A 57,671-nucleotide genomic window follows, 5' to 3' on the forward strand; every position below is an offset into this window, starting at 1 on the left:
CTTACAGCCGTTTCATTAACGGTCTGAAAAAGGCGTCTATCGAAATCGATCGTAAGATTTTGGCAGACATCGCAGTATTCGATAAAGTTGTATTTGCAACGTTAGTTGAAAAAGCGAAAGAAGCTTTAGCTAAGTAATTAGTTATTAACACTTTTGTGGAAGTGGTTTTACTGTTTCCAAACTGCTTTCAAAGCCCTAGTTTACTGGGGCTTTGTTTATTAAAACTACCTAGAACAAATTTTCGGTGCTTCATTTGGAAGTGAATGTAACTCAAAATAATTTTGACCCAATGCAATGTTTCTAAATGCATCATCATCTAAATATTCATTAATCGTACTCACTGTTTCAAGTTCTTGTTGGTAGCTGTCCTTTCTTTTATTATCAGATGCGATAAAGTTAGAACCACTTATAAATCTATGTGAATTTTTATTGATAAACTTAACGTAGGCCTTTCTTTGTTTACTGAAATAGTACTCTTCAATAATTCGCCAAGACATATCTAGAGTTAGATTTTGATATTGATTTAGCATACGTTGTAAAATAGCGATGTGTTCTTTTGGGTTCAGTGTAACCTGCTGATACGATAGTCCTAAATGAGCCCATACAATTTTGTTATCGGGGTATAAATTTAAAACATGTTCAATTAAGTGTAGATATTTAAAATATTCTTCATCGTTACCTAAATCAGAGTGAATTACAATTGGCATGTTTCTATCTTTAAGTAGGTTCATAAATGTTTTCCAGCCAGAAATATCATGTAATGTTGCTGGTTGATGAGAGTTAGACACCAAAGCTTGATTCATTAAATTGACTTCTCCCATTAACTTGAATTGTTTTTTATGTTTCTTATCAAGTTTGTATATTTGGCTAATTATACTTTCTGGGTTGGCAAGATTGGCAAAACTCATCGCGAGTTGAACGCTTACTGAGGTGTTAAGTTGTGTTGAAACGTTATGGGCATTAATGAGATCATTCTTGATGCTTGGCGCAGTAGGGTGGTTGGGGCAGTCTAGATAGTGAATACAAGCATTATCAAAGGTGAATGGCTGACCAATGCCGTAAGCATTTACGAATCGAACTCCGTTTTGCTCAAAAATATCAAGCATATCTTCGAATAATATAGCTTTTCCACCAAAAGGTTGAAAATGAAAATGTGAGTCAACCTGAAGTGTGTACGGCATTGTTGTACGATCAAAACAAGCATCTTTCTCTATAGCAGATGCTAAAAAAGATGAAAATACGCCAAGAGACAGCAAGGATTTACAAATTTTAGGAATTAACATTACACTTATCTCAATAACTTACGGCTTAATTGAGATAAGTGTAGTAAAAGCGTGATGAGTTACTTGGATTTATACTTTTTGTATAATAATGGCGGTGTGACACGCCATTATTATCAGGTATTGAGTAAACTAAATTTATACCAATTACACTTTTAAGCCGACGAGCAGTTGATCTAATTGCTCTGCTGTTGCGTGTAATTCGTCACACCCAGAAACAGCATCGTTTGCTGAAGTTTCCACATCATGGGATTGATTTCTAATGTCCATTAGATTGCTGGCAATGTCATTAGCGACTGCAGATTGCTCTTCTGCAGAAGTCGCAATAAGTACACTCATATCAAGCACTTTATCGCTGTGAACTGCTATGTTCTCAAGATCTTCACCAGTTTTCACCACATGAAGCTTACCTTGTTCGGCTTGTTCAACGGTTCGAGACATAACTTGAGTTAGTGCGCTTGCACCGGACTGTAGTGATTCTATCATGGTCTTAATTTCAACAGTTGCGTGTTGTGTACGGCCAGCAAGTGTTCGTACTTCATCAGCAACGACTGCGAAACCACGTCCTTGTTCACCAGCACGTGCAGCTTCAATCGCAGCATTTAACGCTAGTAGATTGGTTTGTTCAGATATGGCATTGATTGTTGTAACAACCTCATCAATTCTGGAGGCATTGTCATTAAGTTGATTAACTGCATCAGATGCGTTGGAAATATCATTCGCTAACGTTCCAATAGCTCTAACTGTTGTATCTATGTCTTTAGAACCGTTATTAACTTGGTTATTGGCTTCTTGAGTTTCTGTTGAAGATTGTTCAGCATTGCGTGACACTTCTTTAACTGCCGCGGTCATTTCTTCCATTGCTGTAGCAAGAGAGTCTAGATGTTGTCGTTGATTTACTGCAAGAGATTGGCCTTGTTGGGCATTATTTCGAAACTCAGCAACCACAGTACGTATTTGTGTAGTTGCATTAACAACTTGCTTTACTAATTGATGTTGGCGATCTACTAATGTATCAATGCTAATAGCAAGGGTACTAAATTCATCTTTGACTAAAAAGAAGTTTAATCTACTTGTAAGATCTCCGTCAGCCGCTTGTTTAAGAGCTTGCACGGTTGTATACAAAGCACCGCGGATGAATGTTGAAACATAATAAACACTAATGATGACGAGTATAATTAATGCCGATGTAACCCCGTAACTAAAAATAGAAAGCTCAGAAGATTCATTTGTAGTAATAGAATTTTGCTTTAGAGTTTGAATAGTAACATTATTGCTTGGTGACACTGAACTGATAACTTGAGAAGCAATAACACCACCACCATCAAGTGCTACTTGTTGTTGCTTGAGTGGAAGTTCTGATAATGGCCTGACTTGAAGCTCGGGCGAAAGGTTTGCGATAAAAGTTTGTTGCTTACTACCTGGTATAAATTCTAATGCTTTATCAATAAGAATATTGTGTTGAGAAACATTTGCAATTGAACTTGATAGTCGTGTTGTTTTTGAGATATCTGTATATTTTTGATTCAACAAAAATGATAAAAATAATAATGTGAAAATTGAAATACAAGCCAAAATAATAAATTTTGCACGTATAGTTGTTTGGATTAAGTACTTATCTATCCAGCGGAATTTTACTTCTTTCATAATTATTTTTAATACCTTAGCGACTTTTTTATAATACACAAATCAACAGAATCAACACGAACATAAAAAATATCAATCTGAATAGTTCCAAATTGATATTTAGTTTGTTCAGAACTGAACATTTATCTCGATAACACTTTATGGTTATTTTGAGAGGTTCAGACAAATTATGGCAATTTGAGCAGAGCGACCCCAATATTCATTCGAAAGTAAATATCGGCTTTTATCTTGTTAACTTAATAGTTGTTTCATAAATTAGAGCAAAAAAAATGGTTGTTGCTTTTATGTTGTATCTATTTTACAGCTCTTGTAACTCGTTAGCTACTTTATGTTAGAATAAAATACTATTAAATGATTTAAATGTGACATTAAAGCCAAAACCAATCTCTTCGTGTAAAATGTGCTCTAGTTTGATTACGCTTCAGATTTTATTCAAAAAACTTTAATTACAGCTAGTCATAAACGCTAGTTTCACGTAAAATTTCCGTCTTTTTATTCGTATAATTGAGTGGCTAAGTTTAATAAGATGCTTTATTGAACTGGGGTCGGTCATTTATAGTATTTGCTAGATAATGAACATGCTGTTTCAGTATGCAGTGGAATATGAAATGCAACAACTTACAGACATTGTATCTAAAGCTCTAGAAGTCATAGAGCAGACCAGTGATTTAAAAGCACTGGATGATATCCGGGTTGATTACCTTGGTAAGAAGGGACAGATTACCGCAATGATGCGGATGATGGCGACGTTAAGTCCAGAAGAAAAGCCCGCTTTTGGTCAATCAGTGAATGATGCTAAACAAGCTGTTCAAGCTAGCTTAAGTAAGAAAATTAATGACATTAAAAATAAGCTTCTTGAAGAAAGCTTAAAGGCTGACAAAATTGATGTCACATTACCCGGTAGAACAATAGAAAACGGCGGGTTACATCCAGTCACTCGGACTATTGAACGTATAGAAGACTTTTTTGGTGAATTAGGGTTTAGTGTTAAGAAAGGTCCTGAAATAGAAGACGATTTCCATAATTTTGATGCGTTGAATATTCCTGCGCACCACCCAGCTAGAGCAGACCACGATACGTTTTATTTCAACCCAAAGTTAGTATTAAGAACTCAAACTTCGGGTGTTCAAATTCGTACCATGGAAAAAGAGCAGCCACCGCTCAGAATTATTTCTCCTGGTCGCGTATATCGTAATGACTACGATCAAACACATACCCCCATGTTTCATCAAGTTGAAGGCTTAATGGTGGCTGAGAATGTTAACTTTTCTGAGTTAAAAGGCATTCTTCATGACTTTTTACGAAACTTCTTTGAAGAAGATCTTGAAGTACGTTTCCGACCTTCATATTTTCCTTTTACAGAACCTTCTGCTGAAGTTGATGTAAAAGGTAAAAATGGTTGGTTAGAAGTACTTGGCTGCGGAATGGTTCACCCGAACGTATTAAAAAGTGTAGGTTTTGATCCTGAAAAGTATTCTGGATTTGCTTTTGGTATGGGAGTTGAGCGTTTAACAATGCTGCGTTATGGCGTTAATGATTTACGTTCATTCTTTGAAAATGACTTGCGCTTTCTTAAGCAATTTAAATAAAAACGGAGCAAATTGAAAAATGAAGTTTAGTGAATCATGGCTCCGTGAGTGGGTTAATCCTTCTATCAGCCGTCAAGAACTATCAGACCAACTTACTATGGCAGGACTTGAAGTTGACGCAGTTGATGCTGTTGCTAAAGAGTTTAATGGTGTTGTTGTTGGCCATGTAGTTGAATGTGGACAGCACCCCGATGCAGATAAACTACAAGTAACTAAAATTGATGTTGGTGCTGAAGAGCTTCTCGATATCGTTTGTGGTGCAGCTAATTGTCGTCAAGGAATAAAAGTTGCTGTAGCTGTTGTTGGTGCTGTATTGCCCGGTGATTTCAAAATCAAAAAGGCAAAACTACGCGGTCAACCTTCTTTTGGGATGCTTTGCTCCTACTCAGAATTAGGTATCGATATTGAAAGCGATGGTATTATGGAGTTGCCATCTGATGCTGTTATCGGTACAGATATTCGTAAATTATTACAACTCGATGATGTAACAATTGATGTCGACTTAACCGCTAATCGTGCTGATTGTTTAGGAATCGCTGGCTTAGCCCGTGAAGTCGCAGTGCTCAATCGAATGAATGCCTTTGAGCCATCTTGGAATTCTGTTGAAGCCACTATTGAAGATAAAGTTAACGTTAAGTTAATCGAGCCAAAAGCTTGCCCAAGATATCTTTCAAGAGTCATTAAAGGGATTGATGTATCCGCTAAAACTCCACTTTGGATGCAAGAAAAGCTACGTCGCAGTGGTGTGCGTTCAATTGATCCAATCGTAGATGTAACGAATTTCGTTTTACTCGAGTATGGTCAACCTATGCATGCATTTGATGCTGCAAAAGTATCAGGTGATATTCAAGTTCGTTTCGGTACAGGCAAAGAAAAACTTATGTTACTGGATGGAAATGAGATTACCGTTCCAAGTGATACTTTAGTCATTGCAGATGATTCTGGCTCTATTGCCCTTGCTGGTATTTTTGGTGGTGAGGCAACGGGCGTAACTTCACAGACAAAAGACATTATTCTTGAATGTGCATTTTTCTCAAGATTGTCAGTTATGGGCAAGGCACGCCAACTTGGGCTACACACAGATGCCTCGCACCGTTTTGAACGTGGTGTTGATCCAGAAATCCAATATAAAGTTATGGACCGTGCTAGCCGCCTTATTCTCGATATTTGTGGTGGGCAGGCCGGTGAAGTAGTAGAAAGTGCTGAACTTTCGCTGTTACCGCAGTCAATTAATTTGTCACTGCGTCGTACAAAATTAGATTCAACACTCGGTCATTATGTATCTGATACAGATGTTGTTGAAATCTTAGAAAAATTAGGTTTTGATGTTGTTATAAATCCGAAAGGGTGGGATGTAGTAACTCGTACATACCGTTTTGATATGGCAATTGAAGAAGACTTAATCGAAGAAATTGCACGTATTTATGGATATAACAATATTCCCAATACGGCACCTCGTGCTGATTTGATCATGTCAGATCATAAAGAGAGCAATTTATCACTTCGCAAAGTGAGACAAACGTTTGTAGCTCGAGGCTATCATGAAGCAATAACTTATAGTTTTGTTGATCCAAAACTACAAGAGCTAATTCACCCAGAGCAAAAATCAATGGTATTACCTCACCCTATTTCTAGCGAAATGTCGGTAATGCGATTGTCTATGTTTACAGGGTTACTAACTACTGTTGCTCATAATCAAAAGCGTCAGCAAGGTAGAGTTCGTTTATTCGAGACAGGGCTGCGCTTTGTACCTGATGAAACTGCAGAGTCCGGTGTTAGACAGCAAGAAATGCTTGGTGCTGTAATTACTGGTATGACTTCGGACGAACATTGGTCTATTGAAGCTAAAACTGTTGATTTCTTCGACCTTAAAGGTGATTTAGAAGCTATTATTGGCTTGACAGCAGCTGATTCTGAATTTACTTTTAGACCTTCACAGCACGATGCTCTTCATCCGGGGCAATCTGCTGAAATATTAAGAAATGATCGAGTAATTGGATTTATTGGTACTGTTCATCCAAACCTTGAAAAACCGTTTGGACTTAATGGTAGAACCATTGTCTTTGAAGTGGAGTTAGAAGCCTTATTACAGATTGAGCTTCCTTCTGCTCAAACTGTTTCAAAGTTTCCTGCTAATAGACGAGATATTGCTGTAGTCATTGATGAAACAATTTCTGCTGATAATGTCATAGATTCAATAAGAAAAGTTGGCGATAATCAGTTGGTTGGCGTAAACTTGTTCGATGTATACCAAGGCAAAGGTGTAGAAGCTGGCAAAAAGAGCTTAGCAATTGCACTAACATTACAAGACACTACTCGTACACTGGAAGAAAAAGAAATTACTGAGCAAGTTAACTCTATAGTTTCTGTTCTTAAGACTGAGTTCAACGCATCGTTGAGGGATTAAAGTATGGCACTTACCAAAGCCGAAATGGCAGAACATCTTTTTGAAAAGCTAGGAATCAACAAACGATTAGCAAAAGAGATGGTAGAGCACTTTTTTGAAGAAGTTCGCAGTGCTCTAGAACGTGGTGAGCAAGTCAAGCTATCTGGCTTTGGCAATTTTGACCTTAGGGATAAGAATCAAAGACCGGGAAGGAATCCGAAAACCGGCGAAGATATACCTATTTCGGCACGTCGTGTCGTAACATTTCGTCCAGGACAAAAATTAAAAGTTCGTGTTGAGGAAGCCAACGCAAAAGGATAATTTTTGTTTCAATCATAAAGGCCACTCAAATGAGTGGCCTTTTTTTATATGTAATAACGAAAAACTTTAGAATAATACCAATTACTGTAATTGGTATAACTTTCCTTATGCAAAAATATTCGTTGATCATTCATGGGAGAAATAAGATATAATCAAATCGTTTTCACATTTCATTTACGACTTGGTAATTTTTTTACCATTTGGTTATTTGTTTTTAGTGTAATAAACAATAACGATAATAAGGCATTAAAGCTTGAGCCTTGTGAAAAACGTAAGAGGAAGATCTTTTGTCAGGAAGAACCAAAAAGTTTTGTTGTAAATTCCATCGAGGTTTACTTCACCCTAAACTATGGCTGTCTTGGGTTGGCGTATTCATTTTATTTTTATTTGGTTTGCTCCCAGTAAAAGTTAGAGCGCCCTTAGCTTGTTTATTCGCTAAGTTTGTTAAGATGATAGCCAAAAGACCACTGCGTATCGCAAGAGCAAATCTAGCTGCATGTTTTCCAGAAAAGTCTGAACATGAAATAGACGAATTGTTAAAAGAAAATGTAAGTCATTTTGTTATGACTATGTTGGCGCAAGCTGAGCTTTTATGTTGTTCTGAGAAAAAATTAAAGCAAAGAGTGAAGTTGAGTGGTGCCGAGCATATTGCTAAAGCAAGAATGAATGGTAAACCTATTATATTTATTCTGCCTCATGTTTGGGGAGTAGAGTATGCAGGGCTTAGATTAAATCTCGAACTGCCAATGGTTGCAATGGCAAAGGCTCATAGAAATGAACTATTTAATTGGTTTAGCATTCGACTTAGAAGCAGTCGTGGTGGTGATGTTTATAAACGAGAAGCGGGTATAAGAACTTTAGTTGGTGAGTTAAAGAAGGGGAATAGCTTTTTTTATTTACCTGATGAGGATTTAGGTTCTAAAAAAAGTGTTTTCGCACCATTTTTTGCGACCGTCAAGGCTACATTGCCTGTTGTTGGTCGATTAGCTCATGCAGGTAATGCAGAAGTTTTACCTGTGGCAATGGGTTATAACTGTGAATCGCATCAGTTTGAATTGACTGTGAAAGAAGCATGTTGTCTTAATAGTGTTGAATGTAAAGAGAGTGAAGCGCTTGTGCTTAATAAAATGATTGAAGAGACGATTAAAGAGCACCCTGAGCAATATATGTGGTTTCTTAAAGTATTAAAAACTAGACCAGATGGCTTTAAGTCGGTGTATTTATAATTTTTAAGGAACGATGAGGGAGTGAATCATTATCACTCCCTCAGTGTTTATTTTTTTATATGCCTTTCAGATAGACATGCAATAATTTTTTCGTAAGACACATTTTGATTTTCTAATAATACCAGTAAGTGAAACAGTAAATCTGCAGACTCATTAGTAAGCTCATCATTGTCGTTCACTGCTGCAGCGAGTGCCGTTTCCACCCCTTCCTCTCCAACTTTTTGAGCAATTCTTTTAGTACCTGCTTTGAATAGTGACTGAGTATAACTACTTGATTCAGGTTCTTGTTTGCGTTGTGCGATTAAATGAATAAGGTTTTGTAGAAAATGATCCGTTCCAATTTCGTTCCAACAACTCGTTGTACCCTTATGGCAAGTCGGTCCTTGTGGAATGGCTTGAACAAGCAGAGTATCAGAGTCGCAATCCGCACTTATTGAAATCAAGCTTAACCAATTGTTCGAGCTTTCACCTTTTGTCCATAACCTTTGTTTACTACGACTGTAAAAAGTAACTTTTGAATTTATTTGGCTTCGGTGAATTGCCGTTTTGTTCATGTATCCAAGCATGAGTACTTGACCAGTATGATAATGCTGAACAATAGCAGGGATTAGACCATTTTGCTTTTCCCAAGCCAATTCTTCTATTTGGGTATCGGATAATTTTGTCATTCGTTCAACCTATCTGTGGTAGTTTATGCAATTGTCTTACGCAAATTTCATTATTATTAAGTTCAGCTTTCAAATGATCTATTTCTATCATGTTTTTATGAAATACAGTGGCTGCCAAGGCACCATCAACATTTGAATGTTGAAATACGTCGATAAAATGTTGGATTCTCCCAGCCCCGCCAGATGCAATTAATGGAACATCACAAATTGATCGAATTTGTTTTAATTGATCTATGTCGAAACCTGAGCGAACTCCATCTTGGTTCATCGCATTAAGCACAATCTCGCCGCATCCCAATTGCTGTACTTTTTCAACCCAGTCAAAAGTTGACCATTGAGTGAACTGTGATGTTTTTACATCTCCGGTTAAGTGTTTAACCTTGTAAGTGTTTGTTTCTTTATCATGGTATGAGTCTATGCCTACAACAATACACTGTCTCCCAAACTGATCTTGAAGTCGGGTGATGAGTGATGGTTCAGCAAGGGCGGGGGAGTTAATTGATATTTTATCAGCACCGCATTGGAGGATTTCTTTCGCTTGTTCAGCGGATTTAATTCCCCCTGCAACACAAAATGGAATATCAATTTGCTCAGCTACCTGATTAACCCACATTTTACTTACAGTAGAGCCAGAGGTGCTGGCAGAAATATCATAAAAAACGAGTTCATCAGCACCTTCATTAGCATAACGTTTAGCAAGTTCAACGATATTGCCAACAATTTCATGATTTTTAAATTGAATGCCTTTTACAACTTGTCCATTTTTAACATCCAGACATGGAATTATGCGTTTTGCCAGCATTGGATAGCCTCTTTAGTGGTAAATTTATTTTCAAGCAAGGCTTTACCTATAATGAGGCTAGTCGCCCCCGATGAACGAGTATGTTTTACATCACAAATATTGCCAACACCTCCAGATGCTTGCCATTGTATGCAGGGGTAATGTTTAGAAAGTTCTGAATATAAAGTGAAGTTTGGACCTTTAGCAGTTCCATCTCTACTTATATCAGTGACAAGACAGTGGGTAAGATCTGCTCCACTTAATTGATCTGCGATTTCTTCAATCCGTGTATTAGAGGCTTGTTGCCAGCCTGAAACAGCAAGCATCTTATTACCATTTAGATCAATGTTAGTGTCTAGTGCAACGCAAATAGATTCAGGGCCAAATTCTTTCAACCAATTAGCCACTTCATTAGGTTTTTTGACCGCTAATGAGCCAATTACAACGCGTTTAACTCCGGAATTAAGCAGATCTTCTACTTGTTGTTTTGTTCTCACCCCTCCACCAACTTGAATGTTGGCAGAAAGCTGACTTGTCAGTCTGTTTATCAAAGTTAATTGCCGTTTATTTGGATCTTTAGCCCCTGTTAAATCAACAAGATGTAACCATTTAGCACCTTGGTTTTCATATAAAGACAACTGTTGTAAGGGATCAATTTCAAAATTTGTTTGTTTAGAATAATCACCTTGAAAAAGTCTGACTACTTGTCCATCAATAAGGTCTATAGCTGGTATTATCATGAAGCCATCTCATCTTCTTCTTTCATCTCAAGAAAGTTAGCCAAAATTTGCGACCCAATTGCACCACTTTTTTCGGGGTGAAATTGCAAGCCAATAAAGTTTTTATTTACGATTGCTGCACTAAATGTTTCACCATAGTCACAATTGGCAATGGTGTATTCACTTATGGGTACATTGAATCCATGTACGAAATATACGTATTCCCCATCAGTTAAGTTTTTAAAAATGGGGTGTAAACATGTTGGGTTAAATTTATTCCAACCCATGTGGGGCAAAGGTAACCTAGTTTGTATAAACGAATTAACCGTCGTTGGGATACATCCTAAACAATTTATCGTGTCAGTAGATGTAGATTCTTCCGATTCGTTGGTCAATAGCTGCATGCCCAAACAAATGCCTAATACGGGCTGTTTTAATGTAGGAATTAAATTAGCCAGCTGTTTTTTAGACAGTGATGCCATTCCACTGTGGGCACTACCAACACCCGGTAGAATAACCCTCGCAGCTTGCTGAATAACATCTGAGTCTGAACTGATTGCTACATGCTTAGTAAGGCGCTTCATTGCATTATATACCGAAGTTAAGTTACACACTCCTGTATCAATAATAACAGTCATATCATTAGCTGAATGGTCTATTGATGTTGTCATACGAGTTCCTATAACATTCCTTTGGAAGAAGGTAGCGCATCACTTTCTTTTTTGATCGCTTGTCTCAATGAACGCCCTAGCGATTTAAATAATGCTTCAACAATATGATGTTCATTATTTCCTACTGATGAAATATGCAAAGTACACGCAAGTCCGTCAGCAAATGATTTAAAGAAGTGCGGGATCATCTCAGTTGATAAGGTTCCGATGGTTTCTCGATTAAGTTCTGCTTGGTATTTACAATAAGCACGGCCAGAGAGATCAATAAGACACTCACCACGAGTTTCATCCATGGGCAAAGTGAATCCAAAACGAGCTATCCCTTTTTTGTCACCCAGTGCTTGTTTTATCGCTTGCCCTAATGTTATCGCGGTATCTTCAATGGTGTGATGATCATCAATGTGTAAATCACCACTAACGCTCAAGTTAAGTTTAAATCCACCGTGAGTAGATATTTGCTCTAGCATGTGGTCAAAAAAACCAATTCCAGTATTTATCTGTCCCTGATCAGCACTATCTAAATCAACTTCAACACTTATTTGTGTTTCACTCGTGTTACGGCATATTTTTGCATGCCGTGTATACTTTGTTAATTGCTCAACGATTGTAGACCAATTCAATTTTTTAGGATTGTATTGAATGCCTTTAATGCCCATAGCATCAGCAAGTTCAATATCAGTAGCGCGATCTCCAATCACAGCTGAAGAAGTGAAATCGATACTTCCACTGGTTAGATAAGGCTTTACTAGTCCCAATTTAGGCTTGCGGCAGCTGCAATTATCACTATCAAAATGAGGACAGATGAGTACATCATCGAATGTGACACCTTGGCTTTCAAAAATATTCATCATAAAGTTATGTGTGTTTTCGAAATCTTGCTTGGGAAAGGAATCGGTACCTAAACCATCTTGGTTGGAGACCATAACCAACTGGTAACCTTGTTCCTTTAGCTTTAGTAAAGCTGAGATCACTTCTGGTTCAAGCTTTACCTTACTAATCTTGTCCAGTTGCTTATCGATAGGTGGCTCTTCTACCAGAGTGCCATCTCTATCGATAAAGAGAATTTTGGAATTTTTTAATAGTTTTTTTTGAGTGTTCATTAACCCTTTATCCCTTCAAATATTTTAATGACTGATTCTATTTCTTGCGAATTTCCAATGCTAAATCGAATGGCGTTGAGTAGATTTTTAGACTGATATCGACGTGCATTAATGCCTTTATTGGCTAATCGAGTCCAAATATCATCGGGATCAGAAAATTCAGCGAAAATAAAGTTGGTATAACTATTAAGCACTTTCGCACCTGAAACGATAAGTACGTTGGTGAGTTCAGTTTTGAGTGCTAACAATTGTGCAACTTGCGACTGCATTATTTCTATTCCTGACTTTGATAAAGACTGGATCGCTATTTGTTCAATAGGAGTTGGTATAGGGTAAGGAGCTATGATTCGATTAACTTGTTGTACGATATTTTCAGATGCGATTAGAAAGCCACAACGAGCCCCAGCTAATGCGAAAGCTTTTGAAAGCGTTCTTAAAATTACTAAATTAGGATATCTATCAAGTAATCTAATTGATGAATAGGCAGAAGCAAACTCGATATATGCTTCATCAATGACAACCAGTGAATTTGGCAGTTTATTGAGCAAAGATTCAATTTCATCTATCTCAATCACTGTACCCGTCGGATTATTTGGATTGCAAACGAAGATTAGTTTGGATGTTTTCGCTAATGAAATATTCTCAGGAAGAGTAAAATCATTGTTGAATGCTATTTCATTAGCCTGAACGGCATTGGCCTGAGCTGAAATGTTATACATTCCATAGCTAGGCCCAAAATAGGAAATACTATCAATGCTTGGTTGGCAAAAACTGCGTATTAATAATTCAATTGCCTCATCAGCACCACGACAACACAGTAATTGATCGGCTTCAACATTAGCATAAGCAGCATAAGCTTCTATAAGTTGTTGCGGCTGTGGCTCAGGATAGCGGTTAATGCCATTTAAATCGATTGTGTTCGTTGCGAAGTTACTAAAAGGAGATTCATTAGCGTTAATCCAGATGTTTCCTTCACCACCAATGCGTCTAGCGCTTTGATAAGTCGAAATGTCCTTAATGTCATCTCGAAATAAGTCTTCTGCTAATTGTTTTTTACTATTAGATTCTGGCATTTACCTATTCTCCTCGATGAAACGTTTTCTAACTTCAATTGCATTAGCATGTCCGTCTAATTGCTCATTCATCGCGAGAGTGATTACAGAGTTGCTTAAACTCATTAAGGCATCAGAAGTCAGTGATTGAACAGTAAATTTTCTCTGAAAATCCGAGAGAGTAAGGCTTGATACCGAACGTGAATAACCATAAGTTGGCAAAACATGATTGGTACCACTCGCATAGTCGCCCACAGCTTCTGGGCTAAATTTACCAAGAAAGACCGAACCTGCGGCTCTTACTTGTTTTAAATGCTCACGTGGTGATTCTGTTTGGATGATCAAATGCTCAGGTGCATAATGATTTGATAAATTAATGGCTTCTTTAATTGAATCAACAATAATCACTCGGCTATTGTATAATGCTTTTTTTGCAATTTTTTGTCGGCTTAAATTAGCTAATTGTGTATTAATTGAATCAACAACATCTAAAGCCAGTTTTTCTGAATGAGTAATAAGAATGGCTTGAGAATCCTCGCCATGTTCAGCTTGCGATAACAAATCTGCAGCGATAAACGATGGGTTCGCATCTTCATCAGCGATAACCAATACCTCAGAAGGACCTGCTGGCATGTCTATCGTTGTGGTTATTTGGTCATCAAAAGCAACGATACTTTTAGCAGCTGTTACGTATCGATTTCCCGGACCAAAAATTTTATCTACAGGCTTAATGGTGTTTGTCCCATAAGCAAGCGCAGCGATGGCTTGCACTCCACCTATTTGATAAATCTCATTAATGCCGCAAACATTAGCAATGTGTAGTATTGCAGGATGAATCGGAGGAGGGCTCATCAATACTATTCTTTCACATTTTGCTATATGTGCTGGAATCGCCAACATTAATGCTGTTGAAATGAGTGGTGCGCTTCCACTTGGAATATATAAACCTACAGAGTTTATCGCTTCTGTGCGCAGTTCACAGCTAATGCCTGTTTGTGTTTCTAATTTGATAGACTGTTGAAGCTGCGCAGTATGAAAGGTGTTGATATTTGAGTAAGCAACTTGAATAGCATCAATTAGGTTGTTATCAAGCAAACGACTGGCATTTTTCAATTCATCATTACAAACTTTGAAGTTTTCGATATCGAGGTTATCGTATTTTTTTGTCAGCTCGTTAACGGCTTTGTCACCATTCTTTTTGACAATATCAACAAGCTGTTGAACTTGAGTCGATACATCTGTATCCATTACTAAGTCGGCTCGTGAGAGTGCTTTGAGCTGTTCTGATGCTGTCAATTTGCTCCAACGAAGGATATCCATCATTTTGTTCACTCCATCATTTTTTCGATGGGGAGAATAAGTATAGAGCTCGCTCCCAGTTGCTTGAGTTGCTCCATAGTGTCCCAAAAGACATCTTCACGGCTAACAGCGTGAATGGCGACCATATTTCCTATATCACCTGAACTACTTAAGGGTAAGATAGTTGGGTTTTCAGCTCCCGGTAATAAGTTTATTACTGACTGAATATTATCTTTAGGTGCGTGAAGCATAATGTACTTACTTTCTTTTGCTTGAATAACACCATTTACCCGAGACATGATGGTGTCTATAAGTAATTGCTTTTCATCGGGTTGTGTAGCAGGGGATTGAATGATGCAAGCTTTTGACTTAAAAATTATTTCTGTTTCTTTTAAACCATTAGCTTCTAAAGTAGCACCTGTTGAAACTAAGTCACAAATAGCATCTGCAAGCCCAGCTCTTGGTGCGACTTCTACCGATCCTTTTAAAATACAATCTTGATAAGCAATGTCTTTGTTTTGCATAAACTGCTTGAGTAAATTGGGATAAGTTGTAGCAATACGGAGATTTGATAAAGAATTGGGTTGTTGATAATCAAACTCCGCAGGAACCGCGAGCGAAAGCCGACAATAACCGAAATCTAATTGGCGGATTTTAGTATAACTCGCTGGTTTATTGTAAATCTGTCTCTCTAGTTGCTCTTCGACTAAAACATTTTCACCTACGATACCAATATCCACGACACCATCCATCACTAATCCGGGAATATCATCATCACGAACACGTAGAATATCAATAGGCAGATTGTCTGAATGAACAATCAAACGCTGCTCATTAATGTTGAACTTTATCCCGCAGGTTTTGAGTAATTTTTGGGATTCGATTGCTAGTCGACCTGATTTTTGTAGTGCAACTCTAAGTCTATTCGATGTCATGGATGTGTCCTGTTAATTTGAAACGCTAAAGCCTAAATAAATAATTTTGCTCTGAAACTAAAAAACCCCTGAATTCCTTCAGGGGTTTGTTTTCAACTTAAACAGTCCACCAGAAGGAATCGTCCTTCGGCAGAGTACAACCGAAGACTAATTCATATGATGATGATGCTGATGAGTAGTGTTAAGTTGTACTTTCATGTTTTTGCCTTGTTGATAAGTTTTATTCAATTTGATTACTTTTTAGTCTTACTGATTTTAAATATTTATGCAAGATAAAAAATGAAAAAAATATATTAGTTTATGAAATAAAGCCAATGTTTAATAATAGGTAGATAACACTTCTCTATTTTTAGATATTTAATGAAAAATTTGATTGGTCAAGTAGTAGAAATTTTTACGGAAAACGGCTCTCTTTCAAAAGGGCTAAAGCACTTTAAATTTCGATCAGGTCAACGTGACATGGCTGAATTAGTCGCCGAAAGTATTTCTAAAAAGCACAAGCTAGTCATCGAGGCCGGTACAGGTATTGGTAAGAGTTATGCGTATTTAATACCAGCCGTGCTGAGCGGGAAAAAAGTCATTATTAGTACTGCAACCAAAAACTTACAAAAACAATTATTTGATAAAGATTTACCGTTTACGAAAAAATTCCTTAATAAAGATATTAAAGTTGCCATTTTAAAAGGTATTAGTAACTATCTTTGTCATTTTAAATTAGAGCAAGAAATAACCGAAACGACTTGTCATTCAGAATCTGTGCTTGACGAATTTCTACGGATAAAACAATGGTCTCTCCATACAATTGATGGAGATTTAGATAATTTATCGACTGTGTCAGAACAATCGATTGCAATCGAAAAAGTGAGAACTAATCTATATGATTGTATTGGTGAACATTGTCATTATTATCAAAATTGCTTTAGTCGGAAAGCTAAAACTAAAGCTGAAGAATCTAATATCTTAATCACCAATCATCATCTTTTATTTTCAAAGGTTCAATCTAATTTTTTAAGTGGCAGCGGGGTAATTGGTGAAGCTGAAGTTGTTATTTTTGATGAAGCACATTCGCTGCCAGAGACAATAAGCGTAATGTGTGGAGAGCGTATATCAGAGAAACAAATAGACACAGTGATTACGAACTTATTTGATTGTTATCGTGAGCATATTGGTGATAGCCAAATTTTCGAACAAGCCTTAGCTAAAATGAATTTATCCTACATGCATTGGAAAAAGTGTTTCATGTCCAATTACAGCGGGAAAGTGATAGTAAATTCAGTGCTGACACACAAAGAACGCGCGGTATTACTCTGGGAATGGGTTGATAACTGTACCAAGTTTATTGGCATATTACGCTCATTATCGGGGAGATCAGAAGAGTTTGATATTCGCATATCATCAGCCGTGATATTACTCGAAAGTTTAGTCAGCGTGCTGAAAAGTTCTGATGCCGAGATTGTGAATTTTTTTGATAACACTAATAATTTTGTAACATTTAATAGCGCTTTACTGTCAGTTAAGGGAAAGTTTAAGCAATACTTTAATGAAGGAGTGAGTTGTATTTTTACATCCGCAACACTCTCATATAATAAGAGTTTAGATGAATTTTCTTCACGTTTAGGCTTGTCATCATGTAAAAGTACAATTATTGAAAGTCCATTCAATTTTTTTGCTCAAACTATGTTATATGTCCCAAGGTACAATAATGAATACACTCATAAACGAGAGAACTCCACTCAAATAACTTCCAACGCATTGCTTGGTATTTGCATTGAACTTATAAAGATTAATCAAGGAAGAACTTTTATTCTCTGTACGAGTCATAACACCGTTAAGCATCTTGCATCCTTGCTAAGGAATAAAATAGAGTTCCCTTTGTTGGTGCAAGGGCAAGCAGGAAAAGACACACTGTTAAGTAAATATAAAGTGTTAGGGAACGCAGTTTTAATTGGCACTTATAGTTTCTGGGAAGGTGTTGATATAAAAGGCCGTTTACTCAGCAATATTATCATTGAAAAATTACCTTTCGCTTCACCGGAAGAGTTTTTTACAAAATTCAGATCAGCCAGAGCTGCTGAAAATGGTGAAGATCCTTTCATAGAAACGGTATTACCTCAAGCCACTCTAAAACTAAAACAAGGTATTGGGCGTTTAATTCGTCATGAAAACGATAAAGGGCTCATAACGATATTTGATGAGAGAATTGTGACTCACGATTATGGTAAAAATTTCTTACTGTCCATTCCTGAAATGAACAAAACACGATCCCATTCCCGAGCGATCGAATTTTTAGGCAAATAAAGGAGTTTTGTCGATAATTCACCCTGAACTTGAGATAATTTAGCCTTAATCAACTACTCATAGAGTAAATCGTTAAGGTTTTTCGGTTAATTCGTATATAATTTTGAGCTTTCCGAACTTTTGTGAATCGCGAATACCAGTGGTAATAATATGACGAATTTTGAAGCAACCCTGCTTGCTGTTGATACCTGTACAGAAGCCTGCTCTGTTGCGCTTACTGTTTATGGTAAGGTTTATACTGAAGAAGTTGATGCTCCAAGAGAACATAGTCAAAGGTTATTGCCGATGATTGATACGCTCCTTACAAAAGCAGGTATCACAATAAAAGATGTTGATGGAATTGTTTATGGCCGTGGTCCAGGAAGTTTCACAGGTATACGCATTTGTACCAGTATGGTACAAGGGCTAGCGCTCGGGCAAAATATTCCGGTTTACGGTGTTTCGACCCTAGATGCGATGGCTCAACAAGCGGCAGATGCTGGAGTTACTCAAATAATGACGGCGATTGATGCTCGAATGGGTGAAGTGTATTGGGCTCAATACTTAGTTAATAACAACGTTGTGAATAGAATAAGCGATGAGAACGTCAGTGCCCCAGATCAAATTGACTCAAAACTCAATAATAATCAAGAAGTCGTAGTTTGTGGAACAGGCTTTGACACCTATCCAGAGTTATTAAGTGTTTTTTCATTTGTCGCTGTAAACAATGAGTGTAAGTTTCCTAAAGCAGAAGCTATGTTAAAACTGGCTATAGCTGCATGGAATAGCAATTTGTTTACAACAGTCGATGAATTGAAACCAGTTTACGTTAGAGATAAGGTGACTTGGAAGAAATTGCCTGGTCGATAATCCTAAGTATTACAGGGCAACCGCATGAGTGAGTGATATGCACAACTCCATGTAGTAATTTCACAATTCCCACAAAAGTGAGGATCTAGCGCTTTATTTGAACACCCAAAGTCACTGGATTCCTGTTTTACGGGAATGACGGGCTATGAAATCTAAGGCTTTACTGGATAAACATTCATGGGTTTACACTGACAAATATTAGTTGTTAGTTTTTTGTTGCGTTTAATTGTGTTCGTTAGCGAGTTTGTCTAATCTAAATAGTAATACCAATTACAGTAATTAAATGCTCAACTCAGAGTTATGTATGTGCTCAAAGTGCAATCGAAATTGATGAAGACATAGTTGCTCTACGTCAAGACAATTTTGAGAAGTAATTTGAACACATACAAGCTCCCAAAGGGCAAGGCTAAAGGGTTTCATTACTGCGTTACAAGCACTTGAATTATCCCGACAAAAGCACGAAGTGCGTTGAACGCCAGCTTTGTATGGCGGCCGTTAGGGTATATAGTACTTCGAGCTTGTGCCTTGCACTGAAACCCTTTAGCTCTTGCTGAGTGAGAGATTAATTACTGTAATTGGTATAAGAATTAAACCTTTTAAAAAATGTAGGGATAGACATGAACACCATTTCACTATTGTCGTACTCACAAATACGCTCTAGTAATATGTTGACAGCCCCAAAGGCTATCCCTTCAACGTTACAAGATTCAAAGCAAATAATTCAGGTTCAACCATCTGACGAAAAAATGCCAGCTATTGCTGATAATCGATCGGCTATGATTAGTATTGAGCGATGGGAAAAAAGTACAATTCAGTTCGATTCACAGTCTCCTGAAAACAAAAAAGCAATTTCGGCATACTTAATTACTCAACATACAGTCGAAAGAGAGACTATACGCAATAGTATCGGTATTGATACTTACGCATAACCCGAGTTTTAATCAAAGCATAAAATAGTAGAATGATATGACAATAACAAAAAGCATTTCTAGCTCAAATAGCACTTATTTCTGGTTGTACCTCATTGCTGCAGCAATATTAATGCAAATTCCAGTAGTAAACCTTCCTTTTGTATGGGCAGCGACTTTTTTCCACGAATTATCTCATGCTATCGCAGCAATATTGACGGGTGGTGAAGTCAGTCGGATACAACTATTTATTAACGGTGCTGGCTTATGCTTTAGTCTAGGTGGTATTGCCGTTGTTATTGCTTTCAGTGGCTATTTTGGTGCGCCTATTTTTGGGTTTCTTTTATACAAATTGTCAAAAGTTACTAGTAATACATATAGTAAATACCTTTCAATCTCTATGCTGGCTATTATTTCTTTAGTGCTGATTCTATGGTCACGAGATCTTCTTACTATTTTGATTTTAATCGTGCTCGGCTTCTCTTTCTTTTTATCACTTAAATATTTAAATACTAAATGGTTAAAGTATTTCTTTAAGCTGTTCGGCATGAGTATTATGTTGAACGGTATTTCAAGTGTGGTGACATTACTTAATGTAGGTAGACAAGGTGATGCATACAGTTTGGCCCAAATGACATGGATTCCAGCATTAGTGTGGGTACTCATTTGGTGCGCAACAAACATTGCGATATTGTATTCTGCAAAAAAATACACTTGATTTTAGTTGGTCAAAAAAATGAGTAAACTGTGCTCTTCTGAAAATGTTTTAAATATTCAACTTCCGCATATTAGGTTATCTGCTCGAAAGTGGGGAGATCCAAACAAACCAATTTTATTAGCGCTGCATGGCTGGTTAGATAATGCGAATAGTTTTGAACAAATGGCAGAGCTAATTAACGATCATCAAGTTATCGCTATTGATTGGCCCGGTCATGGTGACTCTCAACATCGACAAACCGGCTATCCTCTACATTTAATGGATTATGTATTTGATCTCGAATTACTGATTAGCCACTTTTCAGAAACTTTGAACATGAGAGTAGCAGGGTTAATTGGGCATTCTTTTGGAGGGATAATTGCGGCAATCTTTGCTTCACAATTTAGTCATCAAATAGATAAATTAATTTTAATCGAGTCAATAACACCGCTTTTCGAACCGGAATCACTGGCTGGATCAAGGTTACAGGAGAGCATTGAGCAACATAAGAAGCAATTGAGGCTTAGTAAAAATCAAAAATATTACTCATCTGTTCAAAATGTGGCAAAAGTAAGAGCTAAGGTTACAGATCTTGACTATCAGAATTGCGAGAGAATTGTGCATCGTAATTTGTTTAAAACAACGAGAGGTTATTGTTGGAAAACAGATCCTAAACTCATGCTAAGTTCGCCATGGCGTCTGAGTCTGGCTCAAGTAAGAAATATTGTGTCAAATATTTCAGTTCCTACTCTAATTATTGTTGGGAATAAAAGTGTTAGCTCTGATCAAAAGAAGCCAATAGAGTTAGATGAAATTTTTATATCCTATCAAGTAAAAACCTTATTAGGTGGTCATCACGTCCATATGGAAAATGTCGAAGCCACAGCGTCAGCCATAAATGATTTCGTCAAATAAAAACTCCCATTACTCTTGAAGTTGATTTTTTGAGATAAATCGATATTAGAAAAGTTCTGATATGCCGTTTAAGAGATATAGATAACTTATACCAATAACAGTAATCTCTCACTTAGCAAGAGATAAAGGCTTTTAAGTACAAGGTGCATGTTCGAAGTACTATATTCCCTCCGGCCGCCATACAAAACTGACGTTCAACGCACTTAGCGCTCATGTCGGGATAATTCAAAAACGTACAACGCAGTATTGGAAACCTGTAGCGGGCCCTTCGGGAGCTTGTATGCGCAAAAATTACTTCACAAAATTATCTCAACGTAGAAAAACTATGTTTTCATCAATTTCGTTTGTACTTTGTGCGCATACATAGCTCTGAGCTGAGCATTTAATTACTGTAATTGGTATAAGTCAAAACACTTGATTTAAATGTGAGCGATACAGGGGAATAGTCTCTAGGATTCTCGTTTTAATTATGTGATGATAATATTCAAAAATTCAAACAAGCGTATGATATCCTGTATCGTTTGACATATGAAAGCTTGATAAACGAAATTATTATATTAAACAGAATAACACCTTCATTCATGGTGCAGTTAGGAGAACAATGTGAATCAGCCTTGGCTTGATAATTTACCGGAAAATGTACCGGCAGAAATAGACGCAACACAATATTCTTCTTTAGTTGATTTATTTGAAACCGCTGTAACTAAATATTCTGATGCGCCTGCTTTTATGAATATGGGCGCCACAGTCACCTATCGAAAACTTGAAGAAAGAAGCCGAGCTTTTGCTGCATATCTACAAAATGATTTAGGCTTACAAAAAGGTGACCGCGTAGCGTTAATGATGCCTAATTTGCTTCAATACCCGATTGCACTTTTCGGTGTGCTTAGAGCTGGAATGATTGTTGTAAACGTTAATCCGTTATACACACCAAGAGAACTACAACATCAGTTAAATGATTCGGGTGCAAAGGCTATTGTGGTTGTATCTAATTTCGCGAGCACCCTAGAAAAAGTCGTCGATGATACACCAGTAGAAAGCGTAATTATAACAGGTCTAGGTGATTTACTTAGTACACCAAAAAGGACGTTAGTTAATTTTGTTGTCAAGTATATTAAAAAGCTTGTTCCAAAATACTCATTGCCACATGCCCTGTCTTTTAGACAAGCCTTGTCTGCTGGACGTCGCATGCAATATATCAAACCAGAAATCGTCCCAGATGACTTAGCTTTTTTACAGTATACCGGAGGAACTACAGGGGTTTCTAAAGGTGCAATGCTTTCTCATAAAAATGTGGTATCTAATGTATTGCAAGCAAGTGGCGCTTATTCACCGGTATTAGATGACGGTAATGAATTAGTTGTAACGGCATTACCGCTTTATCATATTTTTGCTTTAACCGTTAATTGTATGCTTTTTGTCCACAAAGGAAGTAAGAATTTATTGATTACTAATCCACGGGATATTCCAGCATTCATCGATGAACTAAATAAATACAAATTCACAGTCCTAACAGGTGTAAACACCTTATTTAACGCTCTAATCAATCATGAGCGATTTAAATTCATTGATTTTTCAGGCCTCAAATTATCCATTGGTGGCGGTATGGCTGTACAGCGAGCTGTTGCTGAAAAATATCAAGAAATGACACAAACAAGACTCTTAGAAGGGTATGGTTTGACGGAAGCATCACCATTAGTAACTTGCTGCCCTTATGACCTAGATGGCTATAACGGCGCTATTGGATTTCCAGCCCCAAGTACGATTATAGAAATACGTGATGACGCAGGAAACGTATTACCTCAAGGTGAAATTGGGGAGTTGTGTGTTAAAGGCCCTCAAGTTATGCATGGCTATTGGCAAAGAGAAGAAGAAACCAAAGCCGTGATAGATAAAGAAGGGTGGTTATCAACTGGCGATATTGGCTACATGGATGAAAAGGGGTTCTTTTTCATCGTAGACCGTAAAAAAGATATGATTTTGGTTTCTGGGTTTAATGTATTCCCAAATGAAATTGAAGACGTTGTTGCACTTCATCCTAAAGTTGTTGAAGTTGCAGCAGTAGGTGTTCCATATGAAGCCAGCGGTGAAGCTGTTAAAATATTCGTTGTGAGTAAAAGTAAGAAGTTGACAGAAAAAGATATTATTAAGCATTGCAGAATTCATTTAACTGGATACAAGGTGCCTAAATTTATAGAGTTTAGGGATGAGTTACCTAAAACAAATGTGGGCAAAATTTTGCGTCGTGAATTACGAGATGAAGTAAAGGCTTAAGGAAAATAGTGTGCCATTAATCAGTTTGAAACAAGAACTACCCTCAGCAGTACTGATAACTAAGCAAAATCAATTGGATGAATTTGTTGAGTCTTGCAAGAATTGTAAGGTATTAGCACTCGATACTGAGTTTGTAAGAACTCGCAGCTATTATGCTAAATTAGGTTTAATTCAAGTATTTGATGGCAATACGCTGGCTTTGATAGACCCAATAACAGAACTCAACTTAACTGATTTTTGGTCACTATTAGTTGATGAATCTATCATTAAATTACTTCATTCTGCCAGTGAAGATTTAGAAATATTTGCCCACTACGGTAAAGTTCAACCTGTGCCCTATTTTGATAGTCAAATTGCTGCCTCACTGATAGGAATGGGTCACGGTCTAGGATATGCAAAGCTCATTGAAACGTGCCTTGGTATTACTTTGGATAAAGGAGAATCTCGGACAGACTGGATTAAACGTCCCCTAAGTGATAAACAGCTTCACTATGCGGCAAATGATGTGTTTTATCTTTATCATGTCTTCTCGTATCTAGAAACTCGGCTCAGAGAAATAAATCGGCTAGAGTGGTTATATGAAGAAGGAGAGTTTCTTTGTAAAGGTCGCTTAGAAGAGATTGACTACGAGAATGCATATCTAAAAGTAAAAAATGGGTTTCAACTACAAAGAATGCAGTTGGCCTACTTAAAACCTCTGGCAACATGGCGTTTAAAAACAGCGGTTAAACGAGATTTAGCTTTAGGGTTTGTTGTAAAAGATCATGCATTGATCGCCATTTCTAAGCGTGCTCCTCAAAATTTATCAGACCTAAGCAATATACGAGAGTTACTTGATAGTGAAAAGCGAAAGCATGGTCATGCAATTGTTGAGTGCATGATAAACGCTGATATTGAACAATTACCTCAAGCCATTGATGTTATCGCATTTCGACCAGACTATAAATCCTGCTTTAAATTAATTAAAGCTGCGTTAAGTCAAATATCTGAAGATCACAATATTCCCATGGAGTTCATTGGTTCGAAAAGGTACATTCATCAGTATCTCAATTGGCTTTGGAGTGATAAAAAGCATGAAAAACCTAGAGTGTTAACTGGCTGGAGGCAAGAAGTTATTGAGCCTCGATTAAGTCAAATTCAATTTTAATCTCAGTAGGGTAAATTCCTCGCCGCTTGCGGCGGACTAACGTCTTTATCTAACTAATAGATACCTCGCCCCTTGGGGCGGGGTGATTCATTTTTATTTATTGCTGAGTGCTAATCACAAGTGCCCAGTTGTTCGTATTTAAAATTTACGTAGCTCAGCTAATTTTGCTGTCATTCCAGCGTTGGATGGAAACGTTGTTGAGACAGTAACTTTGGTTGAACTAATGGTTAATTTTAAATAAATTGGTTGAAGTAGAGTAGGCTACTGGCTTCGCTATCGCTTATCCAGCAGCCCCTCTTCGATTCCGTGCATGAGGTTTTCCCTCACACGGCTCTGTTGTTACACTTCTCTCAGCCCCTTCACTTTGCTTATCATCTTGTCGTGGGTAAATACTCAAGACCAGCTTGGCGTAATTTTTCGTAAGCACCTCGTGATAGATACTTGCTTCGACGTTGACTTAAGCGACGATGCCAGCGATAGAATCGGTTTACTACAAATCCATTTATTCTGAAAAATACTCATCTGGGATATCCTATCCTAGCAAAATAGTGTTTCCATCCCCTCAGAACTTGATTAACTTTATTTATCAGTACGCCAAGTGTATTTGAGGTTCGATGTTTCACTATGTCTCTGAGTTTATTTTTCAGCTTTGTTTGGTTCTTCTTAGACGCCTGTATCTTAATGTAACTGGTGCCTTTGATGAGGCCTGTGATCCGTTGAAAGTTAAAACCGAGGAAATCAAACTCATTCATCAGCTTTCCCATATCCACACAGTGAGTTTTACTTTGATTTAGCTTCAGACCTTCATCACTTAATTGCTGTGTTATCCAGTCCAGTTGCTCTTGTGTGTAGGTTTGCTTATGAAGTACAACAAAATCATCTGCATAGGTAACGATTTTACACGGTGTTTTTTCGTGTATTTTCAAACAGAAATCGTTGAGATAGATGTTAGCCAGTAGTGGAGAGATAACTCCGCCTTGCGGAGTGCCACATCGGCTTGCTTCTATTCGCCATTTCCCGTTGACCGTCTCTATGCTGATGGGCGCTTTGATAAAGCTTTTCAGTAAACTCAGAAAGCTGCTGTCGCTTATTCGCCTTTCTATTTTTGTCATCAACTTAGCGTGCGGGATGGTATCGAAATAGGCACTCAAGTCAGCATCGAGTACGTGCTGGTAGCCTTGTTTTAGGCTCATTTCTATGACTTTTACCGCTTGCTAGGCGCTTCGACATGGTCGGTAGCCATAACTGTGTTCATGTAAATGAGGTTCGTAGACGGGTTGCATCACTATTGTCATCGCCATTTGCACAATTCTGTCACTGATTATCGGGAACCCAAGTTTCCGCGTTTTGCCGTTGTCTTTGAGTATTTCTACTCGTTTGACTGAGCTAGGTCGATAGTTTTTCTGTTGTAATTGAGTTTGAATTTCTTTTAACAGCGCAACGACTTTCTTTTGCTGCTCTAGATAACTGAATGTGATGCCATCAATTCCTGCTCCGCCTTTATTGGCTTTGCATCGTCGATAGGCTTCTTCGAGTATATCTAGGCGACTGAGTTTATCGTACAAGCTGTAAAATCGTAGCTCCGAGTTAAGCTTTGAGCGTAAGTAAAGTTTTCGCTGTAATATTCTGATATTTACTGGAGTGTTAGCCATATGGCAATTTCACCTCAAAAGTTACGTTAAAAAACGGGTGTAACACTGAGCCCCTTCCCTGATGTAAAGTTATGTTGTCTTCACGGTTAACGGTACTATGGGCTCATCCGACTGCCTGAGCGCCCTATCTGAAATTTCGGTTTACCTTATATTCGGATAGTGGAAGTCACTACCTTCCAACACTCAGGCTCTCCCACGTTCACTTTATTTCCTTCAATACATGCCACTTCATATTACGCCGGAAGATCAAACAGATGCATTTACCAGTTGCTTCTCTGTTTGTGTCAGGGTTCGTCAACTAGGAAAGACTCCCCATCTTCATTTTTTGATTTACGACGCTTAACTGAATTCGCTTGATGCTGCGGCCTACATTGCATCTCAACCTTTATTCAAGGCCTTTGTCACAGGGCTTCATGTCATAGCGGTTACCCATTATGCATGCCCGTCAGATTTCGGGATGAACTGGTAATTATCCCGTCAGGTACGTTTCAACCTGATGGACTTATTATAAATAATAACGTTGCTGTCTCTGGTTTATGGCCATGTAATCGCTTGGCTGCGTATACGTTGAGACAAATCCCGCAACAGAATAAAGCGCTTCGTGGCGCTCCCTAGAAACATCAGTTGACTGCGTTCTCAAGCATAGAAAAAATGGCTGATAGTAAGGCGTAGCTTGCAGCAAGTAGTTATTCTACTTGCAAAAGTTACAACGCAGATAGCAGTCATTTTAGCAAGCTTGTGAGCGTAGAGCACTTCACTCATTGGGTGAAAGCCATGATGATAAAGTCATCTTATTGACTCAAACAGCTACTCATATACTCAGCGTTCAACTGATGTTTTTAGGTTGAACGCACAATTTAACTTTAATCTATTTAAGTTAAATCCAAAACCCGAATACACCCATCAGGTGAGTGCTGAACATTCATATACTTGCTGCGATTCATAGCCTTGCTATCAGTAATTTTTCTGCGTATATGAACGCTCCCAAGCAATTTATTTAGGCTAATCAAGAAAATTAAAACTCTCTTCGGAGCTTAGCATAGCTTTCTTGAAATTTTTCAGCCTCATTTTTGTCTAAATATAGAAAGCATTGACCCAAAAGCCTGACCCTTGCATTTTGTTTTTCGGAGTAATCTTTAGGGTGAATAATTCTTTCTTTAATTATAAATTCGCCGCACCGTAATTTTATATTATTATCTATCATTACAACTACTTGCCTTGCTGATATGGGCTGATTAATACCTCGTATAAAAACGGGATCTCTTAAAGAGTAATAGTAACTACGTGCTTTACAAGAGTAATGGCTGGTAAGCTCCATCGGTAAAAGTTTTTTTGTGCAAACCATGGAAATTGCATCTAGCTGTGGTGGTGGAAGCTGATTTAATCTATTTACACTTTGATCAACATGATCGTGACTAACTTTAGAACTATCATGATCTTGAATAGGCGATTTAGAACTTGACTGTTGAAGTCGATGTTGTCTATTTCTTCCTGCTCGAATTGTACCTAAATCTAATTTGTAATCTTTATCTGCTTGATCTAACTTTCGGATTACCTCTACTGAGAGTTCGCTTTTGTTTAGATTTTTATAATGATCGTAAGCTACTCCTAAAGGAGAACAAGATTGACTAGCCATAGTGCCTGTTACGCACAAACCAATAGCAGGCCAATATAATGGCATAGCAAAGGCTGAAGTTAAAAACGTTGCAGTTCCACCTATTGCCGCTAATGATGCTCCGCCATATGCTCCCCACTTATTCGAAGCAAAAGGGGCTAGCACCGTTTCTTGAGGGTATTCTTCAAATATCGTTGAGTCAGATGTCGATAAAGATTCGAAATCACCAATTTCTTGAGGTTGTGTCAATATAACTTGCTTACTTGCACCGTAGCTTGCTGGGTGGGAACTAGTATCCTGAGGTGCCGAATTTATTGTAGAGTGCACTACTAAAGCTTCATTTTCAGTGACATCGTTAGCATCAAGGCTAGGCTCGTTTGTATAACACCAACCATCAAAACAACGGCATGCAAAACTTGCAACTGAGGATATAGCCATATTTATTGTAATTCCATTTTGAGCATATAAATTTAACAGATATTTGGGTAATACGGTATGTTATATCTCGTCATAAGTTGATTGTCATTGCCTAGATATTAAGGTTATTTAACTTGTTTACTAGATTTTAAAAGTAGAAATGTGAGGAGGTATAAAATTGAGTTTGGCAGAGATTAAGTTAAATTTAAGGGGATGTTAGCAGCCTAACCGAGCTACAAAACCTTCAAACGTCTGTCATTCCCGTATGTTGTAATCGGGAATCCATTGCCTTTTTGATCTAAAAATAAAAAGTCGCTGGATTCCTGCTTTCGCAGGAATGTCGAGATTAGCAATTTCAATGAGTTTTGAAAATCACATATTAGGTTGTAATCGGTATTACTATTTCGATCTATTTAAAATGTGATCGCGAAGATTCTCAGCAAAGCGGGCTCCAATCAAAAGGTGAGACACATCAATCAACTTCTTAAAACTTAAATCTTCGCTGTTTTGCAAATAACTAAATGCATCGCTAAAACAATCCCTTGACCTCTTTCCTCCAGAAGCAAAACTGTCTAACTGAGATAATGCAATTTTACTTGAAGTCATTAGTGCTAGACCCTTCCAGTTCTCATGAAGCTCAGCTTTATCTGCGAAAAAAAGTAGGACTCGACTATTCCAATTAACAGGCTTTTTCAAAAACAGTTGTTTGCTTTCGTCAATAGTAGGTAAAGGCTCAGCTTTATCATTAATTTTTGTATAATTTCTTGCACCTTGCTCAGCTAGTACGTGGGATTGAACGCCGAGTGCCAAGGTGGTGTTTTCATCAGTTGTTTTTATTGCCTTAATTAAATTTGTGTATAAAAAAACGTCTCTATTAATTTTAATTTTTAGAACTTCAAGCATGCGATCAAAATCAGTGTGCTTTTCATTTTTTATCGATACAATATCGCTTCCTTTAATGTCTAATTGGATGGCAATGCCTTCCCATAAATGGGCAATTGTGGGAATAACATATTTTATAACATGAACATTGACTTCTGAATTTAATAGCTCTCTATGTTTATCGCTGAGGGGGGCAATAACTCCTGCTGTTTCAGAAAATGAACCAGAAGACGCTATAATGTGGTGAGAAGTTTCAGTTTTCGATGCTAATTGCGTTTCTAATCTTGTTATCATTTGTTCAGCTTTGCTCAGCTTTTCGGCTGTTTCTTCATTTTCCTTCAATAAAGAACTAAATTGAGCTGTTAACGTGCTTATCATTTTGCTGAAGCTTTGAGGTGAATGTTCTCCGTATGTTATTAGATATGGAACCGCTTCAGCAGGTTTCAAAAACTCTTCCAATAGTCGTTGTTGGTTTGAAAAAACAAAAAACTTGAGCAGTCCTGGCAAACCTTTTTTCTCAAGTGGATATGAAGAGTTTTCAACTTGGTTTGCCCAGTGAAGTAGAATTTCATTTACACATTCCTTCGGCATCAATCCTCGGCGCTGAAAGTCATCACGCCATTTTAATGCCTTTGAGGGTTCAATGTATTCGGCAAGCACTTGCCTGTGCTCACAAAGTTCTTCTGAAAAATCTTCGACAAAGCGCTCCATGTCCAAACCATAACAATTTGAATAAGTAGGCTGTGCTGTACTTGCCGCTTCAGGGTAATGGTTTGAAGCTGCAGAAGCTCCTGATAAAGGTGATGCCATGATTAGGTTATGATCCTTTATGAAACAATTAGATCTTTTATAGCCGAGTTAGACTTAATAAAACCTGACTGGAATTGTTGTAATTGCTCAATAAGTTGTGGAAAGTAGTGTAAATATCTTGTACTTGCTGTGTGCAGACTAACTCGGATATCGCATTAATAGGGCTGCGATTAATTACATGAAACAACAAAAAATACCATTGCACAGCGGGAAAGTCTTGCCAATCATCCATGTCAATTTTTTAATCCCTGAGGATTTAATTCCCCGCCCCTTGGGACGAACTACCATATTTCGTGAATCTAGATTGATGCCCCGCTGCTTGTGGCGGGGTTGTTCATTAACGAAGCACAATGGCAAGAGCATTTACAACAGTTAGGTTTTTCCTCCAAGCGTCATATTCGATGCGCAACTGAAGGAGCATTGTTTGCTCAAGCAGTAGAAGTGCAACCTATCGAATCCTTGGTTGTTGTCAGTGATGGTGCAGGACAATTTAAAGTACTCATTCATGCGCTGTGCTGGGTTCATGCAGAAAGACTCATTCACAACCTAATTCCACTTTGCCCTGAGCACCGGAGCGATATCAAAAAAGTGAGAAATGAGATTTGGGATTTTTACCGTGAGCTTAAATGTTATAAAGTTTAGTCTTGTGCCAAAAAAGCAGAACAACTCTCTAAAAGGTTTGATGATATTTTTACGCAAAAGACCAGCTATCAAACCTTGAATCAACAACTAAAACGACTGCACAAACATAAATCATCTCTACTTCGAGTGCTGGAACGGCCTGAAATTCCGATACATACCAACGGCAGTGGAAACGATTTGCGAGAACATGTCAAAAGGCGAAAAGTAAGTGGTGGAACAAGAAGTGATTTAGGACGCCAATGTCGAGACACCTTTTCGAGTTTGTGCAAAACCTGCCATAAACAAAACTTGTCATTTTGGCCGTTTTTAAATGACAGGTTTTCTCTTAAAAATACCATCCCTTTACTGGGAGACTTGGTGATGCAAGGGGCTCGAACTAGCACAACTTATTGAGTAAGGGATGTCGCAGTTCAAATAATACCAATTTAAATTTCAACGCTTAATTTGTCATACCTGCGAACGCAGGTATCCAGCGACTTGTGCCCAAATTAACCAAAGACTCTGGACTCCTGCGTTCGCAGGAGTGACGATAAAATTGGTATACATTCTTCCGCCACGTCCCTAAGTACCTGTCGATAAGTTCTTTGATAATTATTGTGTTCAGGTTCAGTGCTATACAAGACGCAATGTAGGGCGCATAGCCGTAGCTATGTAACCGAAGTTGCAACACCGTAGAGTGCTGAAACTGGGTACTAGAAAATCTTAAGAAACTTATGGTCAAGTACTTAGTTACCAATGCAGTAGTTATTAACTTCGATGGAACTCTATAATATGGCCGTTAAATTGCTCTTTCGATGAGTCCAAATTTGTTGGCTTAGAATGTTTATCCAAGAAACCGAATTTACGCATTTTCTGTGCAAGTTTATTTTTTTTACCTCTACCTGGATCAACAATCACCACTTCGCATTTTTTTTGCGCATGCCTGTTTATAAAATGGGCTAAATGAATGATGCTGAATTCTTCATATAACAAATCACTTCCTATAATGACATCAAAAAGGCCTAGGTCATCATCTTCGTCAGCCCAATCAGTACGATGAAAAGATATGGGAGGGGTTGAGTTTAGTTCAGTATTTCTTTTTAAGAATTCACTTGCAGCAGGGTGATGATCCGTCGCTGTAATATCGACATTTTTAGTATTTAATAATAAGCTAGTTAATCCAATGCCACAGCCAACTTCAAGGATACGTTTCTTTGTGGTGTCATAATGCAGCATGTGGCTTGCCAATACGATGCTTGAAGGCCATACAATACCAAAAAGAGGCCAGCTGGCTGATGATATACCTAATTTCTCTGCTTCATTATTGGGATCATGAAACTGCTGTCGATCTCGAAGAGTGCAGAGGTGTATGTCAGTATTTTCAAACTCAAGGGTTTGATATCTAAGACGAAGATTTGTCATATATATCTTATAGCATATTGAAAACAAATCGTTTAGATATTTAGAGAACTAAAAATAATTAACCACAATTAAGATAATTGAAATTGAGTACGATTTTGAAAGTAGAATGTGTGATAACGTTAAGGCTAAGATTGAGGCTAATTTTATTTATTAGGGTCAGTTGATCTTTCAGGATTAAATTTTGTGCTATTTGAGTATTTATCTGTTCAAAGCGTGAGCAGTGATGCTTAGCCATCTAAGTGAGCTGGTCACAACACAGAACAGTGAATTCTCAAAAGCATCGAAGACAACGTAAATTGGTCATTTCTGCTGCGTTATCGTTTTCTTATTTGGAAACGAAGTAACGACAGTTTTTATGTCGGTAATAACCAAACCTCACAAACTCTGCCTTGCATAAAATAACCAATTTATCGCTGCAAAAACAATCACGAAAGATCAACAGACCCTAGTGTATTAATTAGATCAGCTTGATTAATGTTACTATTCTTTTTTCATCTAAATGTATCTCAATGTTATCCCGAACAAAATATCATCGCAGTGGCCCCGATTATCGATTTGGTGAACAAGTTGATTTTTTAGATATTAAAACCACATTTGGCTTTTATCACGTACGAGTCGGTCGTTGGGTAACAAAAGAAGAATCTAAATTAGCGGCCAATTTAGTTTTTGATTCATTAGCTGATTTGGCTTTCATTTTGAACTTACCTCCGAAGGCTATTGGTCTTCGAGAAACCTTAAGTTTGGCATTCGGTCATGGTGGACGCAAAGGTGTTCAAGCACATTATGACGTTAATCATAGACAATTAGCTTTAGCTAAAAATGCTGGTGCTGGTGCGCTTGCACATGAATTTTGGCACGCATTTGACCATTATATTGCTGACAAAGTATTCGTATATTCTGATACTAAGAATTTGTTTGCGAGTGAGCTTTGGCTTAAAGATCAACCAATGTTTGAACATCCATTAAATGAAAGGTTAAACCAGTTATTTGGAGTAGCTTTTTTAGAACAAGGCGGTGTAGAGTCAAGTGATTATGTTCGAAATGGAATTAAACTTGATAAAGATTTGGGGACAAAATATTATTCTCTACCTACAGAACTAATGGCTAGAGCTTTTGAATCTAGTATAGAATTTTACCAAGGTATTCAAAATTCTTATTTAGTTTCAGGGACAATAAATTCATCTACAAAAATCAGTAATATTTTTCCTGATACTCAACATAAGGAACTAATTTTTAAGGCGATAATAGATTATTTTAATCCCTTGGGAATGGCACTTTCTACGGAGAAGTAAACATGACACACGAAGCTACTTTGAAACAAGTATTGATCACTGGTTCGAATCGTGGAATTGGCTTAGCACTTACTCGACTATATTGTAAACAAAATTGGCAGGTCATAGCTTGTTGTCGCGACCCTGAATCCGCTACAGAGCTTAAGGCTTTATCTGATGAATATCAAAACTTAGATGTTTTTGCATTAGATGTAACGGATTATGATGCAGTGAAAATATTAGCAGCAGATTTAAAAAATGTGCATTTGAACTTGCTCATTAATAATGCGGGTTATTACGGCCCTAAAGGCTATGCATTTGGTGAAACTGATGTTGCTGAATGGCGTAAGGTCTTTGAGATAAACACGATTGCTCCGATGAAAATGATTGAAGCATTTAACCAGCAGTTAAAAAATGGGAATGGTTTAATTGCCAATATGTCTTCGGCAATGGGTAGTATGGGAGAAAATGCCAGTGGGGGTAGTTACATATACCGTTCGTCAAAAGCGGCTTTAAATGCGATAACCAAAAGCATGTCGATTGACGGGGAAGCTGATGGTATTCGCGCAATAGCCTTACACCCAGGGTGGGTTAAAACTGATATGGGTGGAACTAATGCTTTGCTAACAACAGAGCAGTCCGTAACAGGTTTGAAATCAGTTTTAGATAATTTTAATGACTCACAAAACGGTGCTTTTTATGATTCTAAAGGTCGTAATTTAGCTTGGTAACTGTCAGTGAGGCGAGTTGGCTTATTTAATCACTACGGGTTTAATCCCTCGCCCCTTGAGGCGAACTAACACAAAAGGTTTGTGTTTTGTCATATCTGCGTAGTCTGATATCCAGCGTCTTTCACTAAACAAGAAAAAGGCGCTAGACTACCAACATACAAAACTGTCGTTATTACATTGCTACGTTGAGAAAATTTTGTGAAGTATTCTTTATAGACCAAAGTGTGCGAATACAAGCTCCTGAAGGGCAAGGCTAAAGGTTTCCATTACTGCGTTGCACGTTCTTGAATTATCCCGACATGAGCACTAAGTGCGTTGAACGCCAGTTTTGTATGGCGGCCGGAGGGAATATGGTACTTCGAACATCCGCCTTGTACTGAAAACCTTTATCTCTTGCTGAGTGAGAGATTAATTACTGTAATTGGTATTACTTACATTTGTTGTATGTGGTGAACAATATTTGTTAAGAGTTGCTGCTTTGGATTAAAAGTTAAAGCTTCAATAAATGAGATTTTTTAACAAAAAATTGTTGTTTTTCATTTGAAAACGGACAAATAAATCCTAACGATACCGATTGCAGTTGTAGATCTCTGTTGTATTGTTCATTGTCTAAGCCATAAAGCCGATCACCAACAATAGGGTTGCCCAAGCCACTTAAATGCTTTCGTATTTGATGTTTGCGGCCGGTAAGTAGTTGTATGTTTACTAGAGAAAAGCTTTCTTTCTTTTCAGCAAATGATAAAACACTTAGAGCACGCTTATCATCAATATCTTGGTTTAGTTGGCACTCATCAGGTAAAGTGGATAAATCTCCATGAACAATGGCTTGATAACGTTTATCCATTTGACGACTACTGAACATTTCACTGAATATACGTGCAGCGTTTTTACTATGGCACAACAAAATCAGTCCAGAAGTAGCCCGATCTAATCGATGAACTAAAAAGGCAGGCCTTTCTATTCCTCCAGTAATCTGATGAAAATTCATTTCGACCCATCGATTAATACTTAAATGATCACACCAACGGCTGCCTTGACAATTAAGACCATAAGGTTTGTACCAAACACTATAATGCTCAGCATCAAAAATGAGCTCAGGTTTTTCGGCAGAAATGGAAAGTAATTTAGCGTTATAATTTAAAACTAATTTATCATCAAATTTTAATGGCTTACTGGCACGCCTAAATCTTTTTTTGCTTTTACCTCTTTGTAACCAAACGGCACCTTTTTGCATTGCATCTTTTATTTGCTTTTGAGAAAGCCCGCTATTTTTACACAGTATCTCATGAGCTTTAAGCTGACTGTTAACTTGGTTAACAGTCAAAGAGAGTTCAATAATGTCCATTTAGGTATCAAAAATTTACTTATTATGGTTATTGTATCCTAACGTTATATAGAGATGCGAGAGGTTTATCCTAAATAAATCGTTTGAACGCACAATTTAACTTTAATCTATTGAAGTTAAATACAAAATAATACAACCCGAATTCAGCCAACAAGTAAGTGCTGAACATTCCTATACTTGCCAAAATCACCGCTAGCTGCGCTATAAATTTTGCAAGTAGAAACGAAGTAACGCCAGTTTTGTATGTCGGTAACTACTACTTTCTACTATTCATGCCTTGCTGTCAGTAATTTTTTCTGCGTATATGAATGTTCCCAACCAATTTATTTAGGTTTAACGATTATGCGTAGAGTAGGGCAGATGCAAATTTTGATTTTGCCAGCTTGTAAAAAATGAGATAGTATAAGTTTTATATAAAAACAAGGCGTTGCGCGCATTTTAGTCGTGAAGTTCTTTCAGGTCGGAGTAGATAGTTAAAAATTAAAAAATCATATTGCTGCACTATAATGGTTTGATCATGAGGTAGCCCGCAAGTTTTTAGATGTTATGTTTAAAAGGATGTTTTTTATGTTTCATAAAGGAAAAAAACTATTTGGTTTAATTGGTTTGATTATTTCAGTCACTGGCATCATAGATTTAATATTTTATTGGCCAGTTTCAAGTTACGATAATTTTTTTCTAATTAAAAGAGTTGCATACATTATTGCAGGGGCTTCAATATTTTGGCTTCATTTACTCAAGGCGCAGTTAAAAAATAACAATTAGACCTTCCTTAAATGTCATAGGAATGAATTTCAATTTAGTAGGAATGAAGATTACAGTCTGCATTGTGAAAACCTTCCATTCGATGAAGATCAAAAATTAAACTGTATTTCAATTTAATGTACCACGCATGATCAGATAGCGTATGCAAAGATCTCTCAGTTTTACCTGCATTTAAAAGGTTAACAAGGAAAGTTTATGAATAAGGTGTTAATACTTCTATCATTGCTTATTTTTACATTTACACAAGCAACGAATGTCAACGCAGTGACACAAGAAGATGAGCAGATTGCAAGAACTGAATATCCCACAAATACACTTTATAAAATTTGGCTTGACCAGCAAATAAACGATAATGCTGCACTTGATTTTTATAATACACTTACTGAAAAACACATTCTTGAATTAAATAAAGAAAATAAAGCGACGGTAACTTACTTTGCTAAAGGAAGTGATGATACAGAGTATATTATGCAGTCAGGAGGCCCAGACTTCTATGGACTAAGGTTCAAGCAAATAGGCAAAAGTGGCATTTACTATTGCCTTCAGGCAATTCCACTTGACGCATGGTTCGCGTATGGTGTGAATGAATTTAAACGAATAAAAGTTCAAGGCTCAACTGACCTTGAAAAAACAGTCATGGAGCATATCTATGACGGTGCTGTTATTGGTCCAAACGCTCCATTGTCTGTGCATGTTCAATATAGAAGGGGTGTACCAAAAGGCACAATTCATAAGTTTACTCTAGAAAGTAAATTTATGAACGAAAAACGTGAGATTCAGATTTACTTACCAGCCGACTATAATCAAAACGTTGCACACAATCTTGTTTTTCAGCTTGACGGACAGAATTACTCGAAGGGAGCTGAACAAGATCCAATTTGGCATGGTTGGACGCCTTTACCAACAATTTTAGATAACCTAATTTATGAACAGAAAATAGGACCTACCATCGCAGTGTTTATAGTTAATCAGGGGAATCGTTCAAAGGAGTTAATTAGCGAACGGATGACTGATTTCATCGCACTTGAGTTACTGCCGTGGTTTAAAGAGAATTACAATATAGTATCAAATCCTAAAAATATTGTGGTATCAGGGCCTAGCCGTGCGGGTTTTACCGCAGCCAATACAGCCCTGCGCCATTCGAACCTTATTGGTTCGGTGCTTTCGCAATCAGGCTCTTTTTACTACACACTAAATGAAAACAGGAATTGGCCTATCTATCCTGAATTCGAAGGAAAGCTTCTTTCAAATTATAAGCTATCAGCAAAGAAAGCCATTCAGTTTTATCTCGATGTTGGCTTGTATGATCTCGGACTGGCGGTGGTCGGTACTAATCGTCAATTTAGGGATGTACTGCAATTACAAGGATATCAGGTTGATTACTATGAATATAAAGGAGGTCACTCTCATTTGGGCTGGCGGCACACTATTGCCAACGGTTTAATTTCTCTAATTGGTATAAATTAACAGTGATGCTCGAAACTATATGAGGAGTTGTATTATAAATCTTAGAGATCCCCTCATATTTTTGAATTAAATAATTCCAAAGACACTGCGGTAAACACGGTGATTTTTTGGTATCGATAAAAGTTTTCCATTAATGGAAGTGCCCACTCTTCTCTCATTGTCGGTAATAGTTCATAGTATATGCAGCCTTGACGAAATAATGAGTAGCTTCTTGTCTTAGTGTGCGACTATAATAAAGTTTGATAATTTATAATAGAGTTTGTCATTTTTTGCTTGTTTGTACCGTTCATCGTCTGGGTAAACCAACTCGCTTTTGCCCCATAACGAGCCAGCAAGTCCATTCATTGCAATACTATTTCTAATGTTTACTCGTTTAAAATAATGATTTTTTGACATGCTCTTTTGTGAGTAATTAGACCTAATGATTAATATTTATAGTAGTTCGTGCTATAAATTTACCTCAAGTGCTATTGTAGTGAAAATTACCATTTGTTAACTTACTTAATTTAACCATTTTTCGTCAAGATAATATGTTTTTTTGTGCTGTTAGCGGTGATTTTACCTGAAGTTACTTTATCAAGTGCATGCAAGAAGGTGTTATGGGTAAATAGGGTTTGGCTAACTCCCGATTAAATCGCTTATTAGCTGCCTGTTACAATAGGTTTTTTCATATATTTAACCAAACTCGGAGCTGATAAAACTTGTGAATTTGTAAGTGCATTATAAACATCAACTTGATCATCTGCTTTTCTATATTGACCAAGTTTAAGCTTACTTTCAATACTTGATAACTCGATGTTAAAGCCCACAAAACCAGCGAATAACTTATCTCTAAACTCATTAGTTATAACCGGCATTGCGCACACAGAATAATTATGCGGTTAAGGGTGAATAAGAAATCACCTTTTATCTATGTTCTACTTAAAATTAACCGATGTGAACATTTTTACAACGCAAAAATGAGTAACCATTCATTAATTTTGGGTTTTTAATAGATGTGCTCAATGTCAGTTATAACATCACGCTCGACAAGAAGCTCAGGTTCATATTTATTTAACAACCTCAAGTGGTTGGGTGTTATTTAAAAGAGACACTTTTTATAGACATGTACAGCTACTTAATTCCAAGTAGGAATCGTTGGTAAAGGGATTATCCCTTCTGCACTCCCTTAAAAAAACATCGAGTAGGGTGAGGCGTTAGTGCCTCATCCCTCTCACAGAACCGTACGTACGGGGCTCGTATACGGCTCCTGCTTAATTTTATTCAATTACTTTGTACTGAGCACATAGCCCGTTCGCACTTCTTCAAGATTGTATAGCCCCATCTCTGCAAACCATTTATTCGGCATTGCATAATGAGAGAGTGGACTACTTGCGTTCTTCCACTTCATCATTTGAATGAACTTAAATGGTGGCTTATAACCAAGTTGCTTAAGTCTGCGGTGTAGCCTACCTGGCTTTTTCCACAGTCTTAATTGTATGCTCTCAGTCGTCGCCTTAACCATGCGGCTAGCTTCTTGAACTCTATGCTCGCATTCGCTATTCGAAAATATTGGCTAAAACCTCTTAGGGATGTCGCAGTTCAAATAATACCACTTTAAATTTCAACGCTTAATTTGTCATACCTGCGAACGCAGGTATCCAGCGACTTGTGCCCAAATTAACCAAAGACTCTGGACTCCTGCGTTCGCAGGAGTGACGATAAAATTGGTATACATTCTTCCGCCACGTCCCTTAGTTTCGGGTTTAACTCTTTTATCACCCGTTGTAATGGCTTACCACCGTTGCGTTTGGTGAGCGCTTTAAGCTGCACTTTGAAGCTTTTCAGTTTCTTAGCTTGGATTGTCGTATAGTTACTGCCAATCTCTACTCCGAGAAACTTTACCCCATCATCACTATGAGTTATGTGAGTTTTACTCCGATTTACTGTCAGCTTTAAGTCTTTTTCAAGTAGCTTTGTCGCTTGCTTCAGTGCATTATCTGCACCTTTGCGACTGTGACATAATATCAGGATATCATCTGCGTATCTGACCAATCGATGATTTCTACGTTTCATCTCTTGGTCAAAGGCATCAAGGTAGATATTCGCTATCAGTGGACTGATAACGCCACCTTGTGGACTTCCTGTTACTGTTGCTTGCCAGTTGCCTCCTACGATAACACCGCTTTCAAGGAACTGTTTTATCAACCTTAAGATACTGCCATCTTTTACCCTTCTGCTTATGCTCGTTAAGATTAGCTCTTGGTCGAGTAAGTCAAAGCATTTGGATAAATCCATATCCACCACATGTTTTAAGTCATATTGACGGATAAACATCGTGGCTTTGTTTATGGCATCATGGCCGCTTCTGTGTGGTCGATATCCATAGCTTGATGGATGGAACTGCTCTTCAAATATCGGACTTAGTATATCGTTTAGGCATTGTTGTACGATTCGGTCTCGAACTGTTGGTGTCCCAAGCTTTCTCACTCCACCATCATCTTTCGGGATTTCTACCCGTTTGACGGCTGAAGGTCGGTATTGCTTGGTCTTGAGTTCGATAAGAAGTTTATCAAGTTCGTTACTCAGATTTGAGGCGAATTGCTCTAAGCTCTGCTCATCAATTCCAGCAGTGCCTTTGGCTCTCCACACTTTCTTAAATCCGTTGTACAGTGATTCTTTGTTAAGTAAGCGACCATACAAGCTGTAATAAACTCTCATTGACCTCTCTGTGTGCGTTATTTGGGTTCAGTGTCTTGTTTTCATCAGTCGGTGTATTTCACTCAGCCTCAAAGCCTTCTAGCCCTTGGCAATTTACTTTGATATGACTGAATTACTCCCGTATACGGCTTCGGTCTCCAGAGTCATTATTCCTAATGCCTCCAGTCGGAAATGCCTCACTCATCTTTTTGTGATTTTCTGTATCTTTGAAAAAAAATCCTGTCCATCACAAACTTAAATTAAGCTTCACCCCTTCGCCAACATCAAGGCTTTTGGCTTTTGGCTGTTGATGTCGCCAATAAACTACGTCATTGGTCAATCCAGTTTTGCCCTCCACACCATTACTGGCTTTCATCGGCTGGATTTTACTCACTACTACGGGCTCATCGGCCACCTCGCACCAACTTCTACCTTGAGTTTCCTCTTGTATAAAAGCTTCTGGACTATCCCAGATAAGGTGTCAGGCTTCCCCAGTTACTGCACTCGCTCCCTGTTAGAAATCCCACCCTCAAGCACATGATCCTAAATAAATCGGCTGAACGCACAATTTAGCTTTAATCTATTGAAGTTAAATACAAAACTAAACAACCCTAATTCACCCATCAGGTGAGTGCTGAACATTCATATACTTGCCAAAATCACCGCTAGCTGCGTTATAAATTTTGCAAGTAGAAACGAAGTAACGACAGTTTTATATGTCGGTAACCACTACTTGCTGCTATTCATGCCTTGCTATCAGTAATTTTTTCTGTGTATATGAACGCTCCCAACCGATTTATTTAGGATGATAGAGCTGACTGAGTATATGGCGTTGCGCTATTTCGCACGCTTACCTCCCTATCATGCCGAATCAGGTTCGCTTTCGCTGTGTACCTCTAACTTCCTATGGCTTCCTTCTGACCTTGCCGTTAGCCAACAACGCCCTTGCCATTCGGATTATCTTCCCCTCAGTCTGGGTGATACAGGCTTCTTTCTGCCTGTCGGGTTTGCCAGCTTCGCTGGGCAAACAAAAAGGAGCCATTGGCTCCTTTTTAATAGATTAAGTAATATTAACCCGCAAAATTCTGGTTCACGAAGTTCCAGTTAACTAATTGCCAGAAATTGTTCATATAGTCAGGGCGAACATTTCGATAATCGATGTAATAAGCGTGTTCCCACAAATCAACTGTCATCAAAGTTGTTACTGATTCATCTGTTAATGGTGTAGCAGCATTACTAGTGTTTACGATAGCTAGACTACCATCTGATTTCTTGACTAACCAAGTCCAAGAACTACCAAAGTTATTGATAGCTGAATTAGTAAATTCAGTTTTAAAGTTCTCAAAAGAACCAAAACTTGCATTAATTGCATCAGCAATTGCGCCAGTTGGTTCACCACCTGCATTTGGTGCTAAACAGTTCCAGTAAAAGGTGTGGTTCCAAATTTGAGCCGCATTATTAAAAATTCCACCTGATGAAGTTTTTACAATTTCTTCAAGTGATTTATTAGCAAGGTCAGTACCTTCAACAAGACCATTTAATTTCACAACATATGTGTTGTGATGCTTACCATAATGATATTCAATTGTTTCTTGTGAAATGTGTGGTTCTAGTGCGTTCTTCGCATACGGTAGTGCTGGTAATTCAAAAGCCATTAGTATTATCTCCGTTGACTTGATTTATATTGCTCACGACACGTATTGTACTGATTAATTCCGTGATGTGAATCATTGTTTGTGTAATAAATTCAGTTGACTTTAAATTAATCTACTCGCTACAAACCCATACTAATAATAGGTTTTTTATTCTGTTCCTAGCTGACGTACAATATGCACAACGCTAAGCCTTTTGTTACTAGGAAATACAATGGAAACCATCGAAAAAATTAAGCAGCAGATATCAGAGAACCCGATTATTGTTTATATGAAAGGCTCACCAAAACTACCGAGCTGTGGTTTTTCATCTCAAGTTGCACAAATAATGATTAACTGTGGCGAGCAATTTGCTTTTGTCGATATTTTACAACATCCAGATATCAGAGCAGAGCTACCTAAATTCGCTAATTGGCCAACATTCCCACAATTATGGGTCGAAGGCGAGTTGATTGGAGGTTGTGACATCGTGGTAGATATGTTCCAAAAAGGTGAGTTACAGCCTTTAATCAAAGAAACAGCTGATAAATTTCGCAGTGAAGATTAAATGATAATTCATTAATTTTAAGCCGTGGTTGTCGCGGCTTTTTTGTCTCTGAGCATTTCGTCTTTGGTGTTTCACACAATTGCAAAAATTTTAGCCGAGATAAAGGGTTATACCAATTACACAAATAGATAGTCAGCGAGAATCACTGTGTTAGAATTATCGTTACATTGTATTTTTTCAATTATATATCTATGACTCTTAACACTAAAAAACTTATCTTACTGTTGTTTTGTTGTTTTTTGTTCAGCTCTTTCCATTCAAAAGCGGTATTAGTTCAAAAGCTTAATGAAGCAAGTATTACAGTAAAGTCTAAGAGTAAAATAGATACAAATTCCGGAATTGCAAAAGCATTGGAACATGTCTTTATTAAGAATTCTGGATCGTTTTCTATCTTAAACAATGAGCAAATCAAAAGTTCGATAAAAAAACCTAGAAACTTAATGAACCAATTTTCGTTTGAAGAACGCAATGGTGAATTAAAGCTAAATGTAGTTTTTGAAGAACAAAAAGTACTCGCTCTTTTACGAAGCGCAAAAGTCCCAGTTTGGGGCAAACAACGACCATCAACGCTTTTATGGACTGTGTTAGCCCATGATAGCAATGATTTTGAAATTATGAGTGAGACCACAGTAAACGAGCTTTCTCAATCTATAAATGTGGCAGCTAACGAATATTCTGTACCAGTTTTATTTCCTATAATGGATTTTACGGAGAGTACATCTATCAGCGGAACCGACATTAAAGAGCTTTTTGTTGATAGGTTTTATGAATTATCAGCCAGATACAATGCTGGATATTTTGCATTAGTATCAATTTCAGAGTCCGGTTCAATGTACAGTTATAGCCTTAATTTATATAACATCGATGAACAAGGTTTCAATAAGGCTGAGATTATTAAATCTGGTAAAGCCAAAACATCACCTGAACTTTCGCAAGCATTGATTAACTCTCTTAGCGAATATTATTCAAAAAAGTTTGCCGTTATCACCGCCGATGATTCTGATATTGTTCACGTCACCTTTGAGGAAATATCAGATTTAAAAGGTTTGATTTCTTTAGAGAATTACCTTAAGGAATTTACGATTATTCAGTCACTTTATACTTCAGGTATTAACAATCGTTCTGTAACATTCAGAATTAAACTTTATGGTACAAAAGATGACTTATACCGCACATTAAAGTTGGACAAGAATATTGTTGAATCGCAATTTATTATTGATTCAAATAATGCCAATAACTCGATTAATTACCGCTGGCAAGTGCAATGAGCCGATAGCTTTTAATGTACTGCATGTTACAATGTTTATGATTTTTTTATGTCGGGACTAATTGAGTGACAAGAAGCTCACCATTGCAACTTTCATTACCAGTTTATTTACCTGATGATGAAACCTTTAATAGTTATTACCCTGCAACGGGTAATGATGAATTGATACAAGAATTACAGTTGCAAGCACAAGGCGATAAAAATTCATCTATTTATCTTTGGGGTCCAATAAAATCAGGTAGAACACACTTATTACACGCATCTTGCGCACATGCTAAAGAATTGGGAAGAACTAATTTCTATATTCCTTTAGCTATTTTCCCAAGTATATCTCCAGCACTATTCGAAGGTTTAGAGTCAATTGATTTAATTTGTATCGATGATATCGATGCAATAGCGGGTAATCCAATATGGGAAGAAGCTGTTTTTGATTTATTTAATAGAATAGCCGACTCCCAAACGTCAAGTCTAATTGTCAGCGCCAGCAAACCAGCCACTGAAGCTGGATTTTTATTACCAGATTTAGTCTCACGTATGCAATGGAGATTGAACTATCAGCTACAACCAATGGCTGATGATGAAAAGCTTGCAGCACTTCAACGTCGCGCAGCCATGCGAGGTTTACAATTACCTGAAGATGTTGGCCGCTTTTTACTTAGCCGACTCCAGCGAGATTTAAGAACTCTATTTGATGTTCTGGATAAATTAGACAAAGCATCCCTTGTTCATCAGCGTAAACTGACGATTCCTTTTATTAAAGAAATGCTGCATTTGTAACTCGTTACCCTAGGGGCTGTTGATCTTTCGTGATTGTTTTTGCAGCGATAAATTGGTTATTTTATGTAAGGCACAGTTTGTGAGGTTTGGTTATTCCAAATAAGAAAACGATAACGCAGCAGAAATGACCAATTTACGCTGTCTTCGATGCTTTTGAGCATTCACCTGACTCTTCTACACAAATCTTAACTTAATTGAACTTATTTGAATATCGTTGATCTGATCTGGAAATACTCCAAGTCAAGCAGTAAAAACATGTCAATTTTTAACCCTGAACAATAGTCAAAAAATCATTTTCAAAAAGCCAATACTGGCGATTCTAGAAGAACAAAACGTCTGGTAGAACCGTATCCGATATGGCTCGTTGTAGTGGCAAGTCAATCGCTCTATCATGCCAAGGGAATGAAGCAAAGCAAGAGGAAGCATATAGATTGATGCGTAATAATTCTGTTGCACCAGAAGTAATCCGCTGTTCTGGGTTTGATCACACTGCCGAGCAAGCTCAATCATACTTAGAAATCTTAGCGATAGATGACACCACTTCACTCAGCTATAAACACCAAGTCGCCTCCGAATTAGGGAAGTTAGGCCGTGTAAAAGATAAAGCCCGTGGATGGTGGGTTCACTCAACACTTTTATTAGATGGATTTACCACTAAAACGATTGGGTTGATTCATCAAGACTGGTGGCGTCGTCATGATAATCCTGAAGATGCAGATGAAAAGGAAAGTGGTAAATGGGCTGATGCTTCACATTTTTGCCGTCAACGTTTAGGTGACACCATGTCACGGGTGATTTCGGTTTGCGATAGAGAAGCGGATATTCAAAGCTACCTACAAGACAAACAAGCACATAATGAGCGATTTGTTGTGCGAGCCAAGCACAATAGAAAAATCCTTGAATCAGAGCTACCGTTGTTTGAATACCTAGAATCGCAACCAGAGCTAGGTGCATACACAATTGATATTCCACAAAAAGGAATGAAAGACAGTAAAGGCAAACCTGTTAACAGAAAGGCCCGAAAAGCCAAATTAACGGTAAAAGTCGCAACGGTTACTCTGAAGTCAAAAGATGAAATGCAGCCAATTAATGTGGTTTATACTCAAGAGATAACCTCAAAGAAAGACGTGGAGCCTTTACGTTGGGTGCTGCTGACAACAGAGCCAATAGAAACCTTATCAGAAGCTTTACATATCATTGATATTTATACGGCAAGATGGAGAGTGGAAGACTTCCATAAAGCTTGGAAAACTGGGGCAGGTGCAGAACGACAAAGAATGGCGGAGCCGAGTAATTTAGAAAGAGCCGTCTCAATTTGTGCATTTATTGGCGTACGGTTATTGCAGCTAAGAGAAGCAATAACCATCCCCTATTACTTACGAAAAAAAGGGTTAGCCGAAGCGGCGAATGAACTTGAAAATCAGAGTTGTGAAACCGTATTCGATGAAGATGAATGGAAGCTATTAATGAAGGTGAAAAAGCCGAGAGGTTGGAATGGAAAAGATGTACCGAGTTTGATATGGGTTTATCAATCATTAGCTAAGTTGGGTGGGTTTACCGATACCAAGCGAACAGGAATTGCTGGCTGGGAAACGATATGGGAAGGTTGGGATACGCTTCAATCTTATGTTGTGGGATACCGAGTAGCGAAAGAAATGTTAGCTGATGGTGAGATGCTTTGAGATCTGATCAAGAGACAGGAGCATTCACTGCTCACGCCTTAAACAGATAAACGCCCAAATAGCACAATATTTAATCCTTAAAGATCAACAGACCCTAGTATTTTAATTAATCATTTAGAGTTTAATTCCTCGTTCCTGAGGGCGAACTAATACCAATTACAGTAATTAAATGCTCAACTCAGAGCTATGTATGCGCACAAAGAACAAACGAAATTGGTGAAAACATAGTTATTACCGACATACAAAACTGTCGTTACTTCGTTTCGTGCCTTAGCATGAGAGTCGATAACGTTAAACTGTACTGGGTGATTCATTTTTCATTGATTTTACAAATTAATGCGTCAATTTTACGCAGTAAACTAATTATTACTTGTTTAAAACATAAAGTTCGCATAAATTGAAACAACTGTTTAAATTTTTGAGCTTCTCCGATGAATTATTCTGCTCCGTTGTCTGACATGAAGTTTCTGTTAAAAAATGTATTCCATGCTGATAACGTGTGGCCTAATTTCCCCTATGTTAATGAAAATCTGGACATAGATATTGCATTTACGATCCTCGATGAAGCTTCAAAATTTAGTTCAGATGTAATATTTCCTCTAAACCGAAATGCAGATGAACAAGGTGTCACTTTCTCTTTTGGAAATGTTAAAACTCCCGATGGTTTTACAGAGTGTTATCAATCATTCAGCGAAGCAGGGTGGGGGGGATTATGTGGAAACCCAGATTTCGAAGGTACTGGAATGCCTAAAATGTTAGGTGTTCTTGTCGATGAAATGAATTATAGCGCATCTAATGCATTTACTTTATATAGCTCGCTTACCGCTGGAGCAGCTTTATGTATTGATTCACATGCTTCAGAAAACCTTAAGAAAACTTATTTACCCAAGCTATATAGTGGCGAATGGTCTGCAGCGATGGCTATGACCGAAGCTCATGCAGGATCAGATCTTAATAATATTAGAACGAAGGCTGTTCAGGTAAGTGATGATCAATACAAGATAACGGGTACCAAGATTTTTATTACAGCAGGGGATCACGATTTAACAAGTAATATTATTCATTTAGTGCTTGCCAAAGTGCAAAACGATTCACGTATTTCCTTATTTTTGGTTCCAAAGTTTTTAGAAGACAATAATTTTAATCATGTATCAGCAAGTTCTATTGAGCATAAAATGGGCCTGAATGGCTCAGCTACTTGTGTAATGAATTATGATGAGTCATTGGGACACCTTATTGGTGAGCAAGGAAAAGGTTTATCTTGCATGTTCACTATGATGAATTACGAGCGTCTTGCAATTGGTATACAAGGCTTAGCTAATTCAGAAGCAGCTTATCAATTAGCAGTTAATTACGCAAAAGATAGAATCCAAGGGACAGAACCTAAATTAAAATTACCTTGTAATATCATAGATCATGGTGATGTTAGGCGAATGTTATTAACAATCAGAGCGTTAACTGAAGCAGGCAGAGCGCTTTCTGTTTACACAGGCATGCAACTTGATTTAGCGAAATATGGCGGTGATAGTCAACAAAAAATAGCTAATTTTTCTCAACTATTAACACCAGTAACCAAATCATTTTTCACTGACCGAGGTTTAGAATGTGCAGTTATGGCTCAACAAGTATTTGGTGGACATGGGTATATAAGAGAATCTGGAATAGAGCAAATAGTCAGAGACACTCGGATTGCACAGATTTATGAAGGTACGAACGGCATTCAAGCTATCGATTTTTTATCTCGAAAAGTTGTGCTAGATAAGCAAGTTGTATTGCAACAATTTGTAGAAGATATCAATTTTAATTTGGCAAATTTTAAATTTGTGAATCAAAAAAAGTGTGATTTAGTGAAGGCAAATTTTCAAAAATTGATTAATTTTGCAAGCACCATTAACCATAAAGTAAATCCATCATTACTGAATTCTTGTGCTGTCAATTACCTTGACGCATTTGGCTACAATATATATGGATATTTTTGGTTACTGATGGTTGAGAAGTCACATCAATCAAAACATCATTTATTTGAAAGTAAACAATATTTATGTGACTTCTTTTTTGATCAACTGATGCCAAATGTAGGCCTACATCTTAATCGACTTAAATCATGCGATGATTCAATTATGGCTATGCCTAAAGAGATTTTTTAATATTTGTTTTTTCTGTCTGCTCTTTTATGTGTTGAATTACTGCTTTTAGAAATTGGGCGCTAAATGAAGATTTACTGTTTGTTTTTACTAAAGGACTTAGTCCATTTTCGATAATCACAAATGCAAGGGGTGGTTTATGTGGTAATAAAATATATCCAGCAAGACCTTGAACCCCTTGCATACTTCCTGTCTTTGCCTTTACTACAGATCTATATGGATCATGGTTAAATGGATATTTAAACTCAAGTGTTCCACTTTTGCCCGCAATTGGGAATGAGCCTAGTAAACTTTGGGTTTCTGGATTCTGATAGATAAGTTTCAATGATTGCATTATTTGCTCAGCATTCACTAAATTGTATCTTGATAATCCAGAGCCATCTGCTAGTTTTGCAGAAAATAGATCTCCTCCAAGTTGATTAAAAACTTTCTTTATTGCCGTTGTACCATTATTAAAGTCACCACGAGCATTGAAAACGTCTTGGCCTAATTTTTTAGTTAAGCTATCTGCAATTAAATTGTCTGACTCTAAAATCATTTTATCAAGTAAGTTTTGAAGTTTTGGGGACTTATGCAATGCTAATATTGTTGGTAAGTGCGGTGTTGTTTTTAGTAAATGAGTATTGCCTTGAATAACCTTTCCCTCAAGGCGTATTCCAGAAGTTTGCAGTATTTTATGAACATAATCTTTGACAAATAATTGTGGATCTTCAATTGCAAATTCCAATCTTTTAGTTTTTTTACTGTAAAAACAACCTGTTATTCTGTATTTATTAACACTAACACTTTCAATTTCCATTCTGCAATCTGGTTGAAGCTTTTTTGGGTCGTAATAAATATCACTTATTATTTCCAATGGTGAATACTCAGGAAAAGTAATAACTCCTTTATTGGATTTATCATGACTTAATTTTGCTAATACGCAATTCTCATTAATAATAAAACCTGAAACTGGAGCAGCATAACAAATTGATAAATCATCCCATGCCCACCCAGGAGCATGTTTCACCCGCGTCATAGGTGCTTCTAATTTAATATTTCCTTCTATACTATTAATTCCTCTATCGAGCAATTGATAGAAAAGGTCTTCTAACTCTTCAGATGTAAAACTAGGATCTCCACTGAACCTTAAAGTTACATCGCCTTTAATTTTACCATTTTTGATTTCAGAGTTTGTTTCTAGAGTAGTGTCAAATTGATAGTCCGTACCAAAATGTTTTACAGCGGTAACTGCAATAAACAGTTTTTGTGTGCTTGCTGGAAGCATTAATTGTTTAGAGTTAATATTAATTACAGGCGTATTATCTAATAAATTCCAAACACTCACTCCAACTTGTGACTCAACAGGTATCAGTGGTTCTACAATTTTATTAAGGTCTTGCGCTAATGATAAAGTTTGAAATGAAAATATAAAAAATATAAAACCGAACTTTAAGAGAGAAAAATTCATAACGCTCACCATAAATTGAAAACACAATGATTATGATGCTTGATTCAACAAATTCAAAGATATCTGAGAAATCATTAGCATTCTATGCAGCTTCGATACAAGTCTAGTTTGAATTATAGGATTATCGATTAATTTTACTTAAACCATTAATCCTTTGGCTTTAAATAATTTTTAAGTGATCGTGGATCAGCATGTCCTGTTCGACTCATAATATAGAGATAGTCTTTATCATTTTCGTGTAATTGAGTTACACAACCGCTTCTCAAACTGTGAGCTCCATAAAACTCTGGATCGAGTCCAGCTTTATTGCAATATTTTTTTATGATCCGATAAATGTCATCGCCATTAATAAACCCGGAATTTGTCTGATCTTTTAGATTAGATGTATTGCTATGATCTGATGCAACGAAGTACGGTCTTATAGATTTTCCATCTCTAGATATTGAACGAAAAACATGACCAGATGTTATGCCCGCAACTGTTAACCAATTTTTTATACTCGTGTAAGCAGAAAAATTTTCTGATGTTGGAAGTAGTTTCCATTCATTTTTTCCTTGTTGATTGGCTTTAGAATAGGGCAATCTTACTTTCATCTTTTTAGGTAAAAAACTAATGTGTTCAACCTGGATCTTGGAAAGTTCAGAACGTCTGAATCCACCTTGAAAGCCTAATAAAATAAGTGCCTTATCTCTTAGTCTAATTAACTCGTTTTCGTTTTGTTCGATCATATTTATTAACAATTCTAACTCGTCGTACATAATCGGTTGTTGGTGATATTGAACCGTATTTCTGTACTGATTTCTACTAAGCCCTCGCAAAATTTTCAGAACATCAGGGTGCTCTGTAGGAGAGACAAATCCAGCTTGTTGGTGATAAAACCTAATTGCAGCTAAACGAGAATTAATTGTAGGTAAAGAAAAGTGGTGTCCGGTCATATTTATTTGTGATTTTTGAAAACCAATAAAAGCCATAATCGATCTTGGATCTGCAGGAATAACAGACAAACCATGTTGTTCGCAATATTCATGAAAAATATTGAAGCTTGATTTATAGCTTCTTTGAGTATTTATGGATATTTGATGTTTAGTTTCCTGAACGGCTGAATTCAGATCATCAGTAACTGATTGTGGAAAATAACTTTCTTCATGCCAATCAGTATCAGATTTTTGAATTAACGAGTTAATTGATCTTTTATGCACAGGTTTTGATCCAAATTGATCCGGAATATTTTTATATTCTACCAGTGATAACTGTGATTATCACTGGTAGAAATAGGTTTTATATTTTCGACCATTTATTAAGCATAATGTATATGCAATTTTAGTTAATCTACGAGACTTTATACTCAATTTTTTATACAATAATAAAGTGGCTAACCATCTTATTGAGGTTTAAAGTGTCTGATTTTTGGAAGTATCATAATAAACCACCTAGTGCAGGAAGAAGATTACTGCTACTTTCACATGATGAGGTAATATTTTATCGAAGGTACTTGTTAAAAATTTTTGATAAAAAGGGTTGTTATAATGATCTATATGCTAAAAATATCATAAATTGCACAAATGCTGAGTTTACCGAACTAACAATTCTTCTAGGATCCTTGTCAAAAATTTCAAATACTAGTGAAATTTCATATTTTAACATTTCAATAAACAAACATTTTACAGATTTTGGTTGGCGAGAATTCAGACAAAAACTTTCTCAATATAAAAAACGGGAGCAAAAGTCGCATATTATTGTGACTAAAGCATTAAAAGCGCGTTTAACCGAATATCAAAAAAAGTATCAACTAGATTCACTCGAACAAGTAATCGATACTTTATTAACCGATGGAATAAACGAGTAAGAGTAATGGCAAATTTTATACTCTTTCTAACATAGGCATTGTATTAAGAGTACAGTGTTCAATAAAATTGAGTTGAGTTGAGCATTTAATTTCTGTAATTGGTATTAGATCAAATAAAAAAGCCACGAAATGTGGCTTATCTGATATTTGCATAGAATTGAATTCTAAGCTCATCTGTGTAATTCATAAAAATATAGGTCAGTTTTAAGTAAGTGCTAGAAAAATCTAATAAAATTATTATTCAGGGGAAGTTTCAAGACTTTGTGCATTTGCTAATTTTTTTTCTTTTAGATCGAAACCATCAAGTAATAATAAAACGTCTGCAATTGCAGATTTTAATTTTGTATGGTCTTTTGAGTTTTTTCCTTTTTGCCGATGCTCTTTAGATTCTTTAAGTGTAATTAAATTAAGTAGTGAAGTTAATTTATCCTCGTTATTATCGTCTACAGAGATGGTTTTCGTTTCCACTTTTTTATTGTATTTTTCAATCTCTGACTGTAAATGTTCTTGTGCTTCTTTTAACCGTTTCATACTCATCCCTAAGTGATTATAATATTAATTAAAACTAGTGCTATTTTGCTCTAATATCAAGTAATTAAAAACTTTTTTGATGGAGCAAAAATTCTAATAAATTTCAACTTAATGAGTGATACTGAATTTCACAAATTGTATTTAAATATCAGTTAATATTTAAAAAGTTTGTTCTTCACCTTCATTAAGGATGAATATAGGGATGCTTATTTTCATTTGTTTATGCATTTTAAGAAATCTAAGCAATGGCGAATGAGTTGAGCGGTCTCCCATCTTCCATGAATTATTTCCAAACCCCCAAGGAATGATAACTTTGCAGTGTAAATCTTGGGCAGCAGTTAAAGCATCTTCTGGCGTCATATGAACATATCGATACCATTTTGGGTTTTGTTCACTGAAATATGAAGCTATAGGCAATAAACAGACATCAATATCACCATACTTTTTATATATGTCTTTGAAATGACTTGAATATCCAGTATCTCCTGCAAAAAAAAGTTTCTTGTGATTACTTTCTAATATCCAACCTCCCCAAAGTGTTTTGCTGTTATCTTCATATATGAAAGGAACGAGGATCCGATTACTAAAATGGTTTGCTGGTACAAAGTGAATATCAGTGTTACCAAGTCGACTCGAAGCAAACCATGCCATTTCATTTATTTTGTAACCGTCATTAGGAAAATGTGAAGCAAATTTTAATGGGGTGAAATATTCAATTTCATTGCCGAGTTTATCAATATCGCTTTTATTGAAATGATCATAATGAATATGTGAGTACAACACAGCATCAACATTTTTTACTTGCCTGCCAGTAAGCCATTTTGGTTCATTTCGATAGAAACCTCCATTTAATTTAAAAGCAAGGTCGACTGGCCAATCAAACTGCTTACTCACTGGATCAAATAAAAAACTCGTACCATCTTGTGTATTAACGTAAAAACTTGCATGTCCAATCCAGCGAACAGAAAACCCAGTTCCTAGTTCAGGTAAAGATTGCTGCCCCATAAAAGTACAGTTTTCAGCAGGAGTATCACATTTAATCAATTTATTAGGGAGGTAGCAGTTTTCAGTACATGTTTGTGAATATTTTTTTTCACCGGGATACAAATTCGAGAAACGATCTTGGTTTTCAGGTTTATCTCTGTATTTAATTATAGAATCATCATTAACGATAACATTAACAGTATTTGTTGTTGTGCAACCAATAGACAAAACGACAAATGCACCTAAGGCTAACCACTTCATTGAAGTATATCCATATCAAAAATAGACAATTATTGTAAATTATGAATAGGCTAGTTGCATCTTTGATAAGGTAACAGGATATTTTTTAATTAAATAGGGGGCGTGTGGAAGAACCCCCAATAGTGCCGTTTTTATCACAAGGTAATGATTTAATGTATAAAAATTTATCTCCAAAAGTTCTTTTTTAGCTCTTCTTCAATTATCTTGGCCATAGCTCCTACATCGACGAAAGTCTCGCTTTTTTTGAAGTGATACCGGCCAGTGAACAATGTATGTGACCAAGCTATTGGTGAGATCCTAATAAATTTTTTGATAATTACTTCGGAAACATTTTCAGCAAGCATCTTTTCATAAACAGCATTCAAAATAATACTGTTGTAGGCAATAATACAGTTTGCAACTAATCTGGTCGCATGAGCACTGACTCGATTATCCATGACTCTCTTACCGGTAAACACGCCTTTGTATGTTTTCCTAATGCTGCTTTGTAATTGGTGAAAGGCTTCAGTGCGATTTCTTGCTGTTCTCAATGCCTTTCTTAATTCCATATCATCAATCAAATTCAAAATATGTATGCTTTTAAAAACTGAGTTGTATTCGGCCAATGCAGCTTTTAAACGAGAGTACCTTTTATGAGAGTTTAGCTTTCTAATGATGTGGCTCTGCGTGTTTTGCTGTATTAGCAGAGACAACAGGACTCTAGTTATCTCTCGTTTCTGCGAGCGTATCAGCTCTACATCCACAATCTTATTGATCTTTAGTAATCCAGTATTTTCAATAGGTTCCGCAGCACACAGATCGGCTGCAGCTTCTCTTACATTTCGTATACAAGGAACGTAATCAACAGTAATTGAATCTAGTACGACAAAATTAAGCTTGTTAAGTGAATGATTATCACCAGTTACCATGTTTATATCGATGTCCGTGTTATTGCCATAAATCATGTCGTATAACATATGGCCTTCGTATTCATTCAGTCCGATATTTTTGGCGTTAACGGCCACAAAGTTTGCAATCAATGTATAGATGGAAATACCACGACCTTTGCCAAGATATTTTCTTGAATAGCGTGATTGAATTGTATTATCCAATGTAGAAAACTTTTGGCCATCAGCATCCGCTAATACTTTATCTTCGATAAGATCCCATTTCCTAAACAACGGAAGTGAATGAATAAAGTTACAGGCAATATCGTTTGCTGAGCATAATGTATCGACTCTTAAAAAATCTTCTTTCGTTGATCTTAATTGGTTGAAATCTATGTCAGAGACTTCAGCCATATTTTTGGTTCCAAAGCCAAATGCTTCTGAGATCAAGCAAGCGGTTAGATAGAGTGGTACGGGTTGCTTGCGTTTCACGTAGCGCCCCCTTATGTGAGCAAACGTATCCCAAAATCCAAGCTTATCCCCAATAAACATAACAATATTAGCTATATCAAGTTTGGGCAGGTGGTTAAAGAATTTGTCATCTAATGGCATTTTGCTGTCATAAAGTAAGTGCCAGTATTCAGTTCCATCTTTTGCCGTTTTCACTTTAATTCCAGTGTTATTATTTTGCTCAATATTTGAAAGAGTGCGATTCCAAGTTTGTTGCAATGTAGCTAATGCAGAATCTAATCTCACATCACAATAATCGACAATACTTGGGTACCCTAATTCATTGGCGATAGTTGCAACATCATCAACTAATGCATCGTCAATAAGATCTTTTTCAATGTCACGATATTCTAGGCTGTCATTGCAAAATAGACGTCCTCTTGATAGCTCGTGCTCTACTTTAAGGTAGACAAACCATTCAAAAAGGTAAGGATCAATGTCAGTATCATCTGGTGTTCGCTTCAAGTGGCGCAGCATTGATTTTGGGATGGTTATCCCAATCTCATCAGTGATCTTTAGCTTTGAAATGACCTTACCATCCGAGCAATATGTTTTTAACAGCTCCATAAGCTGTAATAGATACCCTTCATCTTTATAATAACCCCAATTAATACAAGTGAATATAGGCCGCAGATACAGGGCGACTTTCCTTGATGATTTCGCATAGTATTCCCAAATCGCCGATTTTTTATCAAAAGCTTTTCCGTCAAAATAATTCGCTAAAGTGGTGAATTGCTCTTTAGGAAGAATTTGATAAGCACACTCATCAATTTCTGTTTGACTCATTTGTAAATCACGTTGTGGAAACCATTTAAGAAATTGAGCCAGTTTTGGAAGATCAGCTTTAAACTTTGATGCTTGTGATAACTGGAGCATTGAGGCATAAGTTTTAGCGGACGCTTTTATTGCTTTCATGTGATAAATAAAGCTGGTCAATAAATTATCCATCAATTGCTGATATCGGTTATTCACAAAGCACAAAATGTGTAGGTGTTGTTGAGGTCGGCTGAACCGCCTTAATCGTGATGCAGCATATTGATCTGCAATTTCAGCATAATGCTGGATTGCATTATTTGAGATGCCAAGCGTCGGAATGAAAGCTTGTGAAAAATCATACAGTTCTTGTATTTGTTTAACTTTGTCTAGTTCAAGGCGAATGTCGGTATAACGAAAGCTTTTTTGATCTGAACGGATGATATTAACTGCTGTGATCCCATCACTTTTGCTATTCAATTTGTTTAGAAGTTTTGTGGTGTTTACAGGAATATTCCGCAAAATAGAATTAATCCTTACTTCCTCATCAGCTATACCTGCAGTAAAAACATCTTGAAAAAAGCGATATGAAGGAATGACAATTTGCTTGTTTTCAAAGAAAATCAGTAATTGTCTGTAGGCGCTGTGTACTTTGGGGTAAAGCTTGAGCAGCTGAGCCACCTGCTCCTGTACTATTGGTTTTATGCTCATTGACCAAGGATTGTATTGAAATAGCGATAAGATCAATATGTGTTGTTTATTCATCGACTCATAATGCATCGTTCCTTTGAGATGGCTTGGATATACCCGTATATCAGAAAAGTATTTGTTGAGAATAAACTCAACATCATCCTGGACGTCTTCAATTTTAAAATCAAAAAATTGTTGTTTAGCTCTGAAGTAGCCAACTTGCAAGGCAAAAATAAGACGTGTCTTTACATTACGAAATGTTGAAAAGCTCGCTAACTCTTGAGGTGTAAATGAAAAGTATTGCCACCTTTCAAACTCAGTAAATACTGGCCGTGAATAAAGTTCTTCTGCCTCAACCTGAGGCAGTAGCTGTATGCGTTTAGCGTTCAAAAGGACTTAAGTATCTAGATTGTAATAATTTCATCATCAAATGTGACCACTATTTAGTCAGGATTGATGAATTCTTCACAGATACAGAAGTAATTCAAGGCTAATTTAACTTAAACTCAGAAAGTTAATTTAGTTTTCACCTGTATTTAATTCAACTAAAACTACTCCAATAGTACCTGTTATCTTGAAGGCAATAGACTTGACTTACTTTGTTGCCTGCTAAATAATTAACCTGTTCATTTAACAAACAAAAAAGGATTTTTATGTTTATTAGAATAATATTAGCGCTATTTTTATTTTTGATATCAGCTACAGCTTCTGCAGTCGGAAATATGAAAGTATACTCATGTGATGATTGTGATTTTGATCGAGCTAAATTTTTAGCTAGTTTTCACCCACCAAGGTATGACTGTATAGGAAAACCTCCAGGTTTTCCTCCAAGAGGAAGTTACTCCAACCCATATAATGAATATCCTAGTTGCGATCCTGTTACTGAAAATGTAATTTTTGCAAATCCATTAACAAGAATAGCTTATAAATTTAAAGTCACAGTTACCCCAGATGACTTAGGAGATATTGAAAGTATAATTGTTAACTCTATTTCTCTTTCATATAACGATACAATTTTACTTAACAAATTCTATGATATTGATGAAGAGTTTAGATCAGCAATGGCTCAAGACGTAGTCATAATAGAAAATAGTAACTCTCCTCAATATTCTTATAGTAGTGTGTATAGGCCAAACTCTAATTCTTCGGATAGCTGTGACAATCACCCTATCTCATTTTTTAAAAATAGAGGCAGAGAAAGGATCTATGATCGAATGACTGCTGACATTTCTGCCAAAGTTGGTGATTCTGATTGGAACGACTATTACGAAG

General features: G+C 37.0%; 48 protein-coding genes, 2 pseudogenes and 1 other annotated feature (2 of these 51 running past the window's edge). Of the genes and pseudogenes, 24 read left to right on the forward strand and 26 right to left on the reverse strand.

What is annotated here, in order from left to right:
- Positions 1–137, forward strand: partial view of a 50S ribosomal protein L20 gene (rplT, locus tag E2I05_RS10310; protein ID WP_121851924.1) — the end only. Its footprint begins 223 nt before the window's first position; the window shows 137 of its 360 coding nt (coding positions 224–360); its start codon lies off the left edge, out of view; its stop codon occupies positions 135–137.
- A gap of 87 nt (positions 138–224) precedes the next feature.
- On the opposite strand, the gene E2I05_RS10315 is transcribed toward rplT, so the two are convergent.
- Together E2I05_RS10315 and E2I05_RS10320 are read right to left on the reverse strand one after the other, a co-directional pair.
- The gene (locus E2I05_RS10315; RefSeq protein WP_121851923.1) at positions 225–1,283 is read right to left on the reverse strand and encodes an amidohydrolase family protein; all 1,059 of its coding nucleotides are present in this window, start codon (positions 1,281–1,283) and stop codon (positions 225–227) included.
- A 144-nt stretch (positions 1,284–1,427) separates the two neighbouring features.
- On the reverse strand, positions 1,428–2,927 hold the full coding sequence (locus E2I05_RS10320) for a methyl-accepting chemotaxis protein (protein ID WP_121851922.1): 1,500 nt from the start codon (positions 2,925–2,927) through the stop codon (positions 1,428–1,430).
- Between the two features lie 608 nt (positions 2,928–3,535).
- Between E2I05_RS10320 and pheS the strand changes: the two genes are divergently transcribed.
- The 4 genes from pheS (at position 3,536) to lpxM (ending at position 8,449) form a co-directional block, all read left to right on the forward strand.
- The gene (gene pheS / locus E2I05_RS10325; RefSeq protein ID WP_121851921.1) at positions 3,536–4,516 is read left to right on the forward strand and encodes a phenylalanine--tRNA ligase subunit alpha; all 981 of its coding nucleotides are present in this window, start codon (positions 3,536–3,538) and stop codon (positions 4,514–4,516) included.
- 19 nt (positions 4,517–4,535) lie between these two features.
- Positions 4,536–6,923, forward strand: a complete 2,388-nt coding sequence (pheT, locus tag E2I05_RS10330) for a phenylalanine--tRNA ligase subunit beta (protein WP_121851920.1) — start codon at positions 4,536–4,538, stop codon at positions 6,921–6,923.
- A 3-nt stretch (positions 6,924–6,926) separates the two neighbouring features.
- Positions 6,927–7,223, forward strand: a complete 297-nt coding sequence (gene ihfA / locus E2I05_RS10335) for an integration host factor subunit alpha (RefSeq protein ID WP_121851919.1) — start codon at positions 6,927–6,929, stop codon at positions 7,221–7,223.
- 287 nt (positions 7,224–7,510) lie between these two features.
- Positions 7,511–8,449 carry a lauroyl-Kdo(2)-lipid IV(A) myristoyltransferase gene (gene lpxM, locus E2I05_RS10340; RefSeq protein WP_121851918.1) on the forward strand — a complete coding sequence of 313 codons (939 nt, stop codon included), beginning with the start codon at positions 7,511–7,513 and terminating at the stop codon, positions 8,447–8,449.
- A gap of 47 nt (positions 8,450–8,496) precedes the next feature.
- On the opposite strand, the gene hisIE is transcribed toward lpxM, so the two are convergent.
- Genes hisIE through hisG form a run of 8 tightly spaced genes read right to left on the reverse strand, consistent with a single transcriptional unit; the run spans position 8,497 to position 15,674 of the window.
- Positions 8,497–9,117, reverse strand: a complete 621-nt coding sequence (gene hisIE, locus E2I05_RS10345; protein ID WP_121851917.1) for a bifunctional phosphoribosyl-AMP cyclohydrolase/phosphoribosyl-ATP diphosphatase HisIE — start codon at positions 9,115–9,117, stop codon at positions 8,497–8,499.
- A 4-nt stretch (positions 9,118–9,121) separates the two neighbouring features.
- Complete coding sequence (hisF, locus tag E2I05_RS10350; protein WP_121851916.1) at positions 9,122–9,919, reverse strand: imidazole glycerol phosphate synthase subunit HisF; 798 nt, start codon at positions 9,917–9,919, stop codon at positions 9,122–9,124.
- Entirely contained in the window at positions 9,901–10,638 is a 738-nt protein-coding gene (hisA, locus tag E2I05_RS10355; protein WP_121851915.1) for a 1-(5-phosphoribosyl)-5-[(5-phosphoribosylamino)methylideneamino]imidazole-4-carboxamide isomerase, read from the reverse strand. The genes hisF and hisA overlap by 19 nt, the downstream gene beginning before the upstream one ends.
- Entirely contained in the window at positions 10,635–11,288 is a 654-nt protein-coding gene (gene hisH, locus E2I05_RS10360; RefSeq protein ID WP_121851914.1) for an imidazole glycerol phosphate synthase subunit HisH, read from the reverse strand. Before hisH ends, hisA begins: the two co-directional genes overlap by 4 nt.
- Positions 11,289–11,296: 8 nt before the next feature.
- Positions 11,297–12,388 (reverse strand): bifunctional histidinol-phosphatase/imidazoleglycerol-phosphate dehydratase HisB, encoded by a 1,092-nt coding sequence (gene hisB / locus E2I05_RS10365; RefSeq protein WP_121851913.1) that lies wholly within the window; start codon positions 12,386–12,388, stop codon positions 11,297–11,299.
- A complete protein-coding gene (hisC, locus tag E2I05_RS10370) occupies positions 12,388–13,461 on the reverse strand; it encodes a histidinol-phosphate transaminase (protein ID WP_121851912.1) in 1,074 nt (357 codons plus the stop codon). Before hisC ends, hisB begins: the two co-directional genes overlap by 1 nt.
- On the reverse strand, positions 13,462–14,760 hold the full coding sequence (gene hisD, locus E2I05_RS10375; RefSeq protein ID WP_121851968.1) for a histidinol dehydrogenase: 1,299 nt from the start codon (positions 14,758–14,760) through the stop codon (positions 13,462–13,464). It abuts the gene before it with no gap.
- Between the two features lie 8 nt (positions 14,761–14,768).
- Positions 14,769–15,674 (reverse strand): ATP phosphoribosyltransferase, encoded by a 906-nt coding sequence (gene hisG / locus E2I05_RS10380; RefSeq protein ID WP_121851911.1) that lies wholly within the window; start codon positions 15,672–15,674, stop codon positions 14,769–14,771.
- A 56-nt stretch (positions 15,675–15,730) separates the two neighbouring features.
- Positions 15,731–15,846, reverse strand: a sequence feature (His leader region).
- Positions 15,847–16,034: 188 nt separating this feature from the next.
- On the opposite strand from hisG, the gene E2I05_RS10385 reads away from it, so the two are divergent.
- The 7 genes from E2I05_RS10385 (at position 16,035) to rnd (ending at position 24,762) form a co-directional block, all read left to right on the forward strand.
- The gene (locus E2I05_RS10385) at positions 16,035–17,972 is read left to right on the forward strand and encodes an ATP-dependent DNA helicase (protein WP_121851910.1); all 1,938 of its coding nucleotides are present in this window, start codon (positions 16,035–16,037) and stop codon (positions 17,970–17,972) included.
- Between the two features lie 150 nt (positions 17,973–18,122).
- Entirely contained in the window at positions 18,123–18,821 is a 699-nt protein-coding gene (tsaB, locus tag E2I05_RS10390) for a tRNA (adenosine(37)-N6)-threonylcarbamoyltransferase complex dimerization subunit type 1 TsaB (RefSeq protein WP_121851909.1), read from the forward strand.
- A gap of 617 nt (positions 18,822–19,438) precedes the next feature.
- Positions 19,439–19,750, forward strand: coding sequence for a hypothetical protein (locus E2I05_RS10395; RefSeq protein WP_121851908.1), 312 nt, complete (start codon positions 19,439–19,441; stop codon positions 19,748–19,750).
- A 37-nt stretch (positions 19,751–19,787) separates the two neighbouring features.
- Positions 19,788–20,447 (forward strand): M50 family metallopeptidase, encoded by a 660-nt coding sequence (locus tag E2I05_RS10400; protein WP_121851907.1) that lies wholly within the window; start codon positions 19,788–19,790, stop codon positions 20,445–20,447.
- Between the two features lie 6 nt (positions 20,448–20,453).
- The gene (locus E2I05_RS10405; RefSeq protein WP_133309625.1) at positions 20,454–21,341 is read left to right on the forward strand and encodes an alpha/beta fold hydrolase; all 888 of its coding nucleotides are present in this window, start codon (positions 20,454–20,456) and stop codon (positions 21,339–21,341) included.
- Between the two features lie 603 nt (positions 21,342–21,944).
- Positions 21,945–23,615, forward strand: a complete 1,671-nt coding sequence (fadD, locus tag E2I05_RS10410; protein ID WP_121851905.1) for a long-chain-fatty-acid--CoA ligase FadD — start codon at positions 21,945–21,947, stop codon at positions 23,613–23,615.
- A gap of 19 nt (positions 23,616–23,634) precedes the next feature.
- Positions 23,635–24,762, forward strand: a complete 1,128-nt coding sequence (gene rnd / locus E2I05_RS10415; RefSeq protein WP_376707890.1) for a ribonuclease D — start codon at positions 23,635–23,637, stop codon at positions 24,760–24,762.
- Between the two features lie 518 nt (positions 24,763–25,280).
- Here rnd and E2I05_RS10420 read toward each other — a convergent pair.
- The 4 genes from E2I05_RS10420 to E2I05_RS10435 form a co-directional block, all read right to left on the reverse strand.
- A complete protein-coding gene (locus tag E2I05_RS10420; RefSeq protein WP_133309626.1) occupies positions 25,281–25,955 on the reverse strand; it encodes a reverse transcriptase domain-containing protein in 675 nt (224 codons plus the stop codon).
- Between the two features lie 21 nt (positions 25,956–25,976).
- On the reverse strand, positions 25,977–26,414 hold the full coding sequence (locus E2I05_RS10425; protein ID WP_133309627.1) for a reverse transcriptase family protein: 438 nt from the start codon (positions 26,412–26,414) through the stop codon (positions 25,977–25,979).
- A gap of 1,015 nt (positions 26,415–27,429) precedes the next feature.
- The gene (locus tag E2I05_RS10430) at positions 27,430–28,278 is read right to left on the reverse strand and encodes a hypothetical protein (protein WP_133309628.1); all 849 of its coding nucleotides are present in this window, start codon (positions 28,276–28,278) and stop codon (positions 27,430–27,432) included.
- Positions 28,279–28,845: 567 nt separating this feature from the next.
- On the reverse strand, positions 28,846–30,039 hold the full coding sequence (locus E2I05_RS10435; protein WP_133309629.1) for a hypothetical protein: 1,194 nt from the start codon (positions 30,037–30,039) through the stop codon (positions 28,846–28,848).
- 429 nt (positions 30,040–30,468) lie between these two features.
- Between E2I05_RS10435 and E2I05_RS22320 the strand changes: the two genes are divergently transcribed.
- Both E2I05_RS22320 and E2I05_RS22325 read left to right on the forward strand, forming a co-directional pair.
- Positions 30,469–30,780, forward strand: coding sequence for a hypothetical protein (locus tag E2I05_RS22320; RefSeq protein WP_207805314.1), 312 nt, complete (start codon positions 30,469–30,471; stop codon positions 30,778–30,780).
- Positions 30,781–30,813: 33 nt separating this feature from the next.
- Positions 30,814–31,173, forward strand: a pseudogene (locus E2I05_RS22325) (IS66 family transposase); the annotation flags it as partial.
- Between the two features lie 354 nt (positions 31,174–31,527).
- Here E2I05_RS22325 and E2I05_RS10445 read toward each other — a convergent pair.
- Positions 31,528–32,181, reverse strand: coding sequence for a class I SAM-dependent methyltransferase (locus E2I05_RS10445; RefSeq protein WP_121854705.1), 654 nt, complete (start codon positions 32,179–32,181; stop codon positions 31,528–31,530).
- Positions 32,182–32,690: 509 nt separating this feature from the next.
- Here E2I05_RS10445 and E2I05_RS10450 point away from each other — a divergent pair.
- A complete protein-coding gene (locus E2I05_RS10450; protein ID WP_121854706.1) occupies positions 32,691–33,473 on the forward strand; it encodes a CLCA_X family protein in 783 nt (260 codons plus the stop codon).
- Between the two features lie 2 nt (positions 33,474–33,475).
- The gene (locus E2I05_RS10455; RefSeq protein WP_121854707.1) at positions 33,476–34,183 is read left to right on the forward strand and encodes an SDR family oxidoreductase; all 708 of its coding nucleotides are present in this window, start codon (positions 33,476–33,478) and stop codon (positions 34,181–34,183) included.
- Between the two features lie 490 nt (positions 34,184–34,673).
- Here E2I05_RS10455 and E2I05_RS10460 read toward each other — a convergent pair whose 3' ends face one another.
- Positions 34,674–35,528, reverse strand: a complete 855-nt coding sequence (locus E2I05_RS10460; RefSeq protein WP_121854708.1) for a pseudouridine synthase family protein — start codon at positions 35,526–35,528, stop codon at positions 34,674–34,676.
- A 960-nt stretch (positions 35,529–36,488) separates the two neighbouring features.
- Between E2I05_RS10460 and E2I05_RS10470 the strand changes: the two genes are divergently transcribed.
- The gene (locus tag E2I05_RS10470; RefSeq protein WP_121854710.1) at positions 36,489–37,760 is read left to right on the forward strand and encodes an alpha/beta hydrolase; all 1,272 of its coding nucleotides are present in this window, start codon (positions 36,489–36,491) and stop codon (positions 37,758–37,760) included.
- A gap of 641 nt (positions 37,761–38,401) precedes the next feature.
- Here the strand turns inward: E2I05_RS10470 and E2I05_RS10475 are convergent.
- From E2I05_RS10475 to sodB, 5 genes are all read right to left on the reverse strand, one after another.
- Positions 38,402–38,617 (reverse strand): hypothetical protein, encoded by a 216-nt coding sequence (locus tag E2I05_RS10475; protein WP_121854712.1) that lies wholly within the window; start codon positions 38,615–38,617, stop codon positions 38,402–38,404.
- A gap of 613 nt (positions 38,618–39,230) precedes the next feature.
- Entirely contained in the window at positions 39,231–39,302 is a 72-nt protein-coding gene (locus E2I05_RS22525; protein WP_341538254.1) for a hypothetical protein, read from the reverse strand.
- 117 nt (positions 39,303–39,419) lie between these two features.
- Positions 39,420–40,460, reverse strand: coding sequence for a group II intron reverse transcriptase/maturase (ltrA, locus tag E2I05_RS10485; protein WP_133309630.1), 1,041 nt, complete (start codon positions 40,458–40,460; stop codon positions 39,420–39,422).
- A 226-nt stretch (positions 40,461–40,686) separates the two neighbouring features.
- Positions 40,687–40,854 (reverse strand): hypothetical protein, encoded by a 168-nt coding sequence (locus tag E2I05_RS22030; protein WP_170179620.1) that lies wholly within the window; start codon positions 40,852–40,854, stop codon positions 40,687–40,689.
- Between the two features lie 655 nt (positions 40,855–41,509).
- Complete coding sequence (gene sodB, locus E2I05_RS10495) at positions 41,510–42,094, reverse strand: superoxide dismutase [Fe] (protein ID WP_121852417.1); 585 nt, start codon at positions 42,092–42,094, stop codon at positions 41,510–41,512.
- 211 nt (positions 42,095–42,305) lie between these two features.
- Between sodB and E2I05_RS10500 the strand changes: the two genes are divergently transcribed.
- The 5 genes and pseudogenes from E2I05_RS10500 (at position 42,306) to E2I05_RS10520 (ending at position 48,511) form a co-directional block, all read left to right on the forward strand.
- Positions 42,306–42,638, forward strand: coding sequence for a Grx4 family monothiol glutaredoxin (locus E2I05_RS10500; RefSeq protein ID WP_121852416.1), 333 nt, complete (start codon positions 42,306–42,308; stop codon positions 42,636–42,638).
- A gap of 191 nt (positions 42,639–42,829) precedes the next feature.
- Positions 42,830–43,906 carry a DUF2066 domain-containing protein gene (locus E2I05_RS10505; RefSeq protein ID WP_121852415.1) on the forward strand — a complete coding sequence of 359 codons (1,077 nt, stop codon included), beginning with the start codon at positions 42,830–42,832 and terminating at the stop codon, positions 43,904–43,906.
- Positions 43,907–43,971: 65 nt separating this feature from the next.
- A complete protein-coding gene (gene hda, locus E2I05_RS10510; protein ID WP_121852414.1) occupies positions 43,972–44,682 on the forward strand; it encodes a DnaA inactivator Hda in 711 nt (236 codons plus the stop codon).
- 282 nt (positions 44,683–44,964) lie between these two features.
- Positions 44,965–46,364, forward strand: a pseudogene (locus E2I05_RS10515) (IS4 family transposase); the annotation flags it as partial.
- A 431-nt stretch (positions 46,365–46,795) separates the two neighbouring features.
- A complete protein-coding gene (locus tag E2I05_RS10520; protein ID WP_121852413.1) occupies positions 46,796–48,511 on the forward strand; it encodes an acyl-CoA dehydrogenase family protein in 1,716 nt (571 codons plus the stop codon).
- Here the strand turns inward: E2I05_RS10520 and dacB are convergent.
- Positions 48,495–49,958 carry a D-alanyl-D-alanine carboxypeptidase/D-alanyl-D-alanine endopeptidase gene (gene dacB, locus E2I05_RS10525; protein ID WP_165905439.1) on the reverse strand — a complete coding sequence of 488 codons (1,464 nt, stop codon included), beginning with the start codon at positions 49,956–49,958 and terminating at the stop codon, positions 48,495–48,497. The genes E2I05_RS10520 and dacB overlap by 17 nt on opposite strands.
- Before the next feature lie 146 nt (positions 49,959–50,104).
- Complete coding sequence (locus E2I05_RS10530; protein WP_165905438.1) at positions 50,105–51,157, reverse strand: site-specific integrase; 1,053 nt, start codon at positions 51,155–51,157, stop codon at positions 50,105–50,107.
- Between the two features lie 197 nt (positions 51,158–51,354).
- Here E2I05_RS10530 and E2I05_RS10535 point away from each other — a divergent pair, with 197 nt between their 5' ends.
- Positions 51,355–51,804 (forward strand): hypothetical protein, encoded by a 450-nt coding sequence (locus tag E2I05_RS10535; RefSeq protein WP_121852410.1) that lies wholly within the window; start codon positions 51,355–51,357, stop codon positions 51,802–51,804.
- A gap of 237 nt (positions 51,805–52,041) precedes the next feature.
- Here the strand turns inward: E2I05_RS10535 and E2I05_RS10540 are convergent, their stop codons facing one another.
- From E2I05_RS10540 to E2I05_RS10550, 3 genes are all read right to left on the reverse strand, one after another.
- Positions 52,042–52,335, reverse strand: a complete 294-nt coding sequence (locus tag E2I05_RS10540) for a hypothetical protein (RefSeq protein ID WP_121852409.1) — start codon at positions 52,333–52,335, stop codon at positions 52,042–52,044.
- Between the two features lie 159 nt (positions 52,336–52,494).
- Positions 52,495–53,580 carry an MBL fold metallo-hydrolase gene (locus tag E2I05_RS10545; protein WP_121852408.1) on the reverse strand — a complete coding sequence of 362 codons (1,086 nt, stop codon included), beginning with the start codon at positions 53,578–53,580 and terminating at the stop codon, positions 52,495–52,497.
- 164 nt (positions 53,581–53,744) lie between these two features.
- Positions 53,745–56,789, reverse strand: coding sequence for a Tn3 family transposase (locus E2I05_RS10550; RefSeq protein ID WP_121852407.1), 3,045 nt, complete (start codon positions 56,787–56,789; stop codon positions 53,745–53,747).
- 263 nt (positions 56,790–57,052) lie between these two features.
- Here E2I05_RS10550 and E2I05_RS10555 point away from each other — a divergent pair, with 263 nt between their 5' ends.
- Positions 57,053–57,671: the 5' portion of a hypothetical protein gene (locus tag E2I05_RS10555; protein WP_121852406.1), read on the forward strand. 512 nt of this gene lie beyond the right edge of the window; the window shows 619 of its 1,131 coding nt (coding positions 1–619); the start codon lies at positions 57,053–57,055; its stop codon lies off the right edge, out of view.

Origin of the sequence: Parashewanella spongiae (genome assembly GCF_004358345.1) — a bacterium.
GTDB classification, from domain to species: Bacteria; Pseudomonadota; Gammaproteobacteria; order Enterobacterales; family Shewanellaceae; genus Parashewanella; species Parashewanella spongiae.

What these genes read in the sequence shown, in the direction of transcription:
- E2I05_RS10315 (WP_121851923.1), bottom strand. Translation starts at nt 1,283, where the DNA reads ATGTTAATTCCTAAAATTTGTAAATCCTTGCTGTCTCTTGGCGTATTT.
- E2I05_RS10320 (WP_121851922.1), bottom strand. Translation starts at nt 2,927, where the DNA reads ATGAAAGAAGTAAAATTCCGCTGGATAGATAAGTACTTAATCCAAACA.
- pheS (WP_121851921.1), top strand. Translation starts at nt 3,536, where the DNA reads ATGCAACAACTTACAGACATTGTATCTAAAGCTCTAGAAGTCATAGAG.
- pheT (WP_121851920.1), top strand. Translation starts at nt 4,536, where the DNA reads ATGAAGTTTAGTGAATCATGGCTCCGTGAGTGGGTTAATCCTTCTATC.
- ihfA (WP_121851919.1), top strand. Translation starts at nt 6,927, where the DNA reads ATGGCACTTACCAAAGCCGAAATGGCAGAACATCTTTTTGAAAAGCTA.
- hisIE (WP_121851917.1), bottom strand. Translation starts at nt 9,117, where the DNA reads ATGACAAAATTATCCGATACCCAAATAGAAGAATTGGCTTGGGAAAAG.
- hisF (WP_121851916.1), bottom strand. Translation starts at nt 9,919, where the DNA reads ATGCTGGCAAAACGCATAATTCCATGTCTGGATGTTAAAAATGGACAA.
- hisA (WP_121851915.1), bottom strand. Translation starts at nt 10,638, where the DNA reads ATGATAATACCAGCTATAGACCTTATTGATGGACAAGTAGTCAGACTT.
- hisH (WP_121851914.1), bottom strand. Translation starts at nt 11,288, where the DNA reads ATGACAACATCAATAGACCATTCAGCTAATGATATGACTGTTATTATT.
- hisB (WP_121851913.1), bottom strand. Translation starts at nt 12,388, where the DNA reads ATGAACACTCAAAAAAAACTATTAAAAAATTCCAAAATTCTCTTTATC.
- hisC (WP_121851912.1), bottom strand. Translation starts at nt 13,461, where the DNA reads ATGCCAGAATCTAATAGTAAAAAACAATTAGCAGAAGACTTATTTCGA.
- hisD (WP_121851968.1), bottom strand. Translation starts at nt 14,760, where the DNA reads ATGGATATCCTTCGTTGGAGCAAATTGACAGCATCAGAACAGCTCAAA.
- hisG (WP_121851911.1), bottom strand. Translation starts at nt 15,674, where the DNA reads ATGACATCGAATAGACTTAGAGTTGCACTACAAAAATCAGGTCGACTA.
- E2I05_RS10385 (WP_121851910.1), top strand. Translation starts at nt 16,035, where the DNA reads ATGAAAAATTTGATTGGTCAAGTAGTAGAAATTTTTACGGAAAACGGC.
- tsaB (WP_121851909.1), top strand. Translation starts at nt 18,123, where the DNA reads ATGACGAATTTTGAAGCAACCCTGCTTGCTGTTGATACCTGTACAGAA.
- E2I05_RS10395 (WP_121851908.1), top strand. Translation starts at nt 19,439, where the DNA reads ATGAACACCATTTCACTATTGTCGTACTCACAAATACGCTCTAGTAAT.
- E2I05_RS10400 (WP_121851907.1), top strand. Translation starts at nt 19,788, where the DNA reads ATGACAATAACAAAAAGCATTTCTAGCTCAAATAGCACTTATTTCTGG.
- E2I05_RS10420 (WP_133309626.1), bottom strand. Translation starts at nt 25,955, where the DNA reads ATGAGCCTAAAACAAGGCTACCAGCACGTACTCGATGCTGACTTGAGT.
- E2I05_RS10425 (WP_133309627.1), bottom strand. Translation starts at nt 26,414, where the DNA reads ATGGCTAACACTCCAGTAAATATCAGAATATTACAGCGAAAACTTTAC.
- E2I05_RS10435 (WP_133309629.1), bottom strand. Translation starts at nt 30,039, where the DNA reads ATGGAGCGCTTTGTCGAAGATTTTTCAGAAGAACTTTGTGAGCACAGG.
- E2I05_RS10445 (WP_121854705.1), bottom strand. Translation starts at nt 32,181, where the DNA reads ATGACAAATCTTCGTCTTAGATATCAAACCCTTGAGTTTGAAAATACT.
- E2I05_RS10450 (WP_121854706.1), top strand. Translation starts at nt 32,691, where the DNA reads ATGTTATCCCGAACAAAATATCATCGCAGTGGCCCCGATTATCGATTT.
- E2I05_RS10455 (WP_121854707.1), top strand. Translation starts at nt 33,476, where the DNA reads ATGACACACGAAGCTACTTTGAAACAAGTATTGATCACTGGTTCGAAT.
- E2I05_RS10460 (WP_121854708.1), bottom strand. Translation starts at nt 35,528, where the DNA reads ATGGACATTATTGAACTCTCTTTGACTGTTAACCAAGTTAACAGTCAG.
- E2I05_RS10470 (WP_121854710.1), top strand. Translation starts at nt 36,489, where the DNA reads ATGAATAAGGTGTTAATACTTCTATCATTGCTTATTTTTACATTTACA.
- E2I05_RS10475 (WP_121854712.1), bottom strand. Translation starts at nt 38,617, where the DNA reads ATGCCGGTTATAACTAATGAGTTTAGAGATAAGTTATTCGCTGGTTTT.
- ltrA (WP_133309630.1), bottom strand. Translation starts at nt 40,460, where the DNA reads ATGAGAGTTTATTACAGCTTGTATGGTCGCTTACTTAACAAAGAATCA.
- sodB (WP_121852417.1), bottom strand. Translation starts at nt 42,094, where the DNA reads ATGGCTTTTGAATTACCAGCACTACCGTATGCGAAGAACGCACTAGAA.
- E2I05_RS10500 (WP_121852416.1), top strand. Translation starts at nt 42,306, where the DNA reads ATGGAAACCATCGAAAAAATTAAGCAGCAGATATCAGAGAACCCGATT.
- E2I05_RS10505 (WP_121852415.1), top strand. Translation starts at nt 42,830, where the DNA reads ATGACTCTTAACACTAAAAAACTTATCTTACTGTTGTTTTGTTGTTTT.
- E2I05_RS10520 (WP_121852413.1), top strand. Translation starts at nt 46,796, where the DNA reads ATGAATTATTCTGCTCCGTTGTCTGACATGAAGTTTCTGTTAAAAAAT.
- dacB (WP_165905439.1), bottom strand. Translation starts at nt 49,958, where the DNA reads ATGAATTTTTCTCTCTTAAAGTTCGGTTTTATATTTTTTATATTTTCA.
- E2I05_RS10540 (WP_121852409.1), bottom strand. Translation starts at nt 52,335, where the DNA reads ATGAAACGGTTAAAAGAAGCACAAGAACATTTACAGTCAGAGATTGAA.
- E2I05_RS10545 (WP_121852408.1), bottom strand. Translation starts at nt 53,580, where the DNA reads ATGAAGTGGTTAGCCTTAGGTGCATTTGTCGTTTTGTCTATTGGTTGC.